Origin of the sequence: Kocuria sp. JC486 (assembly GCF_011602805.1) — a bacterium.
Classification (GTDB): Bacteria; Actinomycetota; Actinomycetes; order Actinomycetales; family Micrococcaceae; genus Kocuria; species Kocuria soli.
In genome coordinates, this window is record NZ_JAAOZS010000014.1 from 1 (window position 1) to 57,500 (window position 57,500).

Genomic DNA, 57,500 nt, shown 5'->3' on the forward strand with positions numbered 1-57,500 from the left:
GGCGCGGAGATGGCCAAGCATGCTGCGTTCACTACCGCCACGGGCATTCCGATCTACTTCTGCGATCCTCACTCGCCCTGGCAGCGCGGCAGCAACGAGAACACCAACGGCCTGCTGCGCCAGTACCTCCCCAAAGGCACCGACCTCAGCGGCCTCAGCCGCAGGGAACTCGACATGATCCAGGACAGTCTCAACGGACGCCCTCGGAAGACATTGGGCTATCTGACACCATCAGAGAAGCTCGCAGAGTTCCTTGCGCTCACCGCTTGAATCCGCCAGTGAGGGCCTGGCTCGGTCGACGCAACGTCAGTCAGCTGCAAATGGCCAATCGCCTAGGGCTAGCTCGTAGCGCCGCGTCGCGACGCATGCGGGGAGAACTGTCATTCAGCATGACCGAGTTGATGGACATCGCAGATTGGCTCGAGATCTCCCTGCTGGACCTCTTAGGGCCAGAGCTCCTGGGGGCGCGCAAAAGCCCCCGCGGCGACTTGGTCACCACGGGGGCTTCGGAGAAAGGGTGGGCCCTGTGGGGCTCGAACCCACGACCCATGGATTAAAAGTCCACTGCTCTACCAACTGAGCTAAAGGCCCCGGTCGCTCGCTGTCCACCGACCAGTAAGACCGGGAGGAACGCCTCGAGCGACGGCGTCCATCGTAGCCCAGCGGCCAGGGGCGGCACGAACCGGGAGTACCGTCAAGAACGTGCACACCACGGCTGCCATGACAGTGACCACCATCGGCGGACGAACCCCGGTCGAGTTCGCGTGGTTCGTCGTCGGGCTCCTGTTGCTCACCGCCGTGGCCGTCCTCATCCAACGCCGCAGCGGCATGGGTCTGGGTTGCCAGATGGTCACGGGCGTCCTCAGGGCGGGCCTGCAACTGAGCATCATCGCGGTGGTGTTGCGCGGGATCCTGAGCGTCCCGTGGACGGTAGTGTTCTTCGTCGCTCTGATGCTGACCACGGCATCATTGACCTCCATCGGCCGCCTCAAAGGCCTCCCGTACGCGCGCCAAGCCGTGCTGATCGGCGTCATCGCAGGCGGGCTGGCGGGCATCGCGGCCGTCTTCGGCCTGCACCTGGTGGACTGGACCACGCAGAACCTGATCGCCGTCGCCGGCATCCTGATCGGCAACGCCATGACGGCTGCGACCTTGGCGGGCCGGGCTTTCCGCGAATCGGCGGTGACCCGCAAGCAAGAGGTGGAGGCCTGGTTCTCGCTGGGTGCCACCCCGGCGGTCGCCTACTCGTACATCGCCCGGAGGGCCGCCCGCGATGCCGTGATCCCCAATGTCGACCAGACCCGCGCCACCGGCCTGGTCACCCTGCCCGGCGCCTTCGTCGGGGCGCTGTTCGGGGGTGCATCCCCGGCCGAGGCCGCCATGTTCCAGCTGGTGGTCCTGGTCGGCATCCTCCTGGTCCAGACGGTGTGCACCACGGCAGTGACCATGGTCCTGTCCCGCAATCCTCAGTTGGTCGCGGACCAGGACTGAGCGAACCTGGCAGGATGTGGCCCACAGCCGCCGTCGACAGCCCGGAAAGGCAGGCATGTCCTCCGACTCCCGCAGCCAGCAGCCCAAGCACGATCGAGAAGCCTTCGGCCCCTCCCCCGTGGACCTGGCCCTGCTCGCCATACACCAGGACCTCAAGGGCATCACCGACGGCGAGCCCTCCCCGTCCATCCCCGCGCTGGCCAACGCGGACCCGGATCACTTCGGCATCGTGATCGCCACCGCGGACGGCCATGTCTACGAGACCGGTGACACCCGCGTACCGTTCTCCATCCAGTCCATCTCCAAGGCCTTCACCTACGGACTGGCGTTGGAGGACCGCGGCTTCGAGTACGTGGACTCCAAAATCGACGTCGAACCCAGCGGGGACGCCTTCAACGAAATCTCCCTGGACCCCGTCACCCACCGCCCGGCCAACCCCATGATCAACGCCGGGGCCATCACCAGCACCTGGATGGTCGCGGACAAGGACGGCACACCCCGCCGCGAGCGCATCCGCCGGCTCTACTCCGCGTGCGCGGACCGTGAGCTGAGCATCGACGACGACGTCCAACGCCAGGAGAGCGCCGAAGGCCACCGCAACCGGGCACTGGGCTGGATGCTGCGCTCCGTGGACATCATCGAGGAGGAGCCGACCCAGGCCTTGGAGGACTACTTCGCCCAGTGCTCGGTCATGCTCGATGCCCGGGACCTGGCCAGGATGGGCGCCACCCTGGCCGCCGGCGGATTGAATCCGCGCACCGGCGAGCGCGTTCTGGAACCGGCCACCGTGCAGCGCATGCTGTCCGTGATGAACTCCTGCGGCATGTACGACGACGCCGGGGAGTGGTTCGTTCGCGTCGGCCTTCCCGGCAAGTCGGGTGTGGGCGGCGGGATCATCGCCGTCGTCCCCGGACAGCTGGCGGTGGCCACCTTCTCCCCGCCGCTGGACCAGCACGGGAACTCGGTGCGGGGCGTGGCCGCGTGTGAGCGCCTGTCCCAGGCCTTGGATCTGCACTTCGCGCGTGGGCCGCGGGCCTCACGTCAGACGGTGCGGTCGATCAACTCGCTGGCCACCTCGCCGTCGCTCATGCGCCGGGACCAGGAGGCGCGGGAGTACCTGGCCAACGCGTGCCGGGACATCGCGATCCTGGAGATCCAGGGCGACCTGCTGTTCCCCGGTGCGGAGGAGACCGTGCGGGCCATGCGCGACGTCGCCGAAACCGCGGAGTCCTTGATCCTGGACCTCACCGCCGTGGACCAGGTGGCGGACTTCGTGCCCCGCATGCTGGCCAACGCCGCCAACGGCATTCAACAGGCCGACTGCGACGTCGTGGTGGTGGGCGGGGAGAACTGGCAGGGGTCCCTGGGTGAGACCCCGCTGTTCAAGACCCGGGAAAAGGCCCTGGTGCACGTGGAGGACTCGGTTCTGGCGGGTTCCTCCGCCGACCGCCAAGCGTCCGATCACGACGTCCTGCTGCACAGCGACGCCCTGCGGCGCATGGGTGAGGAGGCGGCCGAACGGATCTGGAAGCGCTCCACCGTGGTCACGGTTCCCAAGGGCGAATACCTGCCGCCGCGCTACAGCCGTGGGGGAACCGTGCAGTGGGTTCTGGAGGGCACGGCCCAGATCATCGCCAACACCAAGGATGCCGACGAACGCCCGATCCGCGGCCTCCGCCCGGGCACCGTGGTCATGGACCCCCGCGAGGAGGAAATCCCGGACGCCCAGGAGCCGGCGGGCCCCAACGGGCAGGCGCAGGCGATGAACGTCCGGGCCGCCACGGACCTGAAACTCGGTGTCCTCTCCGCTGACGCGCTGAGCGAACTCGAATCCGAGGACCCGGAAGCTGCCCTGGCCCTGTGGAAGGCCCTGGCCTGGGTGGAAGCCGAGGACATCGTGGCCTCCCTCCAGGAAGCCGTGGGCTGGGAGCCCGGGAACCACTGGGACGACCAGTCGTAAGTCAGTCGTAAGGTGGACGACATGTCCGAACCACGTCAGCACCACAAGCCGGTCAAGTTCTCCCCGGAGATCTTCGACCAGCAGGAAGGCGGCATGGACCCCGCCCTGGCCGCGGAGGTCGCCCACGTGACCGCTGCGGCCGTGGTCAGCCGTGGGCGCGCGGTCGAGGATCCCGACGTCCACCGGCGACTGGTCGAGTTCACGGACACGGAGGGGCTGGACGGGCTAGCCGCCCTGTGGTCCGACGCTCCCCCGGTCAGTCTGCCCGGAGCTCTGTGGCGGTTGTACGCCCTGCGCTCCGCGGTCCAGGCCGACCCGGTCCGGCTCAGCCGTTGGTTCGTGGCCGGACGGGGCACCGCTCAGGTCGCCCACGTGGTGGCGGGCGTGGCAGACCCGCCAGGGGCCGAGGAGATCCGGACCATGGCCGACACGATCCTCAACGGCGCCTGGACCGGGGACTTCGACGTCGCGCTGGAACGCTTCGCGGCCTTCTGCCGGGTGACAGCCCTGGGGCGCATCAAGCTCGAGGACCACGAGGGGCTGGACGCGGTACGCGGAGCCCGCAAGCTCGAACGCACCGCCGAGGACCTGGAGGAAGCGGCCAACGCCTGGCGTGCGGGCACGCTGGACTGACAACGACGCGCGGGCGTGCCGTCGTCGTCCCGCCCGTCCCCGGAGAGCGAACGGCCGGGGATCGGGTTGACCGTGGGACCGGGACTGCTCGTACGATGTCTGCAGGTGTCGGGCCGCAGGTAGCCCCGGGCTCCATCATTTAGCCGCTTCGAGCGGCCTTCCGCCGAGAGGCGCTCCCGGTCCGGCACCCCAAAATCCACGAGTGGCCTTGCCCGATGCTGCACCCCACGGCAACCGGCCGATGTGTTCACTTTCACCCGGTAGGGTGCCCTTGCCAGCGCAACCACCGGTAGGTACGCTCCGGGTTCTGCGCGGCGTCCAAACGCCAGACCAGCGAGGTGCAGCACTCCCATGCCGTTGCGGATCTTCCCCGAGGATGATCGCGTTCTCGACCTGTTGGCCGACATGGCGGGACAGGTCTCCGAATCCACACGTTGCTGCTCCGAACTCCTGGGCTGTGAGGAGGACCGTGTGGAGGAGATCCTCACGGAGGCACGCGGCCTGGACGCACGCACTGCAGACCTCTACTTCTCCGCGATGACCACCTCCCGATCCTCCTACGTGCTGCCCATCCCCCGCTCGGACGTCTACGTCCTGAGCGGCTGGTTGGCACGGGCCTGCGACTCGCTCCTGCTGGCGGCCGAAGCCATGTCCGAGCCGAGCATGCGCCGACAGTCCAAACACACCGCGGAACAGCTGAACACCATCGGCCGCATGGCTGGCCTGAGCCAACGCGCGATGCACAACCTCTCGGGACTCAAAGGCCTGGACGAGTACTGGTACGACATGTTCCGTCTCCGCAAGCAGGCCGACCGCACCTTTGAGCGCCACCGCCTGGACCTGTTGGACCGGCACAAACCGACTGTTGCCCTGCAGCGCACCATCATGGTCGAGCACCTGCACAGTGCCGCCACCGCGCTCAGCCAGGTGGCAACAGAAGTCGGTCGCATCGTGGTTGCGGAGACCTGATCGGCGTGACCCTCCTGCTCGTCGTCCTCGCGCTGATCCTGACCGTGGGATACGCCCTGGTGAACTCCTTCCACGACGTTCCCAACGCAAGCGCAATCCCCGTCCGTCACCGCGCCCTCACGCCCCGGGCAGCTTTGATCCTGGCGGCCGTTCTCAACGCGGTGGGAGTGGCCGCTGCGGCGATCATGCTGCCGCTGGCCGAGCTGGAACTCATCCTGGTGGAGTCGATCGACCCCGAGCCGGCCCTCGCCGTCATCATCTGTGCGCTGCTGACGACCATCGGGTGGGATCTGCTGACGTGGTGGTGGGGGATGCCGTCGTCGTCGAGCGCCGCTTTCGCGGGGGCGTCCCTGGGTGCCACCATCGCGCTGGGTTGGGTCGGCCTCTCCTCGAACCTGCCCAAGGCCTTCGAGACGTTCGCACACCTGATCGTTCCGGTGTTGCTGGCTCCCGCCATCGCCTTCGTCATCGCGTGGCTGTTGGTGATTCCCAGCGTACGGGGCCTGCGCCATGTGGAGGCTGATCAGGTCAGACTCCTGGCCCGAGTGGGAATGGTGGTCGGCTCCACGGGCACGAACGTGGGGCACGGGCTCTTCCACGGGCAGCGCGTGGTGCTCCTGCTCATCACCATCCCGGCCGTCGGCGGCCTGACCGCCGCCCCGATGAGCAGCGCGATCCCCTGGGCCGCCTTGGTCACCGCCCTGGCTTTCGCCGCGGGCAGCCTGATGGGAGCGTGGCGGATCGCCCAAACGGTGTCCACCCGCATGGTCGGCACGGATGCCCTCCGCGGTGGTGTGGCGCAGGGGGTCTCCGGTGTGCTGCTGTTCGTGGGGGGCGTGACCAGCGGGGTGAGCCTGTCGACCTCGCAGACGACGGCGGCCGCGGTGTTTGGAGCCGGCACCAACCAGAAATACCGGTCGACCAACCACCGCCTGGTCGGCAAGGTGCTGCTGTGCTGGTTGGTGACCCCCGTGGTCTGCGCCGTCACGTCCGGCACGCTGGTGCTCGCTGCCTCCCCCTTCCTGGGCTGAGCCTGTCCGACGGCGGCACGGCTTACCTTGATCTCGCATGGCCCGGGAGCAAGGTGGCAGCCGAGTACAACGGCGCAGTGCACTACCAGGACCGGCAGGCCTACGGGGACGAGATGCATCGCCTGGCTCGTCTCAGACGAGCGGGTTGGGAGGTGTTCGTCGTCGTCCTGGAAGACCTGGCCCGCCATGGGCGACGAACAGCGCTGACGACCTCACTCAAACGCGCGCTGGAAACCCGCCAAGAGCAACTTTGAACACGGGAAAGTGCCCGTCCAGGGCCTGGACGGGCACTTTTCCGTGTTCAAAGTCCGCGAGGCGGGCCGCGGCGAATGCCTCGCTCCGAGATCAGCCGAAGCGGCCGGAGACGTAGTCCTCGGTGGCCTTCTCGCGCGGGTTCTGGAAGATGGTCGCGGTGTCGTCGTACTCCACGAGCTTGCCCGGCTTGCCGGTGCCCTCGATGTTGAAGAACGCGGTCTTGTCCGCCACGCGCTGCGCCTGCTGCATGTTGTGCGTCACGATCACCACGGTGAACTGCTCCTTGAGTTCGTGGATCAGGTCCTCGATCGCAATCGTGGAGATCGGGTCCAGGGCGGAGCAGGGCTCGTCCATGAGCACGACGTCGGGCTTAACCGCCATGGTGCGGGCGATGCACAGACGCTGCTGCTGACCACCGGAGAGGCCGGAGCCGGGCTTGTCCAGGCGGTCCTTGACCTCGTTCCAGAGGTTCGCGCCCTTCAGCGAGGACTCGACCAGAGCATCCGAATCCGACTTGGAGATCTTCTTGTTGTTGAGCTTCACGCCGGCCAGGACGTTGTCCCGGATGGACATGGTGGGGAACGGGTTGGGGCGCTGGAAGACCATGCCCACCATGGAGCGCACGGTCACGGGGTCCACACCGCGCCCGTACAGGTCCTCACCGTCCAGCATGACCTTGCCCTGGGCGTAGGCACCGGGGATGACCTCGTGCATGCGGTTCAGCGTGCGCAGGAAGGTCGACTTGCCACAGCCGGACGGGCCGATGAACGCGGTGACCGAGCGGGGCTCGATGTTGATGTTGACGTCCTCAACGGCCAGGAAGTCGCCGTAGTACACGTTCAGGTGCTCGACGTCGATTCGCTTCGACATGGATCCTCAGCTTCTCTCTAGTCTTCTGGCCGATCAGCGGCCGGTCTTCGGGGCGAATGCCCGGGCGATCAAACGAGCGATCAGGTTGAGCAGCATCACGAACACGATCAGGATCAGTGCTGCGCCCCAGGCGCGATCGGTCGAAGGGTCGGGTGCGGTCGGAGCGACGGGTCGCATCAGTTGCTGGTAGATGAACGTCGGCAACGTGGCCATCCAGTCGTTGAAGGCGTTCAGGTTCACACGCTCAAAGTATCCGACAGTCACCAGCAACGGTGCAGTTTCACCGATCACACGAGCGATTGCGAGCGTCACACCGGAGGCGATGCCCGAGATCGAGGTGGGGATGACGACCTTGAGGATGGTGCGCCACTTGCGAACACCCAAGGCGTAGGAGGCCTCGCGCAGTTCGTTGGGGACGATCTTGAGCATTTCCTCCGTTGCCTTGACCACCGTGGGGATCATGAGCACGGTCAACGCGATCGCACCGATGATGCCCATGCGGGTGTTCGGGCCGAGCATCAGGCCGAACAACGCGGAGGCGAACAGACCCGCGACGATCGAGGGCACACCGGTCATGACGTCCACCAGGAAGGTGATGATTTTGCCCAGCCAGTTGTCGTTGGAGTACTCGACCAGGTAGATCGCGGTCAGCAGGCCGATCGGGACGGAGAACAGCGTGGCCCAGAAGGTCACGATCACGGTTCCCAGAACTGCCTGAAGGGCGCCTCCGGGCGGGTGCTCCCCGGAATCGGCCGCTCGCTGGTCGACCATGCCCGTGATGCCGCCCATGGTTTCCGTCAGGAACTCGACGGACATGGTGGGCAGACCGCGGGCGAGCACGGTCCAGATCACCGAGATCAGCGGGATCACGGCCAAGATGAACGCCGCGTACACCACATAGGTCAAGGCGGCGTCCGAGCCCTTGCGCCCACCTTCGATCACGGTGACCGCGATGGGTGCGGCGATCAGGAAGATCACGGCCGCGAAGATGGCCCAGAGGGCGATGTTGAAACCGAGCAGCGCGGACAGCGCCGCACCGACAATGACTGCCCCCACCATCACCACGGGCACCAACCACTTGGGGCGCTGCCCCGAAGTCAGGGTGTTCTTGCGGGCGGGGGAGGTCGAGGACTGAAGAGTGTTGGTGGACATCAGTTGGCCCCCGAGAATTCCTGGTAGCGAGCAATGATGGTCCGGGCGATCAGGTTCACGATCAAGGTGATGATGAACAGCATCAGACCGGCCGCAATCAGTTCGGCCAAACGGTTGCCGAAGGCCTCCGGGTAGTTGAGCGCGATCTCAGCGGCAATCGTGTTGTTGCCCGACGTCAACAGCGACCACTGGAGTCCGCCCGTGGAGAGCACGAGCGCAACGGCCATGGTCTCACCCAGGGCGCGACCGAGAGCCAGCATGATCGCGGAGATGATGCCGGTGCGGGCGAAGGGCAGCACCGCCTGGCGGATCATCTCCAACCGGGTGGCCCCCAGCGCCAAGGACGCTTCCTCGTGCAGCTGGGGGGTCTGGATGAAGATCTCCCGGCACAGCGACGTGATGATGGGCAGGATCATGATGGCCAGCACCACACCCGCGGTCATCATCGTGCGGCCGGTGGCCGAGGCCGGTCCGGCGAACAGCGGGATGAACCCGAAGGTTTCCGAGAGCCAGTTGTAGAAGGGTGCGAGCGCCGGCGAGAGCACGGTCATGCCCCAGGCGCCGTAGACGACCGACGGGATGGCGGCGAGCAGGTCGATGACATAACCGACCGGCTTGGCCACCTTGGCGGGTGCGTAGTGCGAAATGTAGAGGGCGACCAGGATGCCGATGGGAGTGGCGATCAACAGCGCGATCACCGCAGCCATCAGAGTGCCCAGGACGAGGGGGTAGACGTAGCTGAAGAACCCGTTACCACCCGTGACGGAGCTCGCGGGGATCCCCACCACGGGTGCTGCCTGCCAGGTCAGGAATGCGGCGACCGCAGCCAGCATCACGAAGATCACGATGCCCGCGCCCAGGCTCAGCCCGGAGAAGATCTTGTCCCCAGCGCGTCCGCCCGCCGAAGCCGCGGAAGCCAGCGAGTTGGTCTGCTGCTTGTCTTCCTGCCCCCGCTCGGTGTCGGAGAGATTTGTTGACATTGCTCATGTCCCTTGTGTCGAGGGTCAAGTGGTACTCGGGTGACCGGGACCCGGAGCCGATGGATCCGTCGTCGGCTTCCGGTGGTCACAGCACAGGTCCGTCCGGTGCCCGGTACGGATGAACGCGGGGCCGGACGGACCGTGTGCGGTCTCGGTTATCGACCGATTGGACCTTGCTTCAGATCGTTCAGACGATCACTCGGCAGCGGAGATGCCGCCGATGGACTCTTCAGCCTTCTTCCGGAGGCCCTCGGACAGCGGGGCGGAGCCGGCGGCTTCCTCGGCGGCCTTCTGGCCGTCCTCGGAGACCACGTACTCGCCGAATGCCTTGGCGCTCTCGGCCTTGTCCGCGTCCTGGTACTCGTTGCAGAAGATGTGGTAGCTGACCAGCACGATCGGGTAGGCGCCCGACTCCGTGGTGTCGCGCTCGAGTTCCATGGCCATTTCGGCGTCGGAGCGACCCTCGAGGGTCTTGGATGCCTCCACGGCGGTGGCAGCAGCCTCGGAGGACAGGTCGACGTATTCCTCGCCGACGCCCACGGACACGGTGCCCAGCTCGTCGCTCTCGGCGACGGCGGAGGCGTCCGCGTAGGTGATCGCACCTTCGGTGCCGCTCACGGTGGAGACCACACCGGAGGTGCCCTGTGCGTTCTCCTGGCCGGAGACGGGCCAGGACTCAGCGGCCTTGTCCGACCAGACGTCGGGGGCGGTGGCGTTGAGGTACTCGGTGAAGTTCTCGGTGGTGCCGGATTCGTCCGAACGGTGCACCACGGTGATCGTGGTGTCCGGGAGGTCGGCATCCGGGTTCTGGTCGGCGATCGCGGGATCGTTCCAGGTCTTGATCTCACCCTTGAAGACCTTCGCGATGGTCTCCGCGTCCATGTTGACCTTGTCCACGCCGGGCAGGTTGTAGGCAACCGCGATCGGGGAGATGTAGGCGGGGACGTGGAAGGCGCCGTCGGCTCCGCAGACCTCCTTGGAGGACTCGTACTCCTCGTCGTCCATCACGGCGTCGGAGCCGGCGAAGTCGGCACCGCCGGCCAGGAAGGCCTCACGGCCCGCACCCGAACCGTCCGGGGAGTAGCGGACTTCCAGGTCCTTGGCTTCGGAAACGCCGTTGGTCCAGGCGGTCATGGCGGCTTCCTGGGAGGAAGCACCGGCGCCAGTCAGGGTGGTCAAGCTGTCACCGCCACCGCCGCCACAGGCGGACAGAGTGAGCGCGCCCAGGGCGAGCACTGCGGTGGTACGGCCAAGGAGGGAAGCCTTCACAATTGTCCCTTCAAACTTGAGATCAAGGCCCCGGCTCTCTGCGGGGCTTGGGATGTTCGACGCCGGTGAGGTCCGGCGTGACGGGGAGTTGGAGTTGCCCGGTTTCTCCCACGCTCCAAGATCGTAGGGCTGGCACGTGGCCGGCGCTCCCGGAGTGCATGAACGGAAAGTGAACAGTATGAGCGGTCATGCGATCCCAGTCACGCCGGGAAAAGCTCACGCAGCGCAAGTCCAAGCCACGGGACGGAGACGGCGCAAAACGCGACTTGTCGCCCCTCTAAGATGGCCGTATGAGTGCCGAGACCCCTGCGCAGACCTCCACCGGGGTCCTCGGCCTGCTCCAAGATCGCATGCGAGAGGGGCTGGCCCGAGTTCGTGGGGGAATCTTCCAGGCACTGCAACTGACGATCGCCGCCGTGGGTGCCTTCGTCTCCGCCGAACGGGTACTGGGGCACCACGGTCCGATCTTCGCAGCGACGGCGGCCACCGTGGCACTGGGCTTCTCCAAGGGCGGTATCCGCTATCGCCGCGTGCTCGAAGTGGCGATCGGTTGCACGTTGGGCATCCTGTTGGCCGAATCCCTGACGCACTTGATCGGCCGCGGGATCTGGCAGGCCGCCGTCGTCATGCTGGTCTCCGTCCTGCTGGCGCAGTTCCTGGACAGCGGGGTTCTGTTCACCACCCAGATGGCGTTGCAGTCCCTGTTGGTAATCATGCTTCCCGCCCCCGTGGACGGGACACTCACCCGGTCCATCGACGCGATGGTCGGTGGCCTCTTCGCCTTGGTCCTGGTCTACCTGGTGCCCACCGATCCGCGACGGCAACCTCGCGAGCAGCTGCGCAAACTGACCACCGAACTCTCGGACGTCATGCGCGAGGCCGCCGACGCGGTCCGGCAGGACGACTCCCGGAAGGCGTGGCACTGCCTGGTCAGGGCACGACGCACCCAGCCGATCGTGGACGCCGTGACCACGTCCCTGAAGTCCTCGCACGAAATCGCCGTGGCCGCGCCCCTGCACCGCCGTCACCGGTCGGAGGTCGAGGCGATCTCCAACGCCATCCGCTACCTGGACCTGGTGGCCCGCAACACCCGAGTACTGGCGCGCAGGGTGGCCAGCATCATCAACCACATCACACTGTCCGCCGAAGCGGTCGATTCGATCTCGGACTGCCTGGACTCCTTGGCGGACGTGATCAACACCGTGGGTAATGCACTCGCCGTGGCCCAGCCGGGCGCGCGTCGGTCCTACATGCGTCAGGCCCGCAACCAGTTGCACTCCGTGGCCGCTCAGCTGCACCCGGACACCATGGGTATCGAAACCATGGAGGGGCAGGGGCTGGTCCTGCTGCTGCGGCCCATGGTGGTCGATCTGCTGGAAGCCACGGGGGCCAGCCACGAGGAGGCCTTGAGCCACCTGCCGCGCCTGGACGACTGGGACCGGCTCTGACGTGGTGCGCCCGGTCACCCGCGGTCCTGTGCTGTCCGCGGCCCTGGGTAGGTTGACCTCATGAGTTCCAAGACCAAACGCGCCACCCCGGGGTACCGCTGCACGGAGTGCGGCTGGGCGACCGCCAAGTGGGTCGGTCGATGCGGCGAGTGCCAGTCCTGGGGCACGGTCGAGGAAGTGGGCGCGGCCAAGGTGCGGACCACTCCCGCACGGACCGTGGAAACCCCTGCGCAGCTCATTGCCGACGTCGACGCGACCCAGGCCGCATTCGTCCCCACAGGTGTCGCTGAACTCGACCGCGTGCTGGGCGGCGGTCTGGTCCCCGGCGCCGTGGTCCTGCTCGCGGGCGAACCCGGGGTCGGCAAGTCGACCCTGCTGATCGATGCGGCGGCACGCGTTGCCCGCGGAGGCGTATCGCTGCCTTCCCGCAAGGTCCTCTACGTGACCGGCGAGGAATCGGCCGCCCAGGTCAAGCTGCGCGCGGACCGCGTGGGGGCCCTGGCGGACTCCCTCTACCTCACGGCGGAGACGGACCTGGCAACGGCACTGGGACAGGTCGAGGGCGTGGAACCCGACGTCCTGGTGGTCGACTCCGTACAGACTCTGAGCAGCGCAGAGGTGGACGGTTCGGCGGGCGGGGTGACCCAGGTGCGCGAGGTCGCGGGTTCGCTGATCGCAGCGGCCAAGTCCCGCGGGATGACGGTCCTGCTCGTGGGTCATGTGACCAAAGAAGGCACCATCGCAGGCCCCCGGTTGCTCGAACACCTGGTGGACGTGGTGTGCCAGTTCGAAGGTGACAAGCACTCGAGCATCAGGCTCCTGCGCGCGGTCAAGAACCGGTACGGGCCCACGGACGAGGTTGGCTGTTTCGAGCTCCAGGAAGCGGGAATCCGCTCCGTGGACGACCCCTCCGGCCTGTTCGTCTCCCGTACGGCCCAGGCGGTCTCCGGGACGTGCCTGACCGTGACCATGGAGGGCAGACGGCCCTTGCTGGCGGAGGTGCAGGCCCTGCTCGACCGGTCGCAGACCTCCCAGCCACGCCGGGCCACGGCCGGCTTGGACTCCTCGCGGGTGGCCATGCTGCTGGCCGTTCTGCAACGCCGCGCGGGTCTGAGCCTGGGCACCATGGACGCCTACGTGTCCACGGTGGGCGGGGTTCGACTGGCTGAACCAGCGGCCGACCTCGCGGTGGCCCTGGCCTTGGCCTCGGCCGCTCAGGACAAGCCGCTGCCGCAACGCCTGGTGTGTTTCGGTGAGGTCGGTCTGGCCGGGGAGGTACGGCCCGTCCCCGGGATCGGACGGCGAATCCACGAAGTGTCCCGGCTGGGCTTCACCCACGCGGTGGTACCCGCCAGCCCGCAAGGCCCCGGGCCGGTACCCAAAGGGTTCAAAGTCAAAGAGGTCACCACGTTGAACGAGGCGCTGGAAACCTTCTTCCCTGCCTGACCCGCATCACACGGTCGCAGGCAAGTTTCCGCTATTCGAGGGTGAACTCCACGCCTTCACTGCTGTCCTCCCCCAGGGTCACGGTCAAGCGGTAGGTTCCCGCCTGCACAGCACTGCCCTCGGTGGCGCAGTCGGGGACGGAGCGGTGCCGGTCCCATTCGAAGCGCGCAGATTCCTTCTCCCCGGCATCCAACGTGATGGGACGGTCCTGACCGTCGATTTGACAATGGGCGGAATCAAAGACCTTGTCCTGACCGCTGTTGACGGTGAAGTCCATGCGGGCCGTCCCGGCGTTGACCATGCACTCGTCCTTGCCCGTGTTTTCCAGGGTCATGATCAGGACGGGGTTGTCCTTGCCGGAATACGTCTTCTCATCGGTGGAGGCGGTGACCTTGAGGTCGTCGCCGCAGGCCATGGCTGCGGGCCCACTGGCGCCGTCGCTGGCCTGGGACTCGGGCCGGGCACTGTACCCGGCGAACGGATCCGAGTTGGTGGGCTCCGCAGCCACCACCGGATCCGACTCCGCGTCTCCCCCGCCGATCAGTTTCGACAGCCCGAAACCGAGGCCGACCACCAGAAGCAGCGCAAGCACTCCCGCCACAAGCCGCCGACGTCGATAGACCTCTGGCGAGTGGCGTCGCGGTTCACGGGGCTCCCGGTCGAATTCCGGCTCTTCGTAACGGTCCTGGTGAACGTCGAAGACCTCGTCCCGTTCGCCCTCTCGGTCCTTGCCGCGGTGCGCGTTCCGAGGAGCTGCGGGTTCCTGGTCGCGCCGTTCGCGGCCGGAGTTCACGTCGGATTCCGAGGCGCCCGTGCGATGGTGGCCCGGGGTGGTGGATGCGCCCAGATCGGGTAGGTCGAAGTCCCAGGGGCCGTTGCCCCCACTCCCGTTCGCGTCGTCCCGTGCCATGACCTCCAGGCTACAGTGAGGGCGATGACCCCCGCGTACGCCTCACCCGCTCCGGTATCCCCCGCCCTGGCGCGCAAGCTCCACCGCGAGATCACGACTTGGTACGACGACGCGCAGCGCGACCTCCCCTGGCGACGCCCTGACTGTTCACCGTGGGGTGTCCTTGTGTCCGAGATCATGCTGCAACAGACTCCGGTGGTGCGGGTGCTACCGCGGTGGTCGGAGTGGATGAGCCGGTGGCCGGGCCCGGCCGATCTGGCCCGTGCGCCCGTCGCTGACGTCCTACGAGCCTGGGACAGCCTCGGCTACCCGCGACGCGCGCTGCGACTGCAGGCAGCGGCCCGAGCGATCGTGGACCAACACGACGGTCGGGTTCCCGCGGATCACGGCACCCTGTTGGACCTCCCGGGAATCGGGGCCTACACCGCCGCAGCGGTCGCGGTCTTCGCCTTCGGGGATCGGCAGACGGTCATCGACACCAACATCCGCCGGGTCCACGCCCGAGCGGTCACGGGGACGGCTCTCCCGGGCAAGACCCTGACCGCGGCGCAGACCAGGTTGGCCGACCAGCTCATGCCCCGTGACCGCGAGCTCTCGGTCCGCTGGAACCAGGCCGTCATGGAGTTGGGGGCCCTGGTGTGCACCGCCCGCTCACCCAAGTGTGGGGAGTGCCCGGTGGCCACGGACTGCGCGTGGCTTGCTGCCGGCTCCCCTCCCCCGGTCGACGCCCCGACGGGCCAGCGCTGGCACGGCACGGACCGACAGGTCCGCGGTGCCGTCATGGCCGTACTCCGTTCGGCGCAGTCCGCCGTCCCCGAGGAGTGGCTCACGGTTGCTCGCGAGGTCAACATGCCGCCCGGATCGGATCCGGGGGTGGACCGTCCGCTGGAGAAACTGCTGGCGTTGGAGGCTCCGGAGGACCAACGACGACGCGCGGTGGACGGGTTGGTATCCGACGGACTGGCCGTCCGGACCGCCGCAGGTCTCACCCTGCCGTGACGGATCGCAGGCCAGAACGGGAAGTGCGTCGCAGACCGTACCCGGAGCCGTCACCCGGCTCGAGGTGAGCGGCAGTTCACAGGGTGAGGATCATCCGGGTGTTGCCCAAGGTGTTCGGCTTGACCCGTGCCAGGTCCAGATACTCCGCCACGCCCTCATCCTGGGAGCGCAGGAGTTCCGAGAAGATCTGCGGGTCGATCTGGTCCTGGTTGGGCATGACCTCGAACCCGTGCCCCCGGAAGAACGTGACCTCGAAGGTCAGGCAGAACACCCGCTCCACGCCCAGCCTGCGCGCCCGGGCCAGTAGCTCGGCGACCAGTTTCCCCCCGATGCCCCGGCCGCGCACGGTGGGATCGGTGGCCAGGGTGCGGATCTCGGCCAGGTCCTGCCACATCACGTGCAGGGCACCGCACCCGACAAGGCGCGTGCTGCCGTCGTCGTCGACGAGCTCGGCGACCACGAACTCCTGGATGCCTTCGTAGTAGGCCACCGTCTCCTTGATGACCAGTACCCCGGCGGCCGCGAGCGGGCCCACCAGAGCCTTGATGCCGGAGACGTCGGCGGTGGTGGCGGGGCGCAGGTGCAGCTCAGAGGTCATTCGGTCAGTGTAGGCACGCAAGCCCCGTACAACGCGAGGAGGGGCCGCATTCCGTCACAGGAACACGGCCCCTCCTGGGCATCATTCGGAGCGCGGCGGCTCGGTCAGGCCGTGGCCTGCCCCGATCCGGGGCCCTCGGAGGAGGACGCCGCGGAGTCACCGTCACCACCGTGGGGAACATCGGTCCCGGAAGGCTCTTCACCCGGGACCAGATCCGGGTCCTGGGAGGAGTCGTCCTCGAACGCGGTGTCCGGCAGCTCGGACATCGGGGTGCCGACGAAGGTGAACTTCTGCTCATCCCCCTCGCCCTCGACATCCACGTAGACGCGCTCGCCCGAGGAGATCTCACCGAAGAGGATCTTCTCCGAGAGCTGGTCCTCGATGTCGCGCTGGATGGTTCGACGCAGCGGACGGGCACCCATGGCGGGGTCGTAACCGCGGGTGGCCAAAGCCTTCTTGGCCGCGTCCGAGACCACGATGGACATGTCCTGTTCGCGCAGACGCTCCTGGAGCCGGGCCACGAACAGATCGACGATCTGGACGATCTCCTGCTCGGAGAGCTGCGGGAACACGATGATCTCGTCCACACGGTTCAGGAACTCGGGGCGGAAGTGCTCCTTGAGCTCCTCCTGCACCTTGGCCTGCATGCGCTCGTAGTTCGTCGCCGTGTCGGTACCCGCCTGGAAGCCGACCGGGACGGAACGCGAGATGTCCTTCGTCCCCAGGTTGGTGGTCATGATGATCACGGTGTTCTTGAAGTCCACCACGCGCCCCTGCGAGTCGGTCAGACGACCGTCCTCCAGGATCTGCAGCAGGGAGTTGAACAGGTCCTGGTGAGCCTTCTCGACCTCGTCGAAGAGCACCACGGAGAACGGCTTGCGCCGCACCTTCTCGGTCAGCTGGCCACCCTCCTCGAAGCCCACGTAACCGGGAGGGGCACCGAACAGCCGCGAGACCGTGTGCTTCTCCTGGTACTCGGACATGTCCAGGGTGATCAGGGCGTCCTCGTCGCCGAACAGGAACTCCGCAAGAGCCTTGGCCAGCTCGGTCTTGCCGACGCCCGTGGGCCCGGCGAAGATGAACGACCCACCGGGACGCTTCGGGTCCTTGAGCCCGGCCCGGGTACGACGGATCGAACGGGACAGCGCCTTGATGGCGTCCTCCTGGCCGACCACACGCTTGTGCAGCTCCTCCTCCATGCGCAGCAGGCGGCCCGACTCCTCGTCGGAGAGCTTGTAGACGGGCACACCGGTGGCGGCCGAGAGCACGTCCGCGATCACGTCCGGGGTCACCTCAGCGACCTGGTCGCCGCCCTCACGCCACGCCTTGTCCTTCTCGTCGCGCTCAGCGATCAGCTTCTGCTCGCGATCGCGCAGGGAGGCGGCCTTCTCGTAGTCCTGCCCCTCGATGGCGTCTTCCTTGGCCTTCTTGACCTCGGCGATCTGCTCGTCGAGGTCCTTGATCTCCGGCGGCGCGGTCATGCGCTTGATGCGCAGGCGCGCACCGGCCTCGTCGATCAGGTCGATCGCCTTGTCCGGCAGGAAACGGTCGGAGATGTATCGGGCGGCCTGGTGCACGGCGGCCTCGAGGGCCTCGTCCGAGATCGAAACGCGGTGGTGTGCCTCGTACTTGTCCCGCAGGCCCTTGAGGATCTCGACGGCGTGCGCCTCGGAGGGCTCGTCCACCTGGATCGGCTGGAACCGGCGCTCCAGGGCAGCATCCTTCTCGATGTGCTTGCGGTACTCGTCCAGGGTGGTCGCACCGATGGTCTGCAACTCGCCACGGGCCAGCATGGGCTTCAGGATCGACGCGGCGTCGATCGCGCCCTCGGCGGCACCCGCACCGACCAGGGTGTGGATCTCGTCGATGAACAGGATGATGTCGCCGCGGGTACGGATCTCCTTGAGCACCTTCTTGAGGCGCTCCTCGAAGTCACCGCGGTACCGGGAACCGGCCACCAGCGAACCCAGGTCCAGGGTGTAGAGGTGCTTGTCCTTCAGGGTCTCGGGCACGTCTCCGCGCACGATGGCCTGGGCAAGACCCTCGACGACGGCGGTCTTGCCGACGCCGGGTTCACCGATGAGAACCGGGTTGTTCTTGGTGCGGCGGGACAGGACCTGCATGACGCGTTCCATCTCCCGCGCGCGCCCGATCACGGGATCGAGCTTGCCCTCCCGGGCGGCAGCGGTCAGGTTGCGGCCGAACTGGTCCAGGACGGCGGAGCCCGCAGGAGTGCCCTCCCCGGAGCTGCGGCCACCGGTGCCGGCGGTCTCCTTCTCCTCGCCCTGGCCACCACCCTGGTAGCCCGAGATGAGGTCGAGCACGGTGGAGCGGACCTTCTGCGGTTCGGTGCCGAGCTTGGTCAAGACCTGGGCCGCCACGCCTTCTCCGGCGCGGATGATGCCGAGCAGGATGTGCTCCGTGCCGATGTAGTTGTGGCCAAGTTGCAGAGCTTCGCGCAGGGAGAGCTCAAGGACCTTCTTGGCTCGCGGCGTGAAGGGGATGTGGCCGGAGGGGGCCTGCTGGCCCGGACCGATGATGTCCTGGACCTGCTCACGCGCAGCGTTCAGCGTGATGCCCAGGGAGTCGAGGGCCTTTGCGGCCACGCCCTCGTTCTCGTGAATCAGGCCGAGCAGCAGGTGCTCGGTGCCGATGTAGTTGTGGTTGAGCATCCTGGCCTCTTCCTGGGCCAGCACCACGACCCGTCGGGCCCTGTCGGTGAAGCGTTCGAACATGGATACTCCTCAGTTGATCGTCACGACGATGCTACGCACGCGGGTGCGTGTTTCCGGGGCTGTTCGCCACCGGCGAGACGGATGCCGCGGCAAGATCCTGCGGTCCCGGGAGGCCGACTTCGGGTCGCCTCGGACGTCACCCGGGCATGACGAAAGCCGGGGGAACAGGTAGCTGTTCCCCCGGCTTTCCGAACCCTCACCCGTGGTCGTCCCGCGGGCTGAGGGTCAGTCCGTCACTTGTTGGCCGCGTAGTAAGCGTCCTGGACTTCCTGGTGGATCCGGCCGCGGTCGGAAACGTTGTAGCCGTTGGCCTTTGCCCATTCGCGGATCTTCGGGGTGTCCGGGTTTCCGCTGCCGCGCGTGGTCGCCGTCCGAGCGGTTCCCCGCCCCTTGCCGGCAGAGGACCGACGGGCCTTCGACACGAAGGGGCGAATCGCACCGCGCAGCTTGTCGGCGTTGGCGCTGGAAAGGTCGATCTCGTAGGAGTTTCCGTCCAGACCGAAACGCACGGTTTCGTCCGCCGGACCGCCGTCGAGGTCGTCCTCGAGGATGATCTTCACTGTCTGTGCCATTGCCTGGAACTCTCCCGTAGCTGATTGCGGTTGAGGGGTGACACGATCCGTCCGGAACGGTTTCCGTGGAATGCCTTGCACCGATCCCCTCGTTAACGCACACATTAAACCCCATTCGGAGGCAGTGCAATTAGGCAATGGCTACCGCATGACCAGTTTTCAGGGGATTCACATGAACATCTGGTTCTTCACGTGGCGTGCACCACGAAAAAAGCGGTATCGCCGATCGGCTATTCGGGTTCCCGCGAGGTTCCAGAAGGGTTGTGTCCACCCTTCGCTCTCTGACGTTTCCCGCCGTCGGGGCCCGGTTCGGCACCGGGGTTCTGGGCGATGTCGTGCCCCTCCCGGGCGCGCATTTGCTGGTACCACTGTTCGGCGTCCGAGCGCGCGGCCTTCTCCGCCTCCCGTTCACCACGGTCGGCCCGCATGATGGCGCGCATCACGAACCAGAAGATGAGGCCCACACCGATCGAGGGCAGGAGAACGGCAAGATACTCAGTCACGGTCAGTCCCTCTCGGGCTTCATGAGCGGAAACAGGATGGTTTCGCGAATACCCAGATCGGTGAACAACATGATCAATCGGTCCAGGCCAAGTCCCAGGCCACCCATTGGCGGGGCACCGTGTTCCAGCGACCGCAGGAAATCTTCATCCAACTGCATGGCTTCGTCGTCACCGGCGGCCGCCATTTTGGACTGTTCGGTCAGACGCTCACGCTGAATTACGGGATCGATGAGTTCGGAGAATGCCGTCCCGCGCTCCATACCACCGATAATCAAATCCCAGGCCTCGATGACCCCGGGCTCGGAACGGTGCGGACGGGAGAGAGGCTGGGCCGCGGGCGGGTAGTCGTAGACAAATGTCGGTTGGATCAATGTGGGTTCAACAATTTCCCCGAACAGTTCGATCACGAGCTTTTCGGCACCCCAGTCCGGCTTGACCTGGACCTCGTGCGCCGCGGCGATCTCGCGCAGCTCCTCAGCAGAAGTTTCCGGTGTGACCGTGCGCCCCACGGCCTGTGACAGCCCCGGATAGACACCCAGCCAGGCCCATTCGCCGCGGAGGTCGATGTCCCCCTTGGCCGTCGGGATCGGGCCCTCGATTCCCAGGGCGTCGGCGCAGGCGACGATGATGTCCTGGATGAGCCGGGCCATCGTGAACTGGTCGCCCCAGGCCTGGTAGGCCTCGAGCGTGGTGAATTCCGGACTGTGAGTCGAATCCACACCTTCGTTGCGGAACACCCGGCCGATTTCGAAGACCTGCTCCACACCACCGACAACCGCCCGCTTGAGGAACAGCTCCGTGGCGATGCGCAGGGTCATGGGCTGGTCAAAGGCGTTCAGGTGGGTGTCGAACGGTCGCGCGGTCGCGCCGCCGTGGACCAGCTGCAGGACCGGGGTCTCGATCTCCAGGTACCCCTGGTCCTCGAGCGTGCGACGCACGGTCTTGATGATCGTGGCGCGGGTCCGGACGACGTCGCGGGCCTGCTGCCGCACGAGCAGGTCGAGGTAGCGCTGACGGACCCGGGTCTCCTCGTTGAGTTCACTGCCCTCGTAGAGGTTGGGCAGGGGCCGCAGGGCCTTGGCGGCCATCTCCCACCGATCGACCATGATCGACAGCTCACCGCGCCGTGAGCAGATCACCCGCCCCGTGGCGGAGACGAAATCCCCCAGGTCGACCAGGTTCTTCCAGTCGGTCAGGGCCGCTTCGCCCACGACCGCCAGGGAGAGCATGAGCTGGAGCTGCACGCCGTCACCGTCCTGGACGGTTGCAAAACACAGTTTCCCGGTGTTCCGCACGAAGACCACGCGGCCGGTCACGGAGACCGTCTCCTGGGTCTCCTCCCCCGCTTCCAGATGACCCCAGGTGTTGCGGACCTGCACCAGCGTGTGGGTTCGCGGGACACCGACGGGGTAGGCCTCCCGGCCCGAATCCAGCAGTGCCTGCCGCTTGGCCAGGCGGAACTCCATCTGTTCGTCCACCACGGTGTTCTTCGAACCGGGCGCCGCGGCACCCTCGGTGACGACGGCGGTACCCGCCGCCGGGGCGGGCTCGGTGGCTTCGGTGTTCTGGGGATTCTCAGGGGTGGTCACGATGATCCAGGATAACGGTCGTGTCCGGCAGATCCGTACCGCTGCGGCGGTACGGATGGGTCACAGCGTCCAGTTGTCGATCAGTCGAGTGGTCCCGACCCTGGCGGCCACGAGCGCGAGGTTGCCCAGTGCCACGTCCGCCGGTGCGAGTGTCGACGGATCGACGACCGTCAGGTAGTCGAGTTCGACCGTCTGCGGCCCCTGGCCGATGCTTTCGGTGTCGATCAGGTGCCGCGCCTGGTCCAGGTCCACCTCGCGCGCCGCCAGGGCCTGAAGAGTGCGCGAGAGCACGAGCGCGGCCGCCCGTTCGTCGTCGTTCAGGTAGGCGTTGCGGGAGGACAGCGCCAGGCCGTCGGGCGCGCGCACGATCGGGACGGGACGGATCCGGACGTCCAGGTTCAGGTCCCGCACCATCCGTTGGACGATGAGCAGTTGTTGGGCGTCCTTCTGGCCGAAGTACGCCTGCAGCGGGCGGCCCGTGCCCGTGGCCAGGACGAAGAGTTTGGCGACGACGGTGAGCACACCGTCGAAGTGACCGGGACGCGAGGCCCCCTCCAGCTGGGTGCCGAGGTCTCCCGAACCGACCCGAATCAGCGGGAGTCCCCCGGGGTACATCTGTTCGACGCCCGGTGCAAACACGATGTCCACGCCCAGGTCCGTGAGGCGCGCGAGGTCCCCGTCGAGATCAGCCGGGTAGCGCGAAAGGTCCTCCGTGGGGCCGAACTGCAGCGGATTCAGGAAGATCGACACCGCGAGGACGTCGTTCTCGGCCCTGGCCTGTTCGACCAGGTGCGAGTGGCCGTCGTGGAGGGCGCCCATGGTCGGGACCAGACCCACGGTGCCCTCGGGACCAGCGGCCTGAGCGCGCTCGCGCAGGAGTGCGCGGAACTCCTCCGGGTCCGTGACCACCACGGGTGCCGACCCCGCACCGGATCCGGCCTCGGTATCGGCCTCGGTGTCGGCCTCGGTGTCGGCCTCGGTGTCGGCCTCGGTGTCGGCCGCGACAGGGGATTCGCCGGGGAGATCGAGATCGGCGATCTCGTCCGTGACGGTCGGGAGCACGTGGTCGGCCGGGCCCAGAGCCTGGAGCACGGCCGCGTGGGCGGTGCTGTCCAGCGTGCCGCGTTCCAGGGCGCGTTCCGCCGTGATCCGCCCCATCGACACGTAGGCGCGCAGCACGTCGTCGCGCCCGGAGGCCAGTGCGGCCTCGGCCAGGGCCAGACGGTGCTCCCGAACGGTTCCGGCGTCGCCGCGCGCCACGGGGCCGGTCAACGCGGCCTCGCCCGAACTCAGCGCGTTGTCCAGGCTCGCGCGGGTCAATGCGCCCAGGACGCGATCGGGCTGCTCCACACCGATCTCACGCAGGACCTGGGTGGCCTGACCCACCAGCGTGCTCAGGTGGTTGGCGCCGTGGGTGAGGCCCGCGTGGTAGAGCACCCGGTCCGCCTCCGGCACCACCACCGGTTCCCCGCCCATCTCCACCACGAGAGCTTGGGCGATCGGGAGGACCGCCACCGGGGCCGTGACCCCGAACGAGCAGTCGGCCAGCCGGTCCAGGTCCAGAGACATGCCTGTGAAGGTCATCGCCGGGTGAATGGCCAGGGGAATCGCCCCGGCTGCCCGGGCCGGTTCCAGCACGGAGGTTCCCCACCTCCCGGCCACGTGGATCACGATCTGACCCGCCTGCCAGTGCCCGGCCTCCGCGAGCCCGCTCACCAGTCCCGGCAGCTGATCGTCGGGCACAGCCAACAGCACCAGTTCGGAACGTTCCACGACCTCGGGCACCGTGAGGACGGGGACCTCCGGCAGCAGGATCTCCGCCCGGTCCCGGGAGGCCTGGGAAACCGCCGTGACACCGACGACGGCGTGCCCCGCTGCCCGGAGAGCGGCACCGAGCACCGCCCCGACCCGACCCGCGCCGATCACGCCGACCCCGAGCCTTCCGGGCCTATTGGTTGGTGCGCTCACCTGTGTGCTCCTGCTGGTCTGGTTGGGCTGGTTGGTCTGGTTGGGCTGCTGGTTGGTTGCGGGATGGCCGACGGGGTGGGGCGTCCGCGACGCAGCTGGTCGGAAATGAACTGTTGCGCCTCGGCGAAGTCCATGCACTCGATGGTCGGCTGGACCGCGCCGGAGATCGAGTGCAAGGAGACCGTGGCAAGGTTCAGTCGCCACAGAACGGGTCCGCGGCCGAGGCCGATGGACTGCACCTTGTCGTGCGGCACCACGTGGCAGGTGCGGTGCAGTCTTCCTGTCCGAGACAGTAGTGCCCGCGGGGTCACCGCGTAACCGTGTCGACGTCGGACCACCGGGGAGGCCCACACGGCCCGGTGCGGCGCGCTGGAGAACGGGGACCCTTCCTTCGCCTCTCCGACCAGCCCTTCGATCACGAGCGCCGTGAGGTCGGCGGGCAGGTCCAGACCTTCGCGGAACAGCAGGTCGAGCTGCGCGTCGGTGCCCACGGGCAGCAGCACGGAGCGGTTCCCCGCCGATTCGTTGCCCGTCTCCGTGCCGTAACCGGCGACGTTGACCTTGACCAGAGACCAGCTGAAAGGACGCCACAACGGGGCGCGATGCACCGCCATGGCCTGCACACGCCCGGACGGGACGGTCTGTGAGGTCTTGTTGAGCAACCCGTAGCGCAACCGCAAGCCATCGGGTGTCCGGTACATCCTGAAACCCCAGCTGACCTCCAGCGCCTGCAGCACCGAGCCCGCGAGCGGCAGGACGGCAGGGACGGCACCGGCCAGGATCCCGCCGATCGCGTGGGGGTTGAACAACGACACCAGACCGGCGACGGCCAGAACCAGGACCAAGAGGATGAACGGGATGCTCAAGACCCGCGCGGCCAGAGCCCGGCCGATGGGAACGGAGAGAATCTCGACCTCGTCCGTCCGGTCGCCCTGTTCCGCGGCCTCCACCAATCCGTCGACGGGTTCGGAATCAGCCGCCGGCGAGGAACCGACCTGTGGTCCCGTGGCGCCGAGCAGCTGGCGGCGGAGGTCTCGGGCGTCGTCGTGTTTGAGATAGCGCAGCGCAACGGAGGTCTCCCCCGCGTCCGCCACCTCGAAGCGCAGCTCGGCCAGCCCAAGGAGCCGAGGAACCAAGGGGCGTTGGATGTCCAGGGCCTGGACCCGGTCCAAGCGGGTCTGTCGGTCCTGACGGAAAACAAGCCCGCTCCTGAGCCGCACGTGCGTGGGCGTGATCTGGTAACGCGTGAACCACCACACGTAGGCTCCGCCCGCGGCTGCCAACAAGGCCCCGGCCAGCCCGAATCCCGTGTAGAGCAACCAGGCCGGGAGGGTCACGAAGAACTCGGTGACCTGGGGGACGTCCTCCGGGGACGGGGAATTCTCGGCGGTTCCGGTGAGGTCCTCGAGGAAACCGTTGAACACGGTGTTGAGCCACGCACCGATGACCACGACGAACGCGATCCACCCGCGTGCCAGGGGACTGAGGGGGTGCATGCGCCGCCAGTCGTCGGTCCCCTGCGCCCACGGGACCTGGCCGGTGCTCACAGCTCGATCAAGCGGTCTTCGCCGCGTTCCGTGAGGTGTTCCCGCAGCCGGCCCGCCTCCTCCGCCGAAATGCCGGGCAGCGTGGCATCCGTCTGCGGGGAGGCGGTGTGCATGGTGATGGCGGCCAGCCCGAAGGCCCGCAGCAGCGGCCCGGAGGTGACGTCCACGTACTGCATCCGCCCGTATGGGATCACAACCAAGTTGCGGAACCACAGACCCTTGCGGACCAGGAACTCCTCCGCGTCCTCGCGGTAGCAGCGCGCGCGCACCCGGCGGGGCGTGGTCGCCATCAGGGCACCGAACACGACGACGACCGTCGCAGGCCACGGCAGGAGCCACCACCAGGAGGTCCCCTCGAAGGGTCCGATCACCTTGAGGAGGACGGGCCATCCCATGGCGGCCAGCAGAATCACGGCCCAGATCCCGAGGCTGATCAGGCTCACGGTGACGTACCGGCGGCTGACACCGCGCCATCGGCCGGGTTCGGCGCCGTTCGCGCCACCTGCCTCGGGACGGGTGGCAGGGTCCTCGGCCCGCAGCGGTTCCATGAGGTCCGGGTGCTCAGTCATCCGCGGGTCCCTTCGGGGTGCTCGGCCGGTTGGGTCTGCGTCCTCGGATGTTCCGGCTGTGCTCCGCGCGCGCCATTCCACCCTCCTGGGCCGGGCGGGGACGGGAGCGCGTGGACTTCCCGTCCGCCTCCCGTCCGGAGCCGTTGTCTTCCTCCGGATCATCGGGGGGCAGTCGGCAGAAGTTCTCCACGACCCACCCGATCACCGTGAGCAGTACGCCGATCGCCGTGATTCCAGCGACCTGCCACAACGGCCCCTGGTCCGAGCGGACGCCCACCAGGGTGAGCTGGTCGATGACCAACAGCCCGTGCCAACCGGCGATCATGGCACCGGCCACGGCATTGGCCTGCGCCAGAGCAGCGGTCACCGCACCCCAGGTGCGATCAAGGGTGATCTCACGGTCGCCGTCGCGAATCTTGCGGACCTGAAAACCCACGACCAGGAGGACCAGGGACTCGACCAGCAGCGCAATGCCCGCTGCCCACGGCAGCGACAACAGCGGCCCGCCCAGGCGCCCGGCCAGGAGGTCGGCGGCCCAGCCTGCCGTGAAGGACAGTGCGGCCACCAGGATCAGGAGCCGCAGGGTCAGGTACTTCACGGCAACTCCACGTCCGAGGGACCCGGTGCCGCGGTATCGGTCAGCAACGGGTAGCTGCGGGGAGCGATTCCCGGGAGATCGGGGGCCCGCTGGGCGAGTTCGCGCACGGGTTCCCCGGCCAAGGTGGCGTCCGGGTCGATCATCGACCACGGGACCAGCACGAAGGCACGCTCCCGCGCGCGGGGGTGCGGCAGGGTCAGGGTCGGTTCGTCCATGCTGAGCCCGCCGAAGTCGATGATGTCCACGTCCAGCGTGCGCGGGCCCCACTGGACCTCGCGAACGCGGTCGTGGGCGTCCTCGATCCGCTGGCAGGTGCGGAGCAGTTCGAACGGCCCCAGGGTGGTCTGCACCTTGAGCACGGCGTTGAGGAAGTCCGGTTGCCCTTCGGGCCCACCGACGGGTCGGGTGACCACCACGGGTGAGGCGCCAAGGACCTCAATGCCGTCGCTGGCCTGCAGGTCGGCCAATGCCGCCCGCAGCAATTCGGCGCGGTCACCCAGATTGGATCCGAGGGCGATGACGGCTTGTCTCATGGTGTTCGCTCCCTGGTGACCGTGACGGCGACGTTGCCGAACGGCACGGTGATCGGCGCCTGAGGCTTGTTGACGGTGAGCTCGACGAGCTGGATCGCCGGGTACCTTTCCAGGATGAGCCGTGCCGTGCGATCGGCCAAGGTCTCGATCAGGTCCACGGGTTTCGATTCGATCTCGGCGTGGATCAGCTCGGCGATCTCGCCGTAGTGCACCGTCTCGGTCAGCTCGTCGGTGCGCGCGGCGGGGGCAAGGTCCAGGTGCAGCACGGCGTCGACGACGAACGGTTGCCCGTTGCGCTTCTCCTCCTCGAGCACGCCGTGGTGGCCGAAGCCTTTGATCCCGGTGAGGGCGATCCGGTCGTTCGTCATGGCCGCTCCCCGGTTTCTTCGGTCCCGAGGGGTGACGGGGACAGCACGGGCGGGTTCACGCCTGCCCAGGCGTGGGCGACGGCGACGGCGTCCCGCGTGGTCGGCACGTCGTGCACCCGCACCGCCCAGGCCCCACGATCCGCGGCGAGCGCCGAGATGGCGGCGGTTGCGACGTCGCGCTCCCCCACCGCCCGCGGAGCCCCGTCCGTGGCCAGGAGGTTGCCCACGAATCGCTTGCGGGAGGCGGCGACCAGGATCGGGTATCCCGTGGCGATGAACTGCGGCAGGGCCCGGAGCAGGTCCCAGTCCTGTTGCCCGCCCTTGGCGAAGCCCAGACCGGGATCGAGGATGAGCTTGGAGGGATCCAGGCCTGCGGTCAGGAACCGCTCCGCGACCTCGGCGGATTCGCGCAGGACGTCGGTCACCAGGTCCTCGTAGACGGCCAGGGCGTCCATGGTCCCGGGATTGCCCCGGGAATGCATCAGGATGTAGGGCACCTGCCGTTCGGCCACGAGGTCGACCATGTCCTGACTCGTCGAGACGCCGGACACGTCGTTGACGCAGTGCGCCCCCGCGTCCAGGGCGGCCTCGGCCGTCGAGGCGTTGATGGTGTCCACCGTGACCAGGATCCCCGCGTCGGTCAGTTCACGGATCACGGGGAGGATCCGGCGTCGTTCCTCTGCGGGGTCCACCCGAATCGACCCCGGACGGGTGGACTCACCGCCGACGTCGACCATGTCCGCACCCTGCTCGGCCAACAACCGCCCGTGTTCGACGGCGGCCCGGTGGGTGTCGTGCTGTCCGCCGTCGGAGAAGGAATCGGGGGTGACGTTGAGGATGCCCATGACCAGGGTGCGGCCCGTGGGCAGGTTCTCCCACCGTTGCCAACCGAGTGCAGTGCGCTTGGGTTCCACGTCCGTCCGTTCCGCTCCCGTCATGCTCCGATTATCATCCGAGGACCAGGCTCATCGCTTCGGACCGGGTCGCGGGGTCGTGCAACTGACCGCGGACCGCGGAGGTCACGGTCTTGGACCCGGGCTTGCGCACGCCCCGCATGGACATGCACAGGTGTTCGCACTCGAGGACCACGATGGCCCCGTCCGCCTGGAGGTGCTCGACCAGCGCCTCCACGATCTGTGTGGTCAGCCGCTCCTGCACCTGGGGGCGTTTGGCGTACACGTCCACCAGCCGCGCCAGCTTGGAGAGCCCCGTCACGCGTCCACCCTTGCCGGGGATGTAGCCGATGTGGGCCTGCCCGTGGAAGGGCACCAGGTGGTGTTCACAGGTCGAGTAGAACGGGATGTCCTTGACCAGGACCATCTCCGAATGACCGATGTCGAACGTGGTGGCCAGGACGTCCTCGGGGCCCATGGTCATGCCCGAGAAGACCTCTTCATAGGCCCGGGCGACGCGCTGCGGGGTGTCCCGGAGACCTTCCCGTTCGGGGTCCTCCCCGATGGCCGCCAGGATCTCTCGGACCGCGGCTTCGATGCGAGGCTGGTCTACCACGGGGTGTTTCCCCCCTCGTACCGGGTGGACCCGCCCTGATCGGAGTCGCGCTCGTCCGTCTGCTCTTCTCCGGAGTCCTGTCGGACGTCCTCGGGGCTTTGCGGATTCTCCTCGGGTTCGCCTTCGCCGGGGAGGCGCTCGAACTGCTTGCGTTCTGCCTCGGAGGCCTGCGCGAGTTCTTCCTTCTCCCGGCTGGTCGTCACCGGCGGCAGGTCGGACTGGATCCGGGTGTCACCGGAGATCCACTGCTCACGCTCGGGCTGACGGACGATGTCCTTGAAGATCTCCGCGATCTCGGCCTCGTTCAACGTCTCCCGCTCGAGCAGTTCCAGGGCCAACCGGTCCAGGATCTCGCGGTTCTCGATCAGGATGCGGTGGGCCTCGTCCTGCGCGTTCTCCAGCAAGGCGCGCACCTCGGTGTCGACGACGGCGGCGGTGGCCTCAGAGTAGCCGCGGTCCTGGGCACCGCCGCGGCCCATGAACGGCTCCGAGTTGTCCCCGCCGAGCTTGACCGAGCCCACCCGCGTGGACATGCCGAACTGGGTGACCATGTTCCGGGCGGTGTCCGTGGCCTTCTGGATGTCGTTCGAAGCACCCGAGGACGGATCCTTGAACACGATCTCCTCGGCCGCGCGCCCACCCATGGCGTAGGCCATCTGGTCCAGCAGCTCGTTGCGGGTGGTCGAGTACTTGTCGTCGGCCGGCATCACCATCGTATAACCGAGCGCCCGCCCGCGGGGCAGGATCGTGATCTTGGTGACCGGGTCCGTGTTCCGCAGGGCCGCCGCCACCAGCGCGTGACCGCCCTCGTGGTAGGCAGTGACCTTGCGTTCGTGTTCCTTCATGAGGCGCGATCGCTTCTGCGGGCCCGCGATCACGCGGTCGATCGCTTCGTCCACGGCGCGGTCGTCGATGAGCTGCGCGTGGGAACGCGCGGTGAGCAGGGCGGCCTCGTTCATCACGTTGGCCAGTTCCGCACCCGTGAAGCCGGGGGTCCGCTTGGCCACGGAGGCCAGGTCGACGGATTCGTGCAGCGGCTTGCCCTTGGAGTGCACGCGCAGAATCTGCTCCCGGCCCTTCATGTCCGGGGCCTCCACACCGATCTGCCGGTCGAAGCGCCCCGGGCGCAACAGGGCCGGGTCCAGGACGTCCGGCCGGTTGGTCGCCGCGATCAGGATGATGTTGGTGTTCGCGTCGAACCCGTCCATCTCCACGAGCAACTGGTTGAGGGTCTGTTCGCGTTCGTCGTTGCCACCGCCCATGCCGGCACCGCGCTGGCGGCCGACGGCGTCGATCTCGTCCACGAAGATGATCGCCGGGGCGTTCTCCTTGGCCGTCTGGAACAGGTCACGCACGCGGGAGGCACCCACGCCTACGAACATCTCGACGAAATCGGAACCCGAGATCGAGAAGAACGGAACGGAGGCCTCACCGGCCACGGCCTTGGCCAACAGGGTCTTGCCCGTGCCGGGAGGTCCGTAGAGCAGCACACCCTTGGGCACGGAGGCCCCCAGTGCGGTGAAGCGGTCGCGTTCGACCAGGAACTGCTTGATCTCGTCCAGCTCCTGGACCGCCTCGTCCGCGCCGGCGACGTCGGCAAAGGTGACCTGGGGGTTGTCCTTGTCGAACTGCTTGGCCTTGGACCGCCCGAACTTCATGAGCTGGGACCCGCCGCCCTGCATGCGGGAGAACACGAACCAGAAGATCGCCAGGATGATCAGGAACGGCAGCAGGAACTGGATCATGGACAGCAGCCAGTTGTTCTGCACGGGCTGGTCCGTGTAACTGTCCAGGCCTGCCTCGTCGACGGCGTTGACCACCTGTTGGCCGCGCGGTTCGACGTAGTAGAACTCGACATTCTTGCCGTAGTCCTTGCCGTCGGCCGAGTAGTCATCGGCCAGCGTGAGTTCCACCCGCTGTTCGCCGTCGTAGATCTTGGCCTCTGTGGCCTTGTCGTCCTGCAGCAGCTGGAGACCCACGTTGGTGTCCACGCGACTGCCGTCCCCGGAGGTCAGCGTGGTGATCACGGGCACCAGCACGAGCATGGCAAGGAGAATCCAGAAGAAGGGCCCTCCGAAGAAGCCCTGTTTCTTTTTAGCGGTGGCCAAGTCCGATGGTCCTCTCTCGCGCGACACGAACCTGAGATCGACGCATGACGCAGCGCCGCAGAAGTCGAAAGGTCAATGTAACGCGCCGCGGACGATCCGTCGGAGTCGAGCTCCACGGTTCACCCCCTGGCGGAAACATTCCGGGGGAACCTCCAGACACGGTGAATCCTCGCCCCGGGAACACCACGTCCCGGGTGGGTGGGAGTCACCGCATCAGGAGTAGACGTGCGGGGACAGGATCGCGATGCAGTCCAGGTTGCGGTACTGCTCGGCCCAGTCCAGCCCGTAACCCACCACGAACTCGTTGGGAATGTCCCACCCGACGTACTTGACGTCGATCTCGACCTTGAGGGCTTCCGGCTTGCGTAGGAGGGTGCAGATCTCCACGGAGTTCGCACCGCGTGACTTGAGGTTGGACAGCAACCAGGAGAGGGTCAGCCCGGAGTCGATGATGTCCTCCACGATCAGAACGTCCCGACCGGTGAGGTCCGTGTCCAGGTCCTTGAGGATGCGCACCACGCCGGAGGACTTGGTCCCCGATCCGTAGGAGGAGACCGCCATCCAGTCCATCGGGTACTGCCCGGACAGGGCACGGGAGAGGTCCGCCATGACCATGATCGCGCCCTTGAGTACACCGACCAACAGGACATCCTTGTCCTTGTAATCGGCGTCGATCTCAGCGGCGAGCTCCACCACACGGCGGTCGATGTCCGCCTTGGTATGCAGGATCTCCTTGAGTTCGCCTGAAACGTCCTCGGCCTTCACGATGCTCCTAAGTTCTCGGCTTGTGTCTTGGAAGCTCCGGGCTCGACGGGTTCAACCCGAGGGGCGAAGTTCCAGGATCCCCCGGCCACATGAGTTGTCCTTGCGACCGGTGCGGATCGGGCGACGCCTGTACACGGCCACTTTACCCGCCATCTGGACGGGACCTGCCTGGCCGGTGCCTGCCGCCAGGTCCGCCAACGCCTCCATCCGCTCGAAGGACACGGCCTCGCCTCCGGCTTCCACGCATGCGGCCGCGAGCGCCCGCCGTGCAAGGGGGGCCGGGGCTTCCTGGAGCACCTCGAGGGAGAGCCCGACGCATGTCGGTGCCAGCCGTGGGGCACACCCCGCCTCCATCTCATCCCGGGCCCGGTCCCGCGCCTCTTCCAGCAGGCGTTGCGCCTGGTGGTCCAGGAGTTCGGCATCCGGTCCCAGGATCGCCGCGGAGCGCGCCAGGGATGCTGCCACGCCCGGACCGAGCTCGCGTTCGAGCATCGGCAGGACGGTGTGCCGCACCTTGGCGCGGAGGAAGGTTTCGTCCGTGTTGGTGGGGTCGATCCAGGGTTCCAGCTGTTCGGCCTCGCACACGGCCGCCGTCGCCTCCCGGGCAATGTCCAGCAGGGGGCGGAGCAGACGCAGACTGTCTCGGGTGGAGATCCGCGCCATGCCACCCAGCGAACGCGTCCCGGAGCCTCGGGCCAGCCCCAGCAGGACCGTCTCGGCCTGGTCGTCCCGGGTGTGACCCAGCAGAACGGCGTGCGCCCCGTGGTTCCGCGCGGCCCGTCGCAGGGCGGCGTACCGGGCGGTGCGCGCGGCGGCTTCGGGCCCGTCGTCACCGCGTTCGACCGTCACGGGCAGCACGTCCACCGGGTTCAGCCCCAGGGCCCGCGCCTGCTCAGCGGCACGTTCCGCGACCCGGGCGGAGCCCGGTTGGAGTTGGTGGTCGACGACGACGGCGCCCACCCGGAAGTGGCGGCGCCGGGCGAAATGGGCGGCGCCTGCGGCCAGGGCCAAGGAGTCGGGGCCGCCTGACAGCGCGACGAGCACCAGGTCCTCGGGCTGCGGTGGCCTTCCGAGGGAATCAGTCAGGCAGTTCTCGACCGCGCGGCGGGCTGCAGCGACTTGGGGATGCAACCGCCCTCGGCGACCGAACTGCGTCATGCGTGCACGCAGTGGCGGCGGAGGTCAGGAACGGAACTCACGGTTCACTGGCGGCCGTTGGGGTCGCCGTTGGTTTCGCGCAGGGCCAGGGTCAGGACCTTGACCAGTGTGGGGGCGGAGTTACCCAGTGCCTGGACGGCGTGGCTGAGTTCGACCGGCGGGATGACCGAGGCCAGCGCGGACACGGCGTTCGTCTCACCATGGATCCCTGCCTGGATCTGGGTGGTGGTCAGCACGGGCTGGGACTGCTCGACGTCATTCAGGGTCGCGTCGATGTCCTCCGTACCCGCGCGCTGTTCCAACATGACCAGGCGTTCGTAAACCGCAGGGTTGCCGATCTTGATCCGACGCCCGGAGTTGAGCTGGGAGAGCATGGGTGCGGACAGTCCGAGCACCTCTGCCAGACGACGTTGGGTGATGCCGTAGGCACTGACCACAGCGCCAAAACGCTCAGAGAGCGGCTGGCCGTAAAGCCTGATCTGCTGTTCGATGTTCTCGGAAGTCACGTTTGCAATTGTGTCACACGGGTGCGGCTGCGAGGGGCCCTGGACGGCCACCTCAGCTGTGAGCACACCCGGAACTTGCCCGTGTACACGCTGGTTGTGGGGTGAATTAGGGCTTGAGCACTCGGGGGACCCAGCTCTGGGGGTCACGGATCTCCGCTTCGGTGGGTAAGTTCCCCGCGTGGTCCCAGACGCGGTTGAATCCCTCCAACCCCGCGGAGTCGATCACCTCGGTGACGAACTTCTGCCCCTGGACGTACTGTTTGGCCTTCGCATCCAGCCCCAGGAACTTCCGGATCACCCGTTGCCCCGGGCTCTGGAGGTCACGGCGTCGGTCGAATCGACGGCGGATGGTCTTGACCGAGGAGACCACCGAAGAGTCCACGTTGTCCATGACCCAGTTGGCGTGCCCTTCGAGCAGGGACATCGTGGCCACGGCCGAGGACATGAGTTCCCGTTCCCGGTCCCCCAGCACCGCGGACATGGGGCCCAGGAGGTCGTCGTCGTCACGGCGACGGCCCTTGACCTGGCCGCCCACCGCGGCCACGGCCCGGCCCATCCTTGCCTTGAGCTGGTCCACGTCCCCGGTCATGGAGCTCGACAGGTCCTGGATGGTGCCCAACATGTGATTACGCAGCCAGGGCGCGGCCGCGAACTGGACCCGGTGCGTTTGTTCGTGCAGGCAGACCCACAGCCGGAAGTCCTCGGGCTCCACGTTGAGTTCCCGTTCGACCTCGAGCACGTTCGGCGCCACGATCATGAGACGGCCGCCGGGGTTACGCCTGGCCGCCTCCGGGGAGGTGAGCCCCGCGTAAGGGTCGTACTGGCCCAGGACCTTGGTCGACAGGAACGCCAGGATCGCGCCGGCCTCTGCTGCGGTCGCGCGGCTGCCGATCCATTGGGTGAGTTCGTTCGAACCGCGCCCACGGGCCCGGTACCTTCCTGCCAGCTCGTTCATGGCCGGTTCCAGCAGCGCTGCGAAGGTGGCCGCGTTGGCCTTCGCCCATCCGGCACGGTCCACCACGACGACGGGCGCATCACGCAGGTCACGCGCGGCCTCCAAACCGGAGATTCGGTGGACGTGGTCCACGGAGGTCTCGGCATGATGACGCATCGAGGCGACGGCCTGCTGCATGGCCCGCGCGGGCGGGGTGGGTCCTGCGGGGGTGGTCCTGGCTGCGACGGCGGCAGCGAAGCTCCACTTGATCAGACCGGAGTCCGTGGTGCCGGGGGTGCTGTGGGGCGTGGTCATGAAGCCATGCAACCACAGGCCGGGCCGTGCGCCGCATCGAAGGCCGCAACGATCAGTCCCCCATCAGCTCTGCGCGAGCGTCGCGAAGAACTCGTCGGCCCTGTTCCGGGCGACCCCGGTGTCCTGCACCCCGTCAAACAGGACCACGGCGATCATCCGTTCACCGTCGTCCCGGGTCACTCTCCCGGACAATGCGGTCACCGTGTTGAGGGTGCCCGTCTTGGCTCGCACGACGCCGCGACCCGCGGCTTCCGTGGGGTCGTCGAAACGGTCCTCCAGGGTCCCGGAGTCCCCACTGACCGGAAAGGTGGAAATCATGGGCGTGTACCGGTTCGGTGCATCTTGTTCGCCCAACAGCAGGATCCCCGCGAGCACCCGGGCCGTGACCCGGTTGGTCGGGGCCATGCCGCAGTTGTCGCCCACCACCACACCGTCCTCCGCGGTCACGTCCCGGCCGAGGGCCTCGCGCAGGGCTTCCTCGGTGGCCTTCCGTGCGCCCTGCACGCTGCCGGGGTGCCCGGACTTCACCGCCGCCATCCGCCCCAGGACCTCCGCCAGGCGGTTGTCGGAGTCCTGCATCATCACGGTTGCCTGTTCCTCGAGCGTGGCGGATTCAACGCGCCCGAGTTCACGTCCCTCGGCGGCCTTCACCGGTTGGCCCACCTCGACCGAGACCGGTTGCCCGGTTCGCTCCAAGAGTTCGGCGGAGAGCTCGCCGGCGAAAACCTCGGCCACGGTGCGGGCTGCGTCGTCGTCGTGGGTGTCCGTGGGGCGGCCGTCCGGGCCGGGAACGGTGTGTGATCCGAAGGCCATGGGGGCCACGGGGCCCACCTCGCCCGCCGCGACGTCGCCCGGGAGCCAGGCGTCGTTGATCGCGGGTCCCTCGAAGACGCTGGTGTCCAGGTCGACCTCGATCCGGTCGGGGAAGTCGTCCCGGTCCGTTTCCCGGGCCATGCTCCGCGCCGTCTCCTCGGCCAGGGTGGCCACCCCCGCGTGGCCCATGACGGCCTTCGGGTTGCTCTCGCCCGGGGAGAGCAAGGTGTCCCCGCCGGCCACGAGCACGACGGAGGAAGGGGTCTTCCCGGCCACCACGGTGGTGGCCAGCCGGTCCTCGACGTCCGCGTGGTGGAACAGGGAGAGTTCCGTGAGGATCTTCTGGTTGGAGGCGGGGGTGACGGGTTGGTCGGGGTTGCGTTCGTAGAGCAGGTCACCCGTTGCGGGGTCGGCCACGACGGCACCGGTGTTCTGCGCGGGGGCTCCGTCCAGCACACCGTCGATGGCGGTCACGGTCGATCCGGGCAATTTCACCGGGGTTGCTGTCGGTGTGGGGGTCGCCGGGTCGCCGGAGGTGTCCACCGCCTCGGGCTCGGCACCCGGGTCCTGGGGCCGATCGCCGAGGAATCTCGGAAGGGCCAACGCCAGGATCAGGACCAGGGCCGCCACCAGGACGGCGACGAGCGCCCCCACCCATCTGCGGGGGCGCCTCGGGTACCCGCCGGTTCCGGAGGAGCTTCGATCACCCTCCGGCCGGGGCGCGTCCTGGCTGGCCACGTGGACCATTGTGCCGTGAAACGTGAGGCGGCCCCGAAAGTACGGAACACCGCACCACGATCGAGGTCACAGAAGCCCGCGCCCGCTAGGATTGCCCCGGACAATGCGCCGCATCCGGCCACCGAACACGGGCTTCGGACCGGCGCACTCGCGGGACCGCCCGCACCACATCCTCAGATCGAAGGAGTTGCCATGGAGATGGACGTCACCATCGAGATCCCCAAGGGATCGCGCGTCAAGTACGAGATCGACCACGAGACGGGACGCATTCGCCTGGACCGTGTCCTGTTCACGTCGATGGGCTACCCGACACACTACGGCTACTTCGAGGACACTCTGGGCGAGGACGGGGACCCGCTCGACGCCCTGGTGCTGCTCGACGTCGACGTCATGCCCGGCGTGATCGTCGAGTCCCGCCCCATCGCCGTGTTCAACATGACGGACGAGGCCGGTGGCGACGCCAAGGTCCTCTGCGTGTCCACGGACAAGCGTTACGACCACATCCAGGGTCTCGAGGACATCGACGAGTTCAAGCAGAAGGAGATCCAGCACTTCTTCGAGCGCTACAAGGACCTGGAGCCCAACAAGTGGGTCAAGGGCGAGGGCTGGGCCGGGAAAGACGAGGCCGAGCGTCTGGTCTCCGAGGCGATCGAACGCTTCAAGCAGTCCCACTACGAATCCGCTGCCGAGGCGGAGCAGGAGGACTGAGCGCACCTGCTCGCCGCTGCTCAAGGGCCCGCACCGCTGCAAAGCGGTGCGGGCCCTTGCTCGCGCGTTGCGATGTCCGCGGCCTGTGGTTGAGTTGGCGGTGAGACCATGGAAAAACGGTGATGGAACAACGACGACGGACGGCGATGAACGTTGGAGAACGGCGGGAGGTGCCCGGTAACCATGCCCCGCTCTGACGAGGTACCTCAGCGGGTTCCCTACGTCCTGGAGTACCAGGGTCGCACGGTGGTCCTGGGCGAACCGTTCCACCTCGCGGAGCTGGATCGCATGCTGACCCGCTCCCACGTCTCGACGACCACCACTGTTTCCGGCACCGGTGGCACCCAGTTGGACGGGGTGCTGCTCAACAGCGTGTCGGTGGACCTGCCGATCCCCCGGTTCTGGGAACAGGTGCAGTCCGCCGCATTCGACGACGCCCCGTGGCCCGCCGACGACTCCCCTGTGACCGTGCCCGAGCCTCCCGCCTGGCTGGCCGCTGCCCGGTGCTGGGAGTACGACCCCGTCGCGCCGGTTCTTCCGGCGGTGGAGAGCACCAGGCTCGAGGAGCCCGGCGGGTGGCTGCACAGCCCGGGGTTCGCGGGCTTCGACACGTCCCGGTACGCCGGTTCGGTGGGTCTCTTCCAGCTCATGGACCAGGAGACCTTCTGGGTGCTCGCCTCCACGGAGGACTTGGTGGAGGTTCGCCTGCTGGCCCTGGACCTTGCCCGCTACCGCCGTGGGTTCCTGGAGCTGGGTGTTTGTTTCGACGAGTTCGAACGGCCCGGTTCGCTGCGGCTGCCCCTGATCTGCCGTGAGGTCCTGGAGGACGAGTTGATCGCCCGCAGCGTGGACATCGAACCGCGGTTCTGGCCGCGCGTGGACTGAGGTCGACGGCGGTGGGGCGCCTTGGACTGCTTCGCTTGAGGTCCGCTGCGGCGGCCCCACCGCCGTCGTCGTCCCTCACGAGACTCACTGCGGTTCTGAGATGAACCCTTCCTCGACCATCCAGTCGAAGGCGACGTCCGCTGGGTCCTTGCCCTCCACGTCCACCTGGGCGTTGAGTTCCTGCAGGGTCTCGTTGTCCAACTTGGCCATGACCGGCGCCAGGGTTTCCTCCAGCTCGGGGTGCTGGTCCAAGAATTCCTGGTTGAACACGGGCGAGCCGTTGTAGGCCGGGAAGTAGTGCTTGTCGTCCTCCAGGACCGTCAGGTTCAGGGAAAGGATGCGGCCGTCGGTGGTGAAGACCTCGCCGAAGTTGCACGACCCGTCCGCAGTGGCCGCGTAGATCGCACCAGTGTCGTAGAGACCGATGTTGTCGTCCGGGACTTCCTCGCCGCGGGGCAGGTCGTAGTGCTCGAGCATGGGGGTCATGCCGTCGGCGCGCGAGTTGAACTCCGCCTCCACGCAGAAGGTCCGGTCCTCGACCGGAAGGTTCTGGATGTCGGAGACCTTGGTCAGGTTGTGCTCCTTGGCGAAGTCCTCCCGAACGGCGAACGCGTAGGTGTTGTTGAACGGGCCCGCTTCGCCCCACACCAGGCCGTTGTTCAGGTCCTCGTCGTGCACGGCCTGCCATTGCTTCTGGGGGTCGTTGATGCCTTCTTCCTGACCCATGTAGGTCAGCCAGGCCGTGCCGGTGTATTCGATCGTGACGTCGGCGTCGTGGTTCATCATCATCTGGCGCACGGGCTGGGATCCGGGGACGTTGGTCATGTCCTGAGCGTTGAATCCCGCGGCGTCCACGGCTAGGACCAGGATCTTGCCGAGGATGAGCTGTTCCGTGAAGTTCTTGGAGACCACGCGGACGGGTTCGTCGTTGGCGCCGTCGATTTCCTGGATGGAGCCCGGGCCGAATTCCGGTGTGTAGGCGGTCGAGGACTGCAACCCGCAGCCGGTGATGGTCAGCATGCCCGCGCCCAGCATGGCAAGGACCGCCGTGACGCGGTGGGAGGTTTTGTGCTCACTCATGGGTCAATTCCTCACAGTCGGGGCGTCACAGGCCACGGGGGCGGGCAATGTGTTCGACGACGCGCCCCAGCCAGTCCACGGCCAGGGCCAGGACGGCGACCAGGACCGAGCCCGTGATCAGGACGCGCGGCAGACTCAGGTTCACGCCCGAGGTGATTAGCAGCCCCAACCCGCCCGCGTTGATGAAGGTCCCGAGCGTTGCCGTGCCGACCACCAACACGAGGGCGGTTCGCACCCCGGCCAGGATCAGCGGGACGGCAAGGGGCAGTTCCACGCGCCATAGCACCGCGGCCGCGGACATCCCCATTCCCCGGCCCGCCTCGACCAAGGACTGGTCCACGGCGTCCAGACCCGCCATGGTGTTCCGGAGGACCGGAAGGACGGCGTAGACCACCAGGGCCACGATGGCCGCGGTCGGCCCGAAGCCCATCCAGAACGCGAACACCACGATCAGACCCACGGCGGGTGCGGCCTGACCGAAGTTGACCAGGGCCGTCACCGGTGTGGTGAAACGCCGCATGGGCGGCCGCGTGAGCAGGATGCCGAGCGGGATGGCGATCACCAGGACCACGACCGTGGCGATGGCCGTCAGGTAGAGGTGCTCCAAGGTCATCGACCACAACTCACCCGGGGTCAGGGTGACCATCTCGGTGTCGCTGAGGTCCCGCGTGTACAGCCAGGCGAACAGCGCGCCCAGAATCGCCAGCAGGATGACCGGATACAGCAGCAGGGACGCCCATCCGCCACGGTCGACCTCGAGTCCGGTGTCGGTCTTGGAGGCCGCTTCCGTCGGTGTCTTTTCGGTGTCCAGCTGGCTCATGGCCGCTCACCACTCGTCTGCGGCAGCGCGGTTGAGCCGGATCCCTCGTGGGCATCCGAACGGGAGGGTTCAGCGGCGCCGTCGTCGTAGCGGCCGCGACCGGTGCCGACCTGGTCCGGGGTGATCAACGTGATCTCGCCGGTGTCCGGTGCCACCTCGATCCTGGCCTCGGCGTCGTTGGTCCCCACGGGTGAACGACCCGTGTCGGCGGCGCCCCGGTTGTCACGCAAGGACTGCATGACGGTGTCGATGTCCACCACACCCTCGAACCGGCCGCGGGGCCCCACCACCAGAGCGGCACCGGCGCGGGAGACCAGCATGGTGTCCAGCGCGTCCTCCAGGGTGGCGCCCATGCCCACGATCGGCAGGTCGGGTTCGTAGCGGGTGGGCAGCGCGGTGGCGCGGCGCAACTGCGCCACGCTCGGCCAGGCGATCGGCCGCCTGGCGCGGTCCAGGACCACCACGTGACCGTGCCCGGCCGCTTCCGCCTTCTGCACGGCAGTGGTGGGCGAGTCCTCCGGGGTCACGACGACGGCGTCCAGGATCGGCATCTCGTTGACGCGCGTCAGACCGAGCGCCTTCAGCCCTGCGCCACTGCCCACGAAGTCGGAGACGAAATCGTTGGCCGGTTCCGCCAGGATGCGTTCGGGGCTGTCGTACTGCTGGATCCGTGCGCCCTCGTCGAAGACCACCACCCAGTCGCCGAGCTTCACGGCCTCGTCGATGTCGTGCGTGACGATCACGATCGTCTTACGCAGTTCGTTCTGGATCGAGATCATCTCGTCCTGCAACCGCTGGCGGGTGATCGGGTCCACCGCTCCGAAGGGTTCGTCCATGAGCAGCACGGGCGGGTCCGCGGCCAGGGCGCGGGCAACGCCCACACGCTGCTGCTGACCACCCGAGAGCTGCTTGGGGTAGCGGTCCCGGTAGCTGTCCGGGTCAAGGGACACCAGTTCGAGCAGTTCGTCCACGCGTTCCGCGATGCGCTGCTTGTCCCAGCCGAGCATCTTGGGCACCAGCCCGATGTTGGCGGCAACCGTCATGTGCGGAAACAGGCCACCGGCCTGGATCACGTATCCCATCCGGCGGCGCAGGTCGTCGCCGTTCATGGTGGTCACGTCCTCGCCGTCGATCACGATCGAGCCTTCGGTGGGTTCGATCAGACGGTTGATCATCTTCATGGTCGTGGTCTTGCCACAGCCGGAGGGCCCCACGAACATGACGGTCGAGCCCGCCGGGATCTCGAGCGTGAGGTGATCGACGGCGGGAGCGGACTTGGACCCGTAACGCTTGGTGACGCCGTCGAGCAGGATGGGGACGCCCGTGATACGTCCGGGCTCTGTGGGCGCAGTGGTGGATTCAGACACGGAGACCTCGCGAGGTTGTGAGTCGGCCCAGCAGGATCAGCAAGGCGTCAAGGATGGTGGCCACCACGATCACGGCGACAATGCCCGTGATCACGGAGGCCAGGGAGTTGGCACCGCCCAGACGTGAGAGCCCGGAGAAGATGAAGCCGCCCAGACCCGGGCCCAGCACGAAGGCGGCGATGGCCGCGATGCCCATGACCATCTGGGCCGAGACCCGCATGCCCGTCAGGATCACGGGCCAGGCCATGGGCAGTTCCACGCGGAAGAACGTGGCCATGCGGCTCATCCCGATGCCTCGGGCGGATTCGACGACGCCTCCCGGGACCGAGTTCAGCCCGACCACCGCGTTGCGCAGGATCGGGAGCACGGCGTAGAAGGTCACCACCACGACGGCGGGCAGCACACCGAAGCCCAACGGGGCGATCAACAGGCCGATCATCGCGAAGGACGGGATGGTCAAGCCGATGGCCGTGAAGCTGTTGGCCAGGTTGCTCAACCTTTCGGAGCGGTAGGAGACCATGGCCAGTCCCACGGCGATCACCGTTGCCAGCAGCAGGCACTGGACAACCAGTGAGAAGTGCTGCCAGCTGGCGAACAGGATCTGTTGCCACCGGTCAGTGACATAGTCCATGGTCGATGCCCCCTCGGTCGCTTGACATCGGGCGATGTCGTCATTCGGACGGATGCAGCGCCCGAGGCGGGACTCCCGGAGGCCACCCCGGGACGTGCCCGGGATCACTCTCCACCATACTCCGACAGTTCACTGATGAGTCGGCATCGACCTCCGACTGGCGATTTTCAATGACATTTCACCTGGCCAGAGCAGGCATGAGTATTACGCAGCAATGACCGGGTACCGGCGTGGCCCCAGGCACGCAGTGCGACTCGTCCAGTGGATCACTGGCCGGGCGGGGTGCTCCGGTCGGCTCAGATCAGGCTGCGAAGGATCCTGGCCGCGCCGTCTTCGTAGACGCTGGTGGTGACTTCCCGTGCAACGGCCACGACCTCGTCGGGGGCCTGTCCCATGGCCACGCCTCGCGCGGCCCAGTCCAGCATCTCCACGTCGTTGCGGCCGTCACCGATGGCCACCGTGTGCGCGGGGTCCACGTGGAGGTAGCGGCGGACCTGTTCGAGCGCGCTGGCCTTGGACACGCCGGCAGCGGCCACGTCCAGCCAGGCGGTCCAGCCGACTGAGTAGGCGACACCGTGCAGACCGGCGGCGTCGATGGCCCGGGCGAAGTCCTCCGGGGTCTCCTCCGAGCTGTAGACCACCAGGCGGACGGCATCCAGGTCCGCCAGCTGGGGGATGTCCGTGCCGATGGCCTGGATCCCGAAGGACCGGTCTTGGAAGCGTTCGGTCGCGAAGAAGTGCCCGTCGGCCGTCTCCAGCGCGAACTTGGCGGTGGGCAGCGCGTCCTTGAGAGCGTCCAGGGCGGCACCGGGGTTGAAGGTCACGGCGTCGATCACGCGGTGATAGTCCGGCAGGCTCGGGTCCAGCTGGAGTGTCACGCCGCCGTTGGAGCACACCGCAAAGCCGCTCTCGAGTCCCAGCTGTTCGCACACGGGCAGCGTGGCCCCACGGGAGCGCCCGGTGGAAATGACCAGGTGGTGCCCTGCGGCGGCGGCCGCCAGGGCGGCCTCCTTGACCTCGTCGGACATCGCACCGTCGTGGTCGACCAGGGTGCCGTCCACGTCCAGGGCGACCAGGTACTTGACGCCCTTCTCGAGCTCCCAGTCGCTGCCCACCGGATCCCTGTCGGGTTCCGGGAAGGGCGAGGTGCCGGGCTGGAGGAACTCGGGGGTCTCCACGGCGTCGTCGTATTCGCCGGTGCGGTCGGCGCTGTACTCGCCGTCGAATTCTTCCAAGAGGTCTGCGTTCTCGAACCGGTCGTCGCTGCCGGTGTTCTTCTGCGTCGTCATGGTCGTCATGCTGTCACACCACCACGACACGCTTCCGTTCGGTGGACCACAGACGAACCGAGAGATGAACGGCGCCTGACACCTTGACGCCGAGTTCGGGGTTGTTCCGCCTATTCGGCGAAATAGGCGGAACAACCCCGAACTCGGCGGGAGGAATGGGGTCAGGCGATGACGTCGATGCGTTCCTGGTTGCGCATGTACGGGCGGAGGGCCTCGGGGATAATGACCGAGCCGTCGGCCTGCTGGTGCGTCTCCAGGATCGCGACCAGCCAGCGGGTGGTCGCCAACGTGCCGTTGAGGGTCGCCACGGTGCGGGTGCCACCCTTCTTGACCTTGCCGTCCACCGTGGTGTCGGCCAGCCGCTCGCGGATGTTGAGGCGGCGGGCCTGGTAGGTGGTGCAGTTGGAGGTCGAGGTGAGCTCGCGATACCGCCCCTGCGTGGGGATCCAGGCCTCGCAGTCGAACTTGCGGGCCGCGGAGGTCCCCAGGTCACCGGCGGCGGTATCGATCACGCGGTAGGCCAGCCCGCAAGCCTGCAGCATCTGCTCTTCCCATTCGAGCATGCGGGCGTGCTCGGCCTCGGCCTGGTCCACGTCGCAGTAGACGAACATCTCGAGCTTGTTGAACTGGTGCACGCGGATGATGCCGCGGGTGTCCTTGCCCGCCGACCCGGCCTCACGGCGGTAGCACGAGGACCAGCCCGCGTAGCGCAGGGGTCCGGTGGTCAGGTCCAGGATCTCGTCGGCGTGGTACCCGGCGATCGCCACCTCGGACGTGCCGACCAGGTAGAGGTCGTCCTTCTCCAGGCGGTAGATCTCGGCGTCGTGTTCGACGTCGAAGCCCGTGCCGGCCATGATCTCCGGGCGCACCAGCGTGGGGGTGGTCAGGGAGATGAAGTTGTTGTCCACCGCCAGGTCCTGGCCCATGCGCAGCAAGGCGGTCTCCAGGCGCGCGATGTCGCGCTTGAGGAAGTAGAACCGCGATCCGCCGACCTTGGCGCCGCGTTCCATGTCGATGCCGTCGACCAGCTCAGCGATGGCCAGGTGGTCCCTCGGTTCGAACCCCTCGGCGGTGAAGTCCCGCGGGGTGCCCACGTGCTTGACCACCTCGTAGTCATCCTCACCACCGGTCGGGACGCCGTCGATGATCAGGTTGGGCATGGTCTTGAGCAGCTCGTCGATCGCGTTCTGCGCCTCGGCGGCACGGGTGTCGGCGTCCTTGACCCGGTTGGCCAGCTCCTTGACCTCGGCCAGCAGCTGCTGCTTCTCCTCGCCCTGGGCCTGCGCCACCTTCTTGCCGAAGACTTTCTGCTCCGCCCGGAGGTTCTCGTACTCGGTGATCGCGGACCGGCGTGCGGCATCCGCGTCGAGGACGTGGTCCACGGTCTCCGGAGACAGCCCGCGGGCGGTCTGCGAGGCACGGAACTTGTCGGGGTGTTCGCGAAGAAGATTGATGTCGATCACCAGGCCAGGGTATCCGAGGTTCTTCACCCACCCGCGACCGCGACCGCACTCGACAGGGACCCGGGCGGAAGTGACTATCCTCGAGGGGGCGGTACACGCTGAGACCGCCCTGTCCGAGGCGAGGCACCCTCACTGGACCCCGCCTTCCCGGACCCTTCCGACCCTTCCCTCACCTCCCCCGACCTTTGCCCGCTAGCGCGGCTAGGAGCCAACCGTGGCAGCAACGCCAACCCCACAACGCGTGGCGGTCGTGATCAACCCCTCCAAGTACGACGCCGACTCGGCACGTGACACGGTCGTCGTCGCCTGCCGCAAGGCCGGGTGGCCGGATCCGGAGTTCCTGCCGACCACGGTCGACGACCCCGGTACGTCCATGGCGCAGGCCGCACTCAAGTCCGGCGCGGACGTGGTCCTGGCCGCGGGTGGTGACGGCACGGTGCGTACGGTGGCCGAGGTCCTGGCCAATTCGGGCACGCCCCTGGGTCTGATCCCGTTGGGGACCGGCAACCTGCTGGCGCGGAACCTGGGCGCTCACCTGGACGACGTTCACCATTCGGTGGACATTGCGCTGTTCGGCGACCAGCGGTTGATCGACATGGTCTCCTTCAGCACGGAGAACATGCGCGGTGAACGCTTCGAACACGCACTGTGCGTGATGGGCGGCGCCGGATTCGACGCCGAGATCATGTCCAACACCCGTGACGAACTCAAACGACAGATCGGGTGGATGGCCTACATGGAGGCCGGCATGCGCCGCATGACCGCGGAGCCCGCGTGGACCCGGTACAGCATCGACGGCGGCCCCTGGCAGACCAAGCGCCTGCGCTCGATCATGGCCGCCAACTGCGGCGTTCTGACCGGAGGCCTGGTGCTGGTCCCCGGGGCGAAGTTGAACGACGGACGGATGGACGCCGTCGTCATCGCCCCGCGCGGTCCGTTGGGCTGGGTCACGTTGACCAGCAAGGTCATCTTCAAGCAGCGCCACGACCTCCCCGCCATGGAACACCACCGGTGCAAGAAGCTGCGCGCCGAGTTCCACAAACCCACAGAGGCACAGATCGACGGCGACGGGCTGGGCCGGATCACGGCCTTCGAGGCGAACATCATGCCGGAGGCCTTGGCCCTGCGCGTTCCGCCGTCGCAGGGCGACGACGCGCACGACATCATCACCTGAGCGGCGAGGACCGGACCGAGCGGCGGGTGGTGGGGCTTCCGCAGACCGTCAAGCGAAGCAGGTCAAGGAAGCCCCACCACCCGCCGTACCCGTGTCCTTGCCGGGCAGGCTGGTAGTTGCCGTGGGCTAGAACGCCCCCGCCAGGGCGAAGATCAGCGCCGACAGGCCGAAGCCGATCACGCCGATCAGGGTCTCCAGCACGGTCCAGGTGCGGAAGGTGGTCTTGACGTCCATCTCCAGCAGACGACCCACCAGCCAGAAGCCGGAGTCGTTGACGTGGGACAGCGCGACCGAACCGGCCGCCACGGCCAGGACCAGGGCCGCGACCTGCACCTGGTTGTAGTCACCTGCCGCCAGCGCGGGCGCGATCAGACCGGCCGCCGTCGTGAGAGCCACGGTGGCCGAGCCCTGGGCGACGCGCAGGACCAGAGCTATCAGGAACCCGGCCAGGATCACTGGAATCCCAAGGTCGGAGAGGACGTCCGCCAGGGCGTCCCCGATCCCGGAGGCGCGCAGCACACCACCGAACATGCCACCGGCGCCGGTGATCAGGATGACGGAACAGACCGGGCCGAGTGCGGATTCGAAGGTCTTCTCGATCGCGGACCCGCTGACGCCGCGAGCCGCGCCGATCAGCAGCGCAGCCACGATCAGGGTGATGGTCAGGGCAATCGGAGTCTGCCCGATGGCCACCAGGACCTGGTACCAGAGGGATTCGCCCGCGGACTCGGCGATCACACCGGAGTCCAGCAGGGTGGTCAGGCCGGTGTTCAGGAAGATCAGGATCAGCGGCAGCAACAGGACGAAGACCACGGTGCCGGTCTTCGGCGGGTTCTGGACCTCCTCCGCCTCACCCAGGATGCTGGGCACGGGAAGGTTGATCCGCCGACCGGAGTACAGGCCGAAGAGGTAGGAGCTCAGGTACCAGGCGGGCAGCGCCACCAGCACGCCGAGGAGCAGCACAATGCCCACGTTGGCCTCGAAGAACGCGGAGGCCGCGACCGGGCCCGGGTGCGGCGGCAGGAAGATGTGCATCACGGAGAACGCACCCACCGCAGGCAAGGCGTATCGCAACACGGACCCGCCCAGGCGCCGAGCGACCGAGAAGACCACGGGCAGCATGACGACCAGTCCGGCGTCGAAGAAGATCGGGAAGCCGAACAGCAGCGATGCGATCCCCAGCGCCAGCGGGGCACGCTTCTCCCCGAACACGCTGATGAGTTTGTCCGCGAGCACCTGGGCGCCGCCGGAGGTTTCGAGCAGGCGACCGAGCATGGCACCCAGGCCCACCAGCAGGGCAACGCTGGCCAAGGTGGTTCCGAAACCATTGGTCAGGACGGGCACCACCGCGTCCATGGGGATCCCCGCGGCCACGGCCGTGAGGCCGCTGATCACGATCAGGGCAAGGAACGCGTGGACCTTGAACTTGATGATCAACACCAGCAGGACCACGATCGCGGCCGCCGCGATGGCTAACAAGGGACCGGCGGTGAGGGTCTGTTCCCAGCCTTCGAGTTGTTCAACCATGGCAACTCATTTCTGTGCCACGGCCTCATTGCCGTGGGACCTCGCTATCCAAGGACGTATGGGGGGCGACCCGCTATTGCAGGCCGCGCAAGTCCGCCACCCAGTCCCTGGCTTGGGTGAAGGCGCCGTCGGTGTGATGACCGGCGACGACGGCGGGCTTGTGATCCGCCCGGGCGTATGAGCCCAGGAAGCGTGTGGTGGGACAGATGCGGCGCAGACCGACCAGGGCCTCGGCAACGCGTTCGTCCCGGACGTGACCGTCGACGTCCACGGAGAAGAAGTAATCCCCCAGGTAGTTGCCCGTGGGCCTGGACTCGATCCGGCTCAGGTTGACCCCGCGGGTGGCGAACTGTTCCAGGATTTCCATCAGGGCGCCGGCGCGGTCCTCCCAGAGGGGAATGACCAGGGTGGTCCGGTCCGCGCCCGTCCGTTCGGGCAGCGGGGAATCGGGGCCACCCAGGTGGACGAAGCGGGTCACGGCTTCCGGGTTGTCGCCGATGTTCTCGGCCAGCACCACGAGTTCTGGGTGGGTCTCACACACCGTGGGTGCGCAGATCGCGGCGTCGTAGGACACCGGTTCGTCACCGAGCAGTCCCAGGGCACCGGCCGCAGTCGAGGACGCGGGGATGTACTCGGCCTGCGGAACGTGGGTCTCGGCCCAGTCCCGCACCTGGGCCCAGGCGTGCGAGTGGGTGGACACGGCCTTGATCTCACTCAGAGGCTTGTCCTGCGTGGCCACAAGGTTGAACCGGATCGGCACGAGCATCTCGGCGAGGATCCGGACCTCCGGGCCCACGGCCACGGCGTCCAGGGTGGCGGAAACCCCGCCCTCCACGGAGTTCTCGATCGGTACGACGGCGGAACTCACGCGCCCGTCGCGCAATGCCGCGAGCGCGGCGGGGACGGAGCTGGCGGGAAGGTGGTCGGTGCCGTCGGGGTCGACCTGGCGCAGGGCAGCCTCGGTGAAGGTCCCGGCGGGACCCAGGTAGGCGATGGTCATGGGCGGCGGGCCGTCACTTCACGGTCGGTTCGTCGCCGGTCTCGGAGACCATGGGCTTCTCGGCGTCAGCCCAGGCCCCCATGCCGCCCAGCACGTTGACGGGGTCGAATCCCGTGCCGGCCAGGAAGGCGGTTGCACGCAGGGAACGTCCACCGGAGCGGCAGATGACGTAGACGTCCTCGTCCACGGGGACCTCGCCGTAACGCGCGGAGAGCTCACCCAGCGGGATGTGCTGGGCGCCGTCGATGTGCCCGGCTTCCCACTCGAAATCCTCGCGAACGTCCAGGATCTTGGCGTCGGCCGGGACCTCGTCCACGGAGGCGCTGGGGAGATTGTCGACGTTGTCCACGCGGAGACTCCTTCTGATCGATCTGGTGAACGCTTCGCCCACCGCACTCAGGGTACGCATCCGGTGGCGCATGAGCGGCAATACACCGGGGCGGCGCTTAGCCTAGTGTGAGCTGACCCCGGAGGAACATTCGTGATCGACGACAACCCGCACCTTGCACCCTACGCCGCGGTGTCTCTCATGTTCTCCGCACTGTCCAACCCGGCGCGGTCGGCCATCGTGCACCGCCTGACGGAGTCGCCGTGTTTCGTGGGCGAGTTGGTCGAGCACCTGGAGCTCGCGCAACCACTGGTCTCCCAGCACCTCAAGGTTCTCCGGGAAGCCCACCTGGTGCAGGCGGTCCGGCAGGGGCGGCAGAGCCGCTACCAGCTCACGGACGAACACGTCACCCACCTGTTCCTGGACGCCCTGCACCACACCCAGGAGCACTCGGAGGCAGCGCCCAGACTCAGCCTTTGACGTACTCGGCCAGATGCTGACCGGTCAGCGTCTGCGCCGAATCGACCAGGTCGGTGGGAGTGCCTTCGAACACCACCCGCCCGCCGTCGGAACCGGCTCCCGGGCCCAGGTCGATGATCCAGTCCGCGTGCGCCATGACCGCCTGATGGTGCTCGATCACGATCACGGACTTCCCCGAGTCCACGAGTTTGTCCAGCAGGGCCAGCAGTTGTTCGACGTCGGCCAAGTGCAAACCCGTGGTGGGCTCGTCCAGGACGTAGATCGCGCCCTTCTCAGCCATGTTCGTGGCCAGTTTGAGGCGTTGCCGCTCGCCCCCGGAGAGCGTGGTCAGCGGCTGGCCCAGGGTGATGTACCCCAGCCCCACGTCGTCCAGGCGGACCAGGATCTTGTGCGCGGCGGGCAGCTTGAAGCCCTCGGTGGCCTGCCCGTCGTCGTTGGTGGTGCCCGATGCGCCGTCGAAGAACTCCCGGGCCTGGGCCACGGACATTCCCAGGACCTCACTGATGTTGCGTCCGCCGAGTGTGTACTCGAGGACGGCGGACTGGAAGCGTTTGCCCTCGCAGTCCTCACATTCCGTGGCCACGCCAGCCATCATCGCCAGGTCCGTGTAGATCACCCCCGCGCCCTTGCAGGTGGGGCAGGCCCCCTCCGAGTTGGCGCTGAACAGTGCGGGCTTGACGCCGTTGGCCCTGGCGAAAGCCTTGCGAATCGGTTCCAGGAGACCCGTGTACGTGGCCGGGTTGGAGCGGCGCGAACCCTTGATCGCACTCTGGTCGATGGCGATCACCGTGTCGTCCCCGGCGGCCTCGGCCAGGAACCCGTGGATCAGCGAACTCTTGCCGGAGCCGGCCACACCGGTCACCACCGTGAGCACCCCCAGGGGAACGTCGACGTCGACGTCGCGCAGGTTATGCCTGTCCGCACCTCGGATCTCGATCGCCCCGGAGGGCTTGCGCACCGAATCCTTGAGCGCGGCCCGGTCCCCCAGGTGCCGACCCGTGAGCGTGTCGCTGGCACGCAGGCCCTCCACAGGTCCCTCGTACTGCAGCTCGCCACCCGCTGTGCCCGCCAACGGGCCCAGGTCCACGACGTGATCGGCGATCAGGATGGTCTCCGGCTTGTGTTCGACCACCAGCACGGTGTTGCCCTTGTCGCGCAGCTGCAGCAGGAGGTTGTTCATCCGCTGGATGTCGTGCGGGTGCAGCCCCACCGTGGGCTCGTCGAACACGTAGGTCACGTCCGTCAGCGGCGAGCCGAGGTGCCGGATCATCTTGGTGCGCTGCGCTTCGCCGCCGGAGAGCGACGACGACGACCGTTCGAGCGCCAGGTACCCCAACCCGATCTCCACGAAGGAGTCGAGTAGTTCGGTCAGGGAACCCAGCAGCGGGGCGACGGACGGGTCCTCGATGTCGCGCACCCATTCGGCCAGGTCGCTGATCTGCATGGCGCAGGCATCGGCGATCGAGATCCCCTTGATCTTGGCGGACCGTGCGGCGTCGTTCAGGCGCGTGCCGCCACAGGCGGGGCAGGCGGTGAAGGTGATGGCCCGGTCCACGAACGCGCGGATGTGGGACTGCAAGGATTCTCGTTCCTTGGACAGCATGGACTTCTGGATCCGGGGAATCACGCCCTCGTAGGTCAGATTGATCCCGTCCACCTTGATCTTGGTGGGTTCGCGGTAGAGCAGGTCCTGGAACTCCTGCTCGGTGAACTTCCCGATCGGCTTGTCCATGTCGAAGTACCCGGAGCCGCCGTACAGCCGCCCGTACCAACCCTCCATCGAGTAGCCGGGGACCGTCAGTCCGCCGTCGTTGAGGGACTTCTCGGCGTCGTAGATGGCGGTGAAGTCGAAATCCGAGACTCGCCCCAGTCCTTCGCATTCGGGGCACATGCCGCCGGTGATGCTGAACTCGCGGCGTTCCTTGACCTCCTTGCCGTCCTTCTGCAGCGTGACGGCGCCCTTTCCGCTGATGGTCGCCACGTTAAAGGAGAACGCCTTGGCCGAGCCGATGTGCGGTGTGCCCAACCGGCTGAACAGAATCCGCAGCATCGCGTTGGCATCGGTCACGGTGCCGACCGTGGAGCGGACGTTGGCCCCCATCCGTTCCTGATCCACGACGATCGCGGTGGTCAGACCCTCCAGCACGTCCACGTCCGGGCGGGCCAGGGTGGGCATGAAGCCCTGGACGAAGGTGCTGTAGGTCTCGTTGATCAGCCGCTGTGATTCGGCGGCGATGGTGCCGAAGACCAGGGAGCTCTTTCCGGATCCGGACACTCCGGTGAACACCGTCAGACGGCGTTTGGGGATCTCGACGTCGATCCCCTTGAGGTTGTTCTCCCGTGCCCCTTGGACACGGATGACCTCGTGGCTGTCAGCCTCACCGACCGAGGGCTGCTGTGCTGCGGTGGTGCTCGGATCCGACGGTGTGGGGGTCATGGTGGCTCCGTTCGTCCTGCCTGGGAATCTGCGTGGATTCGATCGGGCCCGGCCCGTCGGTCAGGGGCAGATTAAACCAGGTCACGCGGACAGCATTCGTCCTCTGTCGAACCGGGGCCGGGTTCTCTACCATTCACCCATGGATTCCGGAAACATCACCGAGCGACCACCACACGATTCCCACGGGCACGATCATCACGACCGTGGGTTCAAGAAGGTCCTCGGCGCGCTGGATGCGATCATGCTCGGTTTCGGCGCGATGATCGGCTTCGGCTGGGTCATCCTGACGGGCGGGTGGATCAACGACGCCGGAACGTGGGGCGCCGTGCTGGCCATGCTCGCAGGCGGGGCCATCATGGCGGTCGTCGGCCTGGTGTACGGCGAACTAGTCGCGGCCATGCCCGCCGCCGGTGGTGAGCACAACTACCTCATGCGAGGCATGGGTGCCCGGTGGGCGTTCGTGGGCTCGTGGGCCATCACGGTCGGGTATATCACCATCGTGGCCTTCGAGGCGGTGGCTGTGCCGCGCACCATCGGCTACATTGCCCCGGGCCTGCTCGAACACGTCAAACTGTGGGAGGTCGCGGGCTCGGAGGTGTACCTCGTGTGGGCCCTCGTGGGCACGGTCTTCGCGGTGATCATCACGGGGATCAACATCATCGGCGTCAAACAGGCCTCCGTGGTGCAGACCTTCGTGGTCCTGTTCCTGCTGATCATCGGCGCGATGATGGTGTTCGGCGCGTTCACCGGAGGCTCCGCGGGGAACATGGAGCCCGCCTTCACGGGCGGCTTGGGCGGATTCTTCCTGGTCCTGGTGGTGGTGCCGTTCCTGTTCGTGGGCTTCGACGTGATTCCGCAGGTCTCCGAAGAGATGCACATTCCGGCCAAGAAGCTCGGCGCCACGATCGTGGTCGCCGTGATGATGGCCGCCGTCTGGTACGTCGTGGTGGTCCTGGCCACCTCCGCCTCCCTTCCCGCTGGCGAGCTTGCCGTGGCGGACATTGCCGTGGCCGATGCCATCGGAGCGGCCTTCGATTCCCAGGTCTTCGCCAATCTTCTGTTGGCCGGTGGTCTGGCAGGCATCCTGACCTCGTGGAACTCCTTGCTCATGGGCGCCAGCCGTCTGCTCTGGGCGCTGGGTGCTTCCCGGATGATCCCCACCTGGTTCGCCAGGATCCATCCGCGGTTCGGCACCCCGGTCAACGCGCTGCTGTTCGTGGGCGTGATCTCCGCGGTGGCGCCGTTCTTCGGTCAGGAGATGCTGGGCTGGCTGGTGGATTCCGGGTCGCCGTCGATCGTGATGGCCTACTTCATGGTGTCGATCGTGTTCGTGATCCTGCGTCGGCGTGAACCGAACATGCCCCGCCCCTTCCGGATCGGTGGCCGCGGACACGGGGGCATGTTCATCGGCGGTCTCTCGGTTCTACTGTGCGCGGCCCTGCTGTCGCTTTACATCCCCGGGATGCCCGCGTCGCTGACCGTGCCGCCTTACGTGGTCTTCGGCTTGTGGTGGGTGCTCGGCTTGGTGTTCCTGGTCCGGATCCCGCGCGGCATCGGTCCCGGCGCGGATGCGGAGTCGCGCCTGATCGCAGCCAAGAGTCGCTGAGTCCCACCGCGGGAACGGTGCGCTGTGCACCAAATCAGCGGCCCTGGCCCCCTGATAATCCGGGCAGACGCATGCCTAGGATGATCCAGAACCTGCCGGTGAGCCCCTGCCCGCCGGACGTCCATGCCTGTCGATGACGACAGCCGCAGAAGGAGACCAACCCCCATGGCCGAACACACCGCCGTCGCCACCGGAGCCCCCTCCGTGTCCGCAGAACAGATCCGCGATCTGCTTGCCAGGACGCCCAAAGGCCTGTTGATCAACGGGACCTGGCGGGACGCCTCGGACGGCGGGACCTTCGACGTCGAAAACCCCGCCACCGGGGAGGTCCTGGCCACTCTGGCCTCCGCGACGCCCGAGGACGCACAAGCCGCCATGGACGCCGCGGCCGAGGCACAGGAGGACTGGGCCCGGACCGCGCCCCGGGAGCGCGCCGAGATCCTGCGCCGCGCCTTCGATCTGGTCCAGGAGCGCCGCGAAGACCTGGCGCTGCTGATGACCCTGGAAATGGGCAAGCCCCTGGCCGAGGCCAACGGGGAGATCACCTACGGCGGAGAGTTCCTGCGATGGTTCTCCGAAGAAACGGTCCGGCATTACGGCCGCACCGCATCCACCCCCGAGGGCAACCTGCAGATGGTGATCCGGCACAAGCCCGTGGGCCCCTGCTACCTGATCACCCCGTGGAACTTCCCGCTGGCCATGGCCACTCGCAAGGTCTCCCCCGCCGTCGCGGCAGGCTGCACCATGGTGCTCAAGTCGGCCAAGCTGACCCCGCTGACCTCGCAGTACTTCGCGCAGATCATGATCGACGCCGGTTTGCCCGCCGGTGTGCTCAACGTGGTCTCTTCCAAGTCCGCGTCGGCGGTCTCCAAGCCGATCATGGCGGACCCGCGCCTGCGCAAGGTTTCGTTCACCGGATCGACCCCCGTGGGCAAGCAGCTCATCAAGGACGCCGCCGACAACGTCCTGCGGACCTCCATGGAGTTGGGCGGCAACGGCCCCCTGCTGGTGTTCGACGACGCCGACCTGGACAAGGCCGTGACCGGAGCCGTGGCGGCCAAGATGCGCAACATGGGCGAGGCCTGCACCGCCGCCAACCGCATTCTGGTTCACGAGTCCGTGGCCGAGGAGTTCATGGAGAAGTTCGCCACCACGCTGGCCGGGCTCACCGTGGGCGACGGAACGTTGGAGGACACCAAGGTGGGACCCCTGGTGGATTCGAACGCGCTGGAGTCCGTCACCGCGTTCGTCGACGACGCCGTGGCCAAGGGCGCCCGCGTGGTCACCGGCGGTCACCGCGTGGGTGACAAGGGGTACTTCTACGCCCCCACCGTCCTGGCCGACGTGCCGGAAGACGCCCGGGTCTCCTGCGAGGAGATCTTCGGCCCCGTGGCCCCGGTCATCACGTTCAAGGACGAGGACGACGCCGTCCGGATCGCCAACACCACCGAGTACGGGCTGGCCTCCTACGTGTTCACGGAGGACTACAAGCGCGCCTACCGTGTGGCCGACCGCATCGAGTTCGGCCTCATGGGGCTGAACGTCGGGGTCATCTCCAACGCCGCGGCACCCTTCGGAGGCGTCAAGCAGTCCGGTGTGGGCCGCGAGGGCGGGGCCGAGGGCATCGAGGAGTACAGCACGGTGCAGTACATCGGCGTCGAGAGCCCCTGGAGCTGACCATCGAGCACCTCTGACAGGTTTGACAGGTTCGACAGGGAAAAGGCCACTTCAGCGCAGGCGAAGTGGCCTTTTCCCTGTCAGAACTGCCCGCCTGAGGCACGGTTCTGCTGGGCGTGTGGCCCGGATCTGCTCAGAACGGGACCCCGCATCGCAGGATGGCATTCGCGTAGGGTGTGGCCTCCCCGGTGCGCACGACGAAACGCGCCTGCCGGGTCAGTTCTTTGAACTCCTCGTGCGGGACCCGCCGAGCCTCCGGAAGGTTGCGGGCCAACACCTGACGCACGGGCGACGTGTCTGCTTCAGCTGCAATGACAGCAGCCTCCACCTCGACTTCCGCCAGAACTGCCTCCAGTACCTCCGCAAAGCTCGGAACCCCCGTGATCACGGCCAGGTCCACGCACTCGACGCCCGGGGGAACCGGCAGGCCCCGGTCGCCGATCACAAACGTGTCCGTATGGCCCAAGCGGGCGATCCGTTCGTTGAGCTGGGCATGCAGGATTCCGCCCCGTTTCACGCCGTACCCCCCAGCTGCGGGAGGTTATCCGTGACGGACGGGTAGCTGGGCTGGGCGCCGATTCCAGTGGCCGCGAACGCGCCGACCCGTGAAGCCGTGCAGGCCGCGTCGCACAGTCTCTCCCCCCGGGCCAGCCCCACCGCGAGCGCACCGATGAAAGCGTCACCTGCGCCGGTGGTGTCCACCGCGTGAACGGGGGCGGCGGGGACCTTGTGGGTGCCGTCGTCGTCGGAAACCAGCGACCCCTTGGCGCCCAGGGTGAGGACGACGGAGGGGATTCCGGTGGCCCTGAGCAATGCAACGAGTTCTTCAGGGTCGGCCGCTGCGGGCAGGCGGCTGTCGAGCTGCTCCAGGACCAGTGCCGCTTCGTGTTCGTTGACCACGAGCGGGTCTGAGGCCAGCAAGGCCTCTCGGTCCAGGTCCAGGACCGGAGCGGGGTTGTGCAGGAAACGCCCCGTGGCGAGCCCCGGTAGCGTTTCAACCCCCTCCGCCGGGATTTCCCCCTGGCACACGACGACGGCCGCACCCCGGATCACCTCGGCAGCATCGTTCACACGGTGTGCGTCCACAGTGGAGTTTGCTCCGGAGATCACCACGATGGAGTTCTCGCCCTGCTGGTCGACCGTGACCACGGCCAGCCCGGTGGGCCCGTCGACGCGGGCGACATGAGTGAGATCGACTCCGGATTCGCGCAGACAACTCAAGGCGATATCGGCCGAAGCATCCGTGCCGACCGCACCGACCATCGTGACGGAACCACCCAGGCGCGCGGCGGCGACCGCCTGGTTGGCGCCCTTGCCACCGGGCAGCATGTGCCCGCCGGTCCCGTGGACGGTTTCACCGGGCAGCGGGTGCCGGAGTACATGGGCGGACAGGTCCACGTTGATCGAGCCCACCACCACGATCCCGGCCATGGAATCCTGCTTGTTCCCGGTCACTGGTAGTCACCCACGTTCTCCTCGGTGACCGTCACGACGTCCACCGAGACCTCTGGGGCGGCTTGATCGCCGCGGATCAGTTTGATGGCTTCCAGAACGGCCTGCTTGCCCAGCTCTTCGGGCTGCTGGGCGATCGTGGCGAGCATCGAGCCGTCGGCCACGGCCTGCACACCTTCGACCGTGCCGTCGAAGCCGACCACGAAGACCTCTGTGCCCGCCCGGGCACCCAGCGCCTCCACGGCGCCGAGTGCCATTTCGTCGTTCTCGCAGAAGATCCCCACGGCCTCCGGGTGGGCCTGCATGAGGTTGGTGGCAACGTCCAGGCCCTCCGCTCGGTCGAAGTTCGCGGTTTGTTGCGCGCCAATCGTGATGTCCGGGAACTCCTTAATGCCGTCCGTGAACCCTTTGCCACGGTCGCGGGAAGCGGAGGATCCCGGGACGCCCTGGATGACGATGACCTCCCCCTTCTTCCCGAGCGCCTCGGCCAACGTTCGGGCGGCCTGGGTTCCTCCGGCCACGTTGTCGGAGGCCACGAAGCTCGCCAGTTCCCCGGAGGTCGCGTCCCGGTCGACGGCGATGGCGGGGATTCCGGCCTCGTTCAAGGCTTCGACGGAGACGGACACGGCGTCGGAATCCGTGGGGTTCACGATCACGACGTCCACGTCTTGGGTGATCGCGGTGGCGATCTGGTCCGCCTGGCGCGCCGCGTCGTCGGAGGCATCCTGGACGTTGAGCTCGATGCCCTGCGCCTCGGCCTCCGTTTCTGCCCCGTTGATCAGCTGGACGAAGAACGGGTTGGTCTGGGTGGACACTGCCAAGGTGATGCGGTCCGGGCGTTCGCCACGGTTACAGCCCGTCAGTGCCACCCCGGCCACGGTCGCCGTGGTGAGGGCCAGGAAGTCGCGCCTGCTGGTCAGGTGTTGGGTGATGGTGTTCATGGTGATCTCCTCGCTCGGAAGGCTCGATCAGCGGGCGGTCTTGCGACGCAGGACGTCGAAGCCGACCGCCAGGGCGATGACCAAGCCGATGACCACCTGCTGCCAGAACGAGGACACGTTCAGGAGGTTCAGACCGTTGCGGATCACTGCGAGCAGGATCGCGCCCACCAGGGTCCCCGTGGCGCGTCCGGAGCCTCCGGACAGCGACGCACCACCAATCACGACGGCGGCAATGGCGTCCAACTCGTACCCCACACCCGCCTGCGGGCCCGCAGAGGAAAGACGCCCCGCAAGCACCATGCCGGCCAGACCGGCAAAGAGTCCGGCGAGGGCGTAAACCGTCACGAGGATGCGCTTGACGGGCAGACCGGAGAGCCGCGCGGCCTCCTCGTTGCCGCCGATGGCGTACATGGAACGGCCGAGGACCGTTCGGGAGAGCACGAACCAGCAGAGCAGACCGGCAATCACCATGGCGATGATCGGGACGGGGAACGCCCCGATGCTGCTGCCCAGAAGGGACACGGAACCGGAGGTCGGAATCGGGGTCCCGTCGGAGATGACCAGGGTCAGACCGCGGGCCACGCTCATCATGGCCAGGGTTGCGATGAACGCGGGCAGCTTGCCGTAGGCGATCGACAGTCCGGAGATGGCTCCGGCGAGTGCGCCGATCAACAGTCCGATGAACAGTGTGAGGATACCGGGCAGCCCGAGCGTGCTGAACGAGTAGGCGGAGACCATCGCACCCAGCGCAGCAACCGCACCCACGGAGAGGTCGATGCCGGCCGTGACGATCACG

At 67.4% G+C, this 57,500-nt stretch carries 54 protein-coding genes, 1 tRNA gene and 1 pseudogene (1 of these 56 running past the window's edge); 16 read left to right on the top strand and 40 right to left on the bottom strand.

Annotated features, from left to right (window positions below):
- Positions 1-270 (top strand): IS30 family transposase (locus GWK18_RS08365; protein WP_166834573.1); only part of this gene is annotated, 270 nt, incomplete at its 5' end.
- Between the two features lie 248 nt (positions 271-518).
- Here GWK18_RS08365 and GWK18_RS08370 read toward each other — a convergent pair.
- A tRNA-Lys gene (locus GWK18_RS08370) sits at positions 519-591 on the bottom strand.
- Positions 592-702: 111 nt separating this feature from the next.
- Between GWK18_RS08370 and GWK18_RS08375 the strand changes: the two genes are divergently transcribed.
- The 6 genes from GWK18_RS08375 (at position 703) to GWK18_RS08400 (ending at position 6,338) form a co-directional block, all read left to right on the top strand.
- The gene (locus GWK18_RS08375) at positions 703-1,491 is read left to right on the top strand and encodes an ABC transporter permease (RefSeq protein WP_209280915.1); all 789 of its coding nucleotides are present in this window, start codon (positions 703-705) and stop codon (positions 1,489-1,491) included.
- Between the two features lie 55 nt (positions 1,492-1,546).
- Complete coding sequence (glsA, locus tag GWK18_RS08380) at positions 1,547-3,451, top strand: glutaminase A (RefSeq protein WP_166834575.1); 1,905 nt, start codon at positions 1,547-1,549, stop codon at positions 3,449-3,451.
- 21 nt (positions 3,452-3,472) lie between these two features.
- Entirely contained in the window at positions 3,473-4,084 is a 612-nt protein-coding gene (locus tag GWK18_RS08385; RefSeq protein WP_123825338.1) for a hypothetical protein, read from the top strand.
- A gap of 351 nt (positions 4,085-4,435) precedes the next feature.
- A complete protein-coding gene (locus GWK18_RS08390) occupies positions 4,436-5,053 on the top strand; it encodes a hypothetical protein (protein ID WP_123825339.1) in 618 nt (205 codons plus the stop codon).
- A gap of 5 nt (positions 5,054-5,058) precedes the next feature.
- Positions 5,059-6,084, top strand: coding sequence for an inorganic phosphate transporter (locus GWK18_RS08395; RefSeq protein WP_158609561.1), 1,026 nt, complete (start codon positions 5,059-5,061; stop codon positions 6,082-6,084).
- Between the two features lie 53 nt (positions 6,085-6,137).
- Positions 6,138-6,338, top strand: coding sequence for a hypothetical protein (locus tag GWK18_RS08400; RefSeq protein ID WP_123825341.1), 201 nt, complete (start codon positions 6,138-6,140; stop codon positions 6,336-6,338).
- Positions 6,339-6,429: 91 nt separating this feature from the next.
- On the opposite strand, the gene pstB is transcribed toward GWK18_RS08400, so the two are convergent.
- The 4 genes from pstB to pstS all read right to left on the bottom strand — a co-directional run bounded on the left by pstB (position 6,430) and on the right by pstS (position 10,610).
- A complete protein-coding gene (pstB, locus tag GWK18_RS08405; RefSeq protein ID WP_123825342.1) occupies positions 6,430-7,209 on the bottom strand; it encodes a phosphate ABC transporter ATP-binding protein PstB in 780 nt (259 codons plus the stop codon).
- 33 nt (positions 7,210-7,242) lie between these two features.
- The gene (gene pstA / locus GWK18_RS08410) at positions 7,243-8,361 is read right to left on the bottom strand and encodes a phosphate ABC transporter permease PstA (protein ID WP_123825343.1); all 1,119 of its coding nucleotides are present in this window, start codon (positions 8,359-8,361) and stop codon (positions 7,243-7,245) included.
- Complete coding sequence (pstC, locus tag GWK18_RS08415) at positions 8,361-9,341, bottom strand: phosphate ABC transporter permease subunit PstC (protein ID WP_166834577.1); 981 nt, start codon at positions 9,339-9,341, stop codon at positions 8,361-8,363. Before pstC ends, pstA begins: the two co-directional genes overlap by 1 nt.
- A gap of 195 nt (positions 9,342-9,536) precedes the next feature.
- On the bottom strand, positions 9,537-10,610 hold the full coding sequence (gene pstS, locus GWK18_RS08420) for a phosphate ABC transporter substrate-binding protein PstS (protein WP_166834579.1): 1,074 nt from the start codon (positions 10,608-10,610) through the stop codon (positions 9,537-9,539).
- Between the two features lie 290 nt (positions 10,611-10,900).
- On the opposite strand from pstS, the gene GWK18_RS08425 reads away from it, so the two are divergent.
- Together GWK18_RS08425 and radA are read left to right on the top strand one after the other, a co-directional pair.
- On the top strand, positions 10,901-12,058 hold the full coding sequence (locus tag GWK18_RS08425; protein ID WP_166834581.1) for an FUSC family protein: 1,158 nt from the start codon (positions 10,901-10,903) through the stop codon (positions 12,056-12,058).
- Positions 12,059-12,118: 60 nt separating this feature from the next.
- Positions 12,119-13,504 (top strand): DNA repair protein RadA, encoded by a 1,386-nt coding sequence (gene radA, locus GWK18_RS08430; protein WP_123825347.1) that lies wholly within the window; start codon positions 12,119-12,121, stop codon positions 13,502-13,504.
- 31 nt (positions 13,505-13,535) lie between these two features.
- Here radA and GWK18_RS08435 read toward each other — a convergent pair whose 3' ends face one another.
- Positions 13,536-14,414 carry a hypothetical protein gene (locus tag GWK18_RS08435; RefSeq protein ID WP_123825348.1) on the bottom strand — a complete coding sequence of 293 codons (879 nt, stop codon included), beginning with the start codon at positions 14,412-14,414 and terminating at the stop codon, positions 13,536-13,538.
- 24 nt (positions 14,415-14,438) lie between these two features.
- Between GWK18_RS08435 and GWK18_RS08440 the strand changes: the two genes are divergently transcribed.
- Positions 14,439-15,413: an A/G-specific adenine glycosylase gene (locus GWK18_RS08440; RefSeq protein ID WP_166834583.1), complete on the top strand. Its 975-nt coding sequence runs from the start codon at positions 14,439-14,441 to the stop codon at positions 15,411-15,413.
- A gap of 76 nt (positions 15,414-15,489) precedes the next feature.
- On the opposite strand, the gene GWK18_RS08445 is transcribed toward GWK18_RS08440, so the two are convergent.
- From GWK18_RS08445 to GWK18_RS08535, 20 genes and pseudogenes are all read right to left on the bottom strand, one after another.
- Positions 15,490-16,011: an amino-acid N-acetyltransferase gene (locus GWK18_RS08445; RefSeq protein ID WP_123825350.1), complete on the bottom strand. Its 522-nt coding sequence runs from the start codon at positions 16,009-16,011 to the stop codon at positions 15,490-15,492.
- Between the two features lie 104 nt (positions 16,012-16,115).
- Positions 16,116-18,746, bottom strand: a complete 2,631-nt coding sequence (locus GWK18_RS08450; protein WP_166834585.1) for an ATP-dependent Clp protease ATP-binding subunit — start codon at positions 18,744-18,746, stop codon at positions 16,116-16,118.
- A 233-nt stretch (positions 18,747-18,979) separates the two neighbouring features.
- Entirely contained in the window at positions 18,980-19,318 is a 339-nt protein-coding gene (locus tag GWK18_RS08455) for an Lsr2 family protein (RefSeq protein WP_123825352.1), read from the bottom strand.
- A gap of 230 nt (positions 19,319-19,548) precedes the next feature.
- Positions 19,549-19,821, bottom strand: coding sequence for a hypothetical protein (locus GWK18_RS08460; protein WP_166834571.1), 273 nt, complete (start codon positions 19,819-19,821; stop codon positions 19,549-19,551).
- Positions 19,822-19,823: 2 nt separating this feature from the next.
- On the bottom strand, positions 19,824-21,287 hold the full coding sequence (gene lysS / locus GWK18_RS08465; protein WP_166834645.1) for a lysine--tRNA ligase: 1,464 nt from the start codon (positions 21,285-21,287) through the stop codon (positions 19,824-19,826).
- 183 nt (positions 21,288-21,470) lie between these two features.
- Positions 21,471-22,502 carry a pantoate--beta-alanine ligase gene (panC, locus tag GWK18_RS08470; RefSeq protein WP_348535903.1) on the bottom strand — a complete coding sequence of 344 codons (1,032 nt, stop codon included), beginning with the start codon at positions 22,500-22,502 and terminating at the stop codon, positions 21,471-21,473.
- A gap of 15 nt (positions 22,503-22,517) precedes the next feature.
- A pseudogene (locus GWK18_RS13165) lies at positions 22,518-23,378 on the bottom strand (DUF2520 domain-containing protein); the annotation flags it as partial.
- Positions 23,375-24,925, bottom strand: coding sequence for a PH domain-containing protein (locus GWK18_RS08475; protein ID WP_166834587.1), 1,551 nt, complete (start codon positions 24,923-24,925; stop codon positions 23,375-23,377). The pseudogene GWK18_RS13165 and the gene GWK18_RS08475, both read right to left, overlap by 4 nt.
- On the bottom strand, positions 24,922-25,494 hold the full coding sequence (locus tag GWK18_RS08480) for a PH domain-containing protein (RefSeq protein ID WP_233568784.1): 573 nt from the start codon (positions 25,492-25,494) through the stop codon (positions 24,922-24,924). The genes GWK18_RS08475 and GWK18_RS08480 overlap by 4 nt, the downstream gene beginning before the upstream one ends.
- Entirely contained in the window at positions 25,487-26,092 is a 606-nt protein-coding gene (locus GWK18_RS08485; protein ID WP_166834589.1) for a DUF3180 domain-containing protein, read from the bottom strand. The genes GWK18_RS08480 and GWK18_RS08485 overlap by 8 nt, the downstream gene beginning before the upstream one ends.
- Positions 26,089-26,625, bottom strand: a complete 537-nt coding sequence (gene folK / locus GWK18_RS08490; RefSeq protein WP_123825356.1) for a 2-amino-4-hydroxy-6-hydroxymethyldihydropteridine diphosphokinase — start codon at positions 26,623-26,625, stop codon at positions 26,089-26,091. Before folK ends, GWK18_RS08485 begins: the two co-directional genes overlap by 4 nt.
- Complete coding sequence (folB, locus tag GWK18_RS08495; RefSeq protein WP_123825357.1) at positions 26,622-26,993, bottom strand: dihydroneopterin aldolase; 372 nt, start codon at positions 26,991-26,993, stop codon at positions 26,622-26,624. The genes folK and folB overlap by 4 nt, the downstream gene beginning before the upstream one ends.
- A complete protein-coding gene (gene folP / locus GWK18_RS08500; RefSeq protein WP_123825358.1) occupies positions 26,990-27,931 on the bottom strand; it encodes a dihydropteroate synthase in 942 nt (313 codons plus the stop codon). Before folP ends, folB begins: the two co-directional genes overlap by 4 nt.
- A gap of 10 nt (positions 27,932-27,941) precedes the next feature.
- Positions 27,942-28,502: a GTP cyclohydrolase I FolE gene (folE, locus tag GWK18_RS08505; protein ID WP_123825359.1), complete on the bottom strand. Its 561-nt coding sequence runs from the start codon at positions 28,500-28,502 to the stop codon at positions 27,942-27,944.
- A complete protein-coding gene (ftsH, locus tag GWK18_RS08510) occupies positions 28,496-30,610 on the bottom strand; it encodes an ATP-dependent zinc metalloprotease FtsH (RefSeq protein ID WP_123825360.1) in 2,115 nt (704 codons plus the stop codon). The genes folE and ftsH overlap by 7 nt, the downstream gene beginning before the upstream one ends.
- Positions 30,611-30,823: 213 nt before the next feature.
- Positions 30,824-31,375 (bottom strand): hypoxanthine phosphoribosyltransferase, encoded by a 552-nt coding sequence (hpt, locus tag GWK18_RS08515; protein WP_123825361.1) that lies wholly within the window; start codon positions 31,373-31,375, stop codon positions 30,824-30,826.
- Positions 31,376-31,426: 51 nt separating this feature from the next.
- Positions 31,427-32,533, bottom strand: coding sequence for a tRNA lysidine(34) synthetase TilS (tilS, locus tag GWK18_RS08520; protein ID WP_123825362.1), 1,107 nt, complete (start codon positions 32,531-32,533; stop codon positions 31,427-31,429).
- 44 nt (positions 32,534-32,577) lie between these two features.
- On the bottom strand, positions 32,578-33,039 hold the full coding sequence (locus GWK18_RS08525) for a DNA-binding protein (RefSeq protein ID WP_166834591.1): 462 nt from the start codon (positions 33,037-33,039) through the stop codon (positions 32,578-32,580).
- 106 nt (positions 33,040-33,145) lie between these two features.
- Entirely contained in the window at positions 33,146-34,288 is a 1,143-nt protein-coding gene (locus GWK18_RS08530) for a zinc-dependent metalloprotease (RefSeq protein WP_166834593.1), read from the bottom strand.
- A 63-nt stretch (positions 34,289-34,351) separates the two neighbouring features.
- A complete protein-coding gene (locus tag GWK18_RS08535) occupies positions 34,352-35,839 on the bottom strand; it encodes a D-alanyl-D-alanine carboxypeptidase (RefSeq protein WP_166834595.1) in 1,488 nt (495 codons plus the stop codon).
- Positions 35,840-36,031: 192 nt separating this feature from the next.
- Between GWK18_RS08535 and GWK18_RS08540 the strand changes: the two genes are divergently transcribed.
- Both GWK18_RS08540 and GWK18_RS08545 read left to right on the top strand, forming a co-directional pair.
- Positions 36,032-36,547, top strand: coding sequence for an inorganic diphosphatase (locus GWK18_RS08540; protein WP_123825366.1), 516 nt, complete (start codon positions 36,032-36,034; stop codon positions 36,545-36,547).
- A gap of 183 nt (positions 36,548-36,730) precedes the next feature.
- Entirely contained in the window at positions 36,731-37,432 is a 702-nt protein-coding gene (locus GWK18_RS08545; protein WP_166834597.1) for a hypothetical protein, read from the top strand.
- 84 nt (positions 37,433-37,516) lie between these two features.
- Here the strand turns inward: GWK18_RS08545 and GWK18_RS08550 are convergent, their stop codons facing one another.
- The 6 genes from GWK18_RS08550 to serS form a co-directional block, all read right to left on the bottom strand.
- A complete protein-coding gene (locus GWK18_RS08550) occupies positions 37,517-38,512 on the bottom strand; it encodes a glycine betaine ABC transporter substrate-binding protein (RefSeq protein ID WP_166834599.1) in 996 nt (331 codons plus the stop codon).
- Between the two features lie 25 nt (positions 38,513-38,537).
- The gene (locus tag GWK18_RS08555) at positions 38,538-39,332 is read right to left on the bottom strand and encodes an ABC transporter permease (protein WP_166834601.1); all 795 of its coding nucleotides are present in this window, start codon (positions 39,330-39,332) and stop codon (positions 38,538-38,540) included.
- Positions 39,329-40,699, bottom strand: a complete 1,371-nt coding sequence (locus GWK18_RS08560) for an ABC transporter ATP-binding protein (RefSeq protein WP_166834603.1) — start codon at positions 40,697-40,699, stop codon at positions 39,329-39,331. Before GWK18_RS08560 ends, GWK18_RS08555 begins: the two co-directional genes overlap by 4 nt.
- A complete protein-coding gene (locus GWK18_RS08565) occupies positions 40,692-41,330 on the bottom strand; it encodes an ABC transporter permease (RefSeq protein WP_123825372.1) in 639 nt (212 codons plus the stop codon). Before GWK18_RS08565 ends, GWK18_RS08560 begins: the two co-directional genes overlap by 8 nt.
- A gap of 296 nt (positions 41,331-41,626) precedes the next feature.
- The gene (locus tag GWK18_RS08570; protein ID WP_166834605.1) at positions 41,627-42,619 is read right to left on the bottom strand and encodes an HAD family hydrolase; all 993 of its coding nucleotides are present in this window, start codon (positions 42,617-42,619) and stop codon (positions 41,627-41,629) included.
- Positions 42,620-42,780: 161 nt separating this feature from the next.
- A complete protein-coding gene (serS, locus tag GWK18_RS08575; RefSeq protein WP_166834607.1) occupies positions 42,781-44,082 on the bottom strand; it encodes a serine--tRNA ligase in 1,302 nt (433 codons plus the stop codon).
- A gap of 214 nt (positions 44,083-44,296) precedes the next feature.
- Here serS and GWK18_RS13460 point away from each other — a divergent pair, with 214 nt between their 5' ends.
- Positions 44,297-45,256, top strand: coding sequence for a diacylglycerol kinase family protein (locus GWK18_RS13460; protein WP_166834609.1), 960 nt, complete (start codon positions 44,297-44,299; stop codon positions 45,254-45,256).
- A 126-nt stretch (positions 45,257-45,382) separates the two neighbouring features.
- On the opposite strand, the gene GWK18_RS08585 is transcribed toward GWK18_RS13460, so the two are convergent.
- From GWK18_RS08585 to GWK18_RS08595, 3 genes are all read right to left on the bottom strand, one after another.
- A complete protein-coding gene (locus tag GWK18_RS08585) occupies positions 45,383-46,783 on the bottom strand; it encodes a GntP family permease (protein WP_166834611.1) in 1,401 nt (466 codons plus the stop codon).
- 73 nt (positions 46,784-46,856) lie between these two features.
- Positions 46,857-47,783, bottom strand: coding sequence for a prephenate dehydratase (gene pheA / locus GWK18_RS08590; RefSeq protein ID WP_166834613.1), 927 nt, complete (start codon positions 47,781-47,783; stop codon positions 46,857-46,859).
- Positions 47,784-47,796: 13 nt separating this feature from the next.
- Positions 47,797-48,132: a rhodanese-like domain-containing protein gene (locus GWK18_RS08595; RefSeq protein WP_166834615.1), complete on the bottom strand. Its 336-nt coding sequence runs from the start codon at positions 48,130-48,132 to the stop codon at positions 47,797-47,799.
- A gap of 132 nt (positions 48,133-48,264) precedes the next feature.
- Here GWK18_RS08595 and GWK18_RS08600 point away from each other — a divergent pair, with 132 nt between their 5' ends.
- A complete protein-coding gene (locus GWK18_RS08600; RefSeq protein ID WP_348535901.1) occupies positions 48,265-48,591 on the top strand; it encodes a metalloregulator ArsR/SmtB family transcription factor in 327 nt (108 codons plus the stop codon).
- Here GWK18_RS08600 and GWK18_RS08605 read toward each other — a convergent pair.
- Positions 48,581-51,028 (bottom strand): excinuclease ABC subunit UvrA, encoded by a 2,448-nt coding sequence (locus tag GWK18_RS08605; RefSeq protein WP_166834617.1) that lies wholly within the window; start codon positions 51,026-51,028, stop codon positions 48,581-48,583. The genes GWK18_RS08600 and GWK18_RS08605 overlap by 11 nt on opposite strands.
- A 139-nt stretch (positions 51,029-51,167) precedes the next feature.
- On the opposite strand from GWK18_RS08605, the gene GWK18_RS08610 reads away from it, so the two are divergent.
- A complete protein-coding gene (locus tag GWK18_RS08610) occupies positions 51,168-52,634 on the top strand; it encodes an APC family permease (RefSeq protein WP_166834619.1) in 1,467 nt (488 codons plus the stop codon).
- Positions 52,635-52,799: 165 nt separating this feature from the next.
- Entirely contained in the window at positions 52,800-54,311 is a 1,512-nt protein-coding gene (locus GWK18_RS08615) for an NAD-dependent succinate-semialdehyde dehydrogenase (RefSeq protein ID WP_166834621.1), read from the top strand.
- A gap of 133 nt (positions 54,312-54,444) precedes the next feature.
- Here the strand turns inward: GWK18_RS08615 and rbsD are convergent, their stop codons facing one another.
- The 4 genes in view from rbsD to GWK18_RS08635 are tightly spaced (at most 27 nt apart) and all read right to left on the bottom strand, a layout consistent with a single transcriptional unit that may run on beyond the window.
- Positions 54,445-54,828: a D-ribose pyranase gene (gene rbsD / locus GWK18_RS08620; protein ID WP_166834623.1), complete on the bottom strand. Its 384-nt coding sequence runs from the start codon at positions 54,826-54,828 to the stop codon at positions 54,445-54,447.
- Entirely contained in the window at positions 54,825-55,766 is a 942-nt protein-coding gene (locus tag GWK18_RS08625; RefSeq protein WP_348535902.1) for a ribokinase, read from the bottom strand. The genes rbsD and GWK18_RS08625 overlap by 4 nt, the downstream gene beginning before the upstream one ends.
- The gene (locus tag GWK18_RS08630) at positions 55,763-56,704 is read right to left on the bottom strand and encodes a substrate-binding domain-containing protein (protein ID WP_166834625.1); all 942 of its coding nucleotides are present in this window, start codon (positions 56,702-56,704) and stop codon (positions 55,763-55,765) included. Before GWK18_RS08630 ends, GWK18_RS08625 begins: the two co-directional genes overlap by 4 nt.
- 27 nt (positions 56,705-56,731) lie before the next feature.
- Positions 56,732-57,500, bottom strand: partial view of an ABC transporter permease gene (locus GWK18_RS08635; RefSeq protein WP_123825384.1) — the 3' portion only. 227 nt of this gene lie beyond the right edge of the window; the window shows 769 of its 996 coding nt (coding positions 228-996); its start codon lies off the right edge, out of view — the gene reads right to left on this strand; its stop codon occupies positions 56,732-56,734.

What these genes read in the sequence shown, in the direction of transcription:
- glsA (WP_166834575.1), top strand. Translation starts at nt 1,547, where the DNA reads ATGTCCTCCGACTCCCGCAGCCAGCAGCCCAAGCACGATCGAGAAGCC.
- GWK18_RS08385 (WP_123825338.1), top strand. Translation starts at nt 3,473, where the DNA reads ATGTCCGAACCACGTCAGCACCACAAGCCGGTCAAGTTCTCCCCGGAG.
- GWK18_RS08390 (WP_123825339.1), top strand. Translation starts at nt 4,436, where the DNA reads ATGCCGTTGCGGATCTTCCCCGAGGATGATCGCGTTCTCGACCTGTTG.
- pstB (WP_123825342.1), bottom strand. Translation starts at nt 7,209, where the DNA reads ATGTCGAAGCGAATCGACGTCGAGCACCTGAACGTGTACTACGGCGAC.
- pstA (WP_123825343.1), bottom strand. Translation starts at nt 8,361, where the DNA reads ATGTCCACCAACACTCTTCAGTCCTCGACCTCCCCCGCCCGCAAGAAC.
- pstC (WP_166834577.1), bottom strand. Translation starts at nt 9,341, where the DNA reads ATGTCAACAAATCTCTCCGACACCGAGCGGGGGCAGGAAGACAAGCAG.
- GWK18_RS08425 (WP_166834581.1), top strand. Translation starts at nt 10,901, where the DNA reads ATGAGTGCCGAGACCCCTGCGCAGACCTCCACCGGGGTCCTCGGCCTG.
- radA (WP_123825347.1), top strand. Translation starts at nt 12,119, where the DNA reads ATGAGTTCCAAGACCAAACGCGCCACCCCGGGGTACCGCTGCACGGAG.
- GWK18_RS08435 (WP_123825348.1), bottom strand. Translation starts at nt 14,414, where the DNA reads ATGGCACGGGACGACGCGAACGGGAGTGGGGGCAACGGCCCCTGGGAC.
- GWK18_RS08440 (WP_166834583.1), top strand. Translation starts at nt 14,439, where the DNA reads ATGACCCCCGCGTACGCCTCACCCGCTCCGGTATCCCCCGCCCTGGCG.
- GWK18_RS08445 (WP_123825350.1), bottom strand. Translation starts at nt 16,011, where the DNA reads ATGACCTCTGAGCTGCACCTGCGCCCCGCCACCACCGCCGACGTCTCC.
- GWK18_RS08450 (WP_166834585.1), bottom strand. Translation starts at nt 18,746, where the DNA reads ATGTTCGAACGCTTCACCGACAGGGCCCGACGGGTCGTGGTGCTGGCC.
- GWK18_RS08455 (WP_123825352.1), bottom strand. Translation starts at nt 19,318, where the DNA reads ATGGCACAGACAGTGAAGATCATCCTCGAGGACGACCTCGACGGCGGT.
- lysS (WP_166834645.1), bottom strand. Translation starts at nt 21,287, where the DNA reads ATGGAGTTCCGCCTGGCCAAGCGGCAGGCACTGCTGGATTCGGGCCGG.
- GWK18_RS08480 (WP_233568784.1), bottom strand. Translation starts at nt 25,494, where the DNA reads ATGACTGAGCACCCGGACCTCATGGAACCGCTGCGGGCCGAGGACCCT.
- folK (WP_123825356.1), bottom strand. Translation starts at nt 26,625, where the DNA reads ATGAGACAAGCCGTCATCGCCCTCGGATCCAATCTGGGTGACCGCGCC.
- folB (WP_123825357.1), bottom strand. Translation starts at nt 26,993, where the DNA reads ATGACGAACGACCGGATCGCCCTCACCGGGATCAAAGGCTTCGGCCAC.
- folP (WP_123825358.1), bottom strand. Translation starts at nt 27,931, where the DNA reads ATGACGGGAGCGGAACGGACGGACGTGGAACCCAAGCGCACTGCACTC.
- tilS (WP_123825362.1), bottom strand. Translation starts at nt 32,533, where the DNA reads ATGACGCAGTTCGGTCGCCGAGGGCGGTTGCATCCCCAAGTCGCTGCA.
- GWK18_RS08530 (WP_166834593.1), bottom strand. Translation starts at nt 34,288, where the DNA reads ATGACCACGCCCCACAGCACCCCCGGCACCACGGACTCCGGTCTGATC.
- GWK18_RS08540 (WP_123825366.1), top strand. Translation starts at nt 36,032, where the DNA reads ATGGAGATGGACGTCACCATCGAGATCCCCAAGGGATCGCGCGTCAAG.
- GWK18_RS08545 (WP_166834597.1), top strand. Translation starts at nt 36,731, where the DNA reads ATGCCCCGCTCTGACGAGGTACCTCAGCGGGTTCCCTACGTCCTGGAG.
- GWK18_RS08550 (WP_166834599.1), bottom strand. Translation starts at nt 38,512, where the DNA reads ATGAGTGAGCACAAAACCTCCCACCGCGTCACGGCGGTCCTTGCCATG.
- GWK18_RS08555 (WP_166834601.1), bottom strand. Translation starts at nt 39,332, where the DNA reads ATGAGCCAGCTGGACACCGAAAAGACACCGACGGAAGCGGCCTCCAAG.
- GWK18_RS08565 (WP_123825372.1), bottom strand. Translation starts at nt 41,330, where the DNA reads ATGGACTATGTCACTGACCGGTGGCAACAGATCCTGTTCGCCAGCTGG.
- GWK18_RS08570 (WP_166834605.1), bottom strand. Translation starts at nt 42,619, where the DNA reads ATGACGACGCAGAAGAACACCGGCAGCGACGACCGGTTCGAGAACGCA.
- GWK18_RS08585 (WP_166834611.1), bottom strand. Translation starts at nt 46,783, where the DNA reads ATGGTTGAACAACTCGAAGGCTGGGAACAGACCCTCACCGCCGGTCCC.
- pheA (WP_166834613.1), bottom strand. Translation starts at nt 47,783, where the DNA reads ATGACCATCGCCTACCTGGGTCCCGCCGGGACCTTCACCGAGGCTGCC.
- GWK18_RS08605 (WP_166834617.1), bottom strand. Translation starts at nt 51,028, where the DNA reads ATGACCCCCACACCGTCGGATCCGAGCACCACCGCAGCACAGCAGCCC.
- GWK18_RS08610 (WP_166834619.1), top strand. Translation starts at nt 51,168, where the DNA reads ATGGATTCCGGAAACATCACCGAGCGACCACCACACGATTCCCACGGG.
- GWK18_RS08615 (WP_166834621.1), top strand. Translation starts at nt 52,800, where the DNA reads ATGGCCGAACACACCGCCGTCGCCACCGGAGCCCCCTCCGTGTCCGCA.
- GWK18_RS08630 (WP_166834625.1), bottom strand. Translation starts at nt 56,704, where the DNA reads ATGAACACCATCACCCAACACCTGACCAGCAGGCGCGACTTCCTGGCC.